This is a genomic window from Enterobacter cloacae complex sp. I3 (genome assembly GCF_014896175.1).
In the GTDB taxonomy this organism is placed as follows: Bacteria; Pseudomonadota; Gammaproteobacteria; order Enterobacterales; family Enterobacteriaceae; genus Enterobacter; species Enterobacter bugandensis.
Window position 1 is genome coordinate 1 of the sequence record NZ_JADBQZ010000026.1, and the last position, 57,671, is coordinate 57,671.

The 57,671-nt window shown below is 55.1% G+C and carries 53 protein-coding genes (1 of these 53 running past the window's edge); 18 read left to right on the forward strand and 35 right to left on the reverse strand.

The features are described from left to right. Window positions 1-141: 141 nt before the first annotated feature. Window positions 142-708 (reverse strand): D-glycero-beta-D-manno-heptose 1,7-bisphosphate 7-phosphatase, encoded by a 567-nt coding sequence (gene gmhB, locus IM271_RS18640; RefSeq protein WP_028015601.1) that lies wholly within the window; start codon window positions 706-708, stop codon window positions 142-144. Between the two features lie 188 nt (window positions 709-896). On the opposite strand from gmhB, the gene metN reads away from it, so the two are divergent. The 6 genes from metN (at window position 897) to proS (ending at window position 6,476) form a co-directional block, all read left to right on the forward strand. Beyond that, entirely contained in the window at window positions 897-1,928 is a 1,032-nt protein-coding gene (gene metN / locus IM271_RS18645; RefSeq protein ID WP_028015600.1) for a methionine ABC transporter ATP-binding protein MetN, read from the forward strand. Beyond that, on the forward strand, window positions 1,921-2,574 hold the full coding sequence (locus tag IM271_RS18650; RefSeq protein ID WP_003856130.1) for a methionine ABC transporter permease MetI: 654 nt from the start codon (window positions 1,921-1,923) through the stop codon (window positions 2,572-2,574). The genes metN and IM271_RS18650 overlap by 8 nt, the downstream gene beginning before the upstream one ends. 40 nt (window positions 2,575-2,614) lie before the next feature. After that, complete coding sequence (gene metQ, locus IM271_RS18655) at window positions 2,615-3,430, forward strand: methionine ABC transporter substrate-binding lipoprotein MetQ (protein ID WP_014168729.1); 816 nt, start codon at window positions 2,615-2,617, stop codon at window positions 3,428-3,430. Between the two features lie 106 nt (window positions 3,431-3,536). Then, window positions 3,537-3,941, forward strand: coding sequence for an Rcs stress response system protein RcsF (rcsF, locus tag IM271_RS18660; protein ID WP_008501883.1), 405 nt, complete (start codon window positions 3,537-3,539; stop codon window positions 3,939-3,941). Beyond that, the gene (tsaA, locus tag IM271_RS18665; protein ID WP_041911179.1) at window positions 3,938-4,645 is read left to right on the forward strand and encodes a tRNA (N6-threonylcarbamoyladenosine(37)-N6)-methyltransferase TrmO; all 708 of its coding nucleotides are present in this window, start codon (window positions 3,938-3,940) and stop codon (window positions 4,643-4,645) included. The genes rcsF and tsaA overlap by 4 nt, the downstream gene beginning before the upstream one ends. Window positions 4,646-4,757: 112 nt before the next feature. Beyond that, window positions 4,758-6,476 (forward strand): proline--tRNA ligase, encoded by a 1,719-nt coding sequence (proS, locus tag IM271_RS18670; protein WP_028015597.1) that lies wholly within the window; start codon window positions 4,758-4,760, stop codon window positions 6,474-6,476. Between the two features lie 47 nt (window positions 6,477-6,523). On the opposite strand, the gene nlpE is transcribed toward proS, so the two are convergent. Genes nlpE through IM271_RS18685 form a run of 3 tightly spaced genes read right to left on the reverse strand, consistent with a single transcriptional unit; the run spans window position 6,524 to window position 8,221 of the window. Beyond that, window positions 6,524-7,222, reverse strand: a complete 699-nt coding sequence (nlpE, locus tag IM271_RS18675; RefSeq protein ID WP_045259503.1) for an envelope stress response activation lipoprotein NlpE — start codon at window positions 7,220-7,222, stop codon at window positions 6,524-6,526. Window positions 7,223-7,256: 34 nt separating this feature from the next. Then, window positions 7,257-7,679, reverse strand: a complete 423-nt coding sequence (gene arfB, locus IM271_RS18680) for an alternative ribosome rescue aminoacyl-tRNA hydrolase ArfB (protein WP_028015595.1) — start codon at window positions 7,677-7,679, stop codon at window positions 7,257-7,259. Next, window positions 7,676-8,221: a YaeQ family protein gene (locus IM271_RS18685; protein ID WP_028015594.1), complete on the reverse strand. Its 546-nt coding sequence runs from the start codon at window positions 8,219-8,221 to the stop codon at window positions 7,676-7,678. Before IM271_RS18685 ends, arfB begins: the two co-directional genes overlap by 4 nt. 196 nt (window positions 8,222-8,417) lie before the next feature. On the opposite strand from IM271_RS18685, the gene IM271_RS18690 reads away from it, so the two are divergent. After that, the gene (locus IM271_RS18690; RefSeq protein ID WP_008501889.1) at window positions 8,418-8,618 is read left to right on the forward strand and encodes a YaeP family protein; all 201 of its coding nucleotides are present in this window, start codon (window positions 8,418-8,420) and stop codon (window positions 8,616-8,618) included. Further along, a complete protein-coding gene (gene rof, locus IM271_RS18695) occupies window positions 8,605-8,865 on the forward strand; it encodes a Rho-binding antiterminator (RefSeq protein WP_028015593.1) in 261 nt (86 codons plus the stop codon). The genes IM271_RS18690 and rof overlap by 14 nt, the downstream gene beginning before the upstream one ends. 28 nt (window positions 8,866-8,893) lie before the next feature. Here the strand turns inward: rof and tilS are convergent, their stop codons facing one another. The 20 genes from tilS to rpsB all read right to left on the reverse strand — a co-directional run bounded on the left by tilS (window position 8,894) and on the right by rpsB (window position 32,377). Next, window positions 8,894-10,183, reverse strand: coding sequence for a tRNA lysidine(34) synthetase TilS (gene tilS, locus IM271_RS18700; protein WP_193052990.1), 1,290 nt, complete (start codon window positions 10,181-10,183; stop codon window positions 8,894-8,896). Between the two features lie 58 nt (window positions 10,184-10,241). Beyond that, window positions 10,242-10,631 carry a VOC family protein gene (locus IM271_RS18705; protein WP_028015591.1) on the reverse strand — a complete coding sequence of 130 codons (390 nt, stop codon included), beginning with the start codon at window positions 10,629-10,631 and terminating at the stop codon, window positions 10,242-10,244. Window positions 10,632-10,696: 65 nt separating this feature from the next. Then, window positions 10,697-12,829, reverse strand: coding sequence for a lysine decarboxylase LdcC (locus IM271_RS18710; RefSeq protein WP_193052991.1), 2,133 nt, complete (start codon window positions 12,827-12,829; stop codon window positions 10,697-10,699). A 100-nt stretch (window positions 12,830-12,929) separates the two neighbouring features. After that, complete coding sequence (gene accA, locus IM271_RS18715; protein WP_013095666.1) at window positions 12,930-13,889, reverse strand: acetyl-CoA carboxylase carboxyl transferase subunit alpha; 960 nt, start codon at window positions 13,887-13,889, stop codon at window positions 12,930-12,932. Window positions 13,890-13,901: 12 nt separating this feature from the next. Further along, entirely contained in the window at window positions 13,902-17,384 is a 3,483-nt protein-coding gene (gene dnaE / locus IM271_RS18720; RefSeq protein ID WP_041911187.1) for a DNA polymerase III subunit alpha, read from the reverse strand. 38 nt (window positions 17,385-17,422) lie between these two features. Then, window positions 17,423-18,019, reverse strand: coding sequence for a ribonuclease HII (gene rnhB / locus IM271_RS18725; protein ID WP_028015588.1), 597 nt, complete (start codon window positions 18,017-18,019; stop codon window positions 17,423-17,425). After that, the gene (gene lpxB / locus IM271_RS18730; RefSeq protein ID WP_193052992.1) at window positions 18,016-19,164 is read right to left on the reverse strand and encodes a lipid-A-disaccharide synthase; all 1,149 of its coding nucleotides are present in this window, start codon (window positions 19,162-19,164) and stop codon (window positions 18,016-18,018) included. The genes rnhB and lpxB overlap by 4 nt, the downstream gene beginning before the upstream one ends. Further along, on the reverse strand, window positions 19,164-19,952 hold the full coding sequence (lpxA, locus tag IM271_RS18735) for an acyl-ACP--UDP-N-acetylglucosamine O-acyltransferase (RefSeq protein WP_193052993.1): 789 nt from the start codon (window positions 19,950-19,952) through the stop codon (window positions 19,164-19,166). Before lpxA ends, lpxB begins: the two co-directional genes overlap by 1 nt. A 3-nt stretch (window positions 19,953-19,955) precedes the next feature. Continuing rightward, the gene (gene fabZ / locus IM271_RS18740) at window positions 19,956-20,411 is read right to left on the reverse strand and encodes a 3-hydroxyacyl-ACP dehydratase FabZ (RefSeq protein ID WP_010426706.1); all 456 of its coding nucleotides are present in this window, start codon (window positions 20,409-20,411) and stop codon (window positions 19,956-19,958) included. 102 nt (window positions 20,412-20,513) lie between these two features. Beyond that, window positions 20,514-21,539 carry a UDP-3-O-(3-hydroxymyristoyl)glucosamine N-acyltransferase gene (gene lpxD / locus IM271_RS18745; RefSeq protein ID WP_041911190.1) on the reverse strand — a complete coding sequence of 342 codons (1,026 nt, stop codon included), beginning with the start codon at window positions 21,537-21,539 and terminating at the stop codon, window positions 20,514-20,516. A gap of 3 nt (window positions 21,540-21,542) precedes the next feature. Next, complete coding sequence (gene skp, locus IM271_RS18750) at window positions 21,543-22,037, reverse strand: molecular chaperone Skp (protein ID WP_014882635.1); 495 nt, start codon at window positions 22,035-22,037, stop codon at window positions 21,543-21,545. Between the two features lie 122 nt (window positions 22,038-22,159). After that, window positions 22,160-24,577 carry an outer membrane protein assembly factor BamA gene (gene bamA, locus IM271_RS18755; RefSeq protein ID WP_028015584.1) on the reverse strand — a complete coding sequence of 806 codons (2,418 nt, stop codon included), beginning with the start codon at window positions 24,575-24,577 and terminating at the stop codon, window positions 22,160-22,162. A gap of 31 nt (window positions 24,578-24,608) precedes the next feature. After that, the gene (gene rseP / locus IM271_RS18760; protein WP_136486589.1) at window positions 24,609-25,961 is read right to left on the reverse strand and encodes a sigma E protease regulator RseP; all 1,353 of its coding nucleotides are present in this window, start codon (window positions 25,959-25,961) and stop codon (window positions 24,609-24,611) included. An 11-nt stretch (window positions 25,962-25,972) separates the two neighbouring features. Continuing rightward, window positions 25,973-26,830 (reverse strand): phosphatidate cytidylyltransferase, encoded by an 858-nt coding sequence (gene cdsA / locus IM271_RS18765; RefSeq protein WP_041911193.1) that lies wholly within the window; start codon window positions 26,828-26,830, stop codon window positions 25,973-25,975. A gap of 12 nt (window positions 26,831-26,842) precedes the next feature. Next, window positions 26,843-27,601, reverse strand: a complete 759-nt coding sequence (gene ispU / locus IM271_RS18770; RefSeq protein WP_028015581.1) for a (2E,6E)-farnesyl-diphosphate-specific ditrans,polycis-undecaprenyl-diphosphate synthase — start codon at window positions 27,599-27,601, stop codon at window positions 26,843-26,845. Window positions 27,602-27,786: 185 nt separating this feature from the next. Next, complete coding sequence (gene ispC, locus IM271_RS18775) at window positions 27,787-28,986, reverse strand: 1-deoxy-D-xylulose-5-phosphate reductoisomerase (protein ID WP_049000561.1); 1,200 nt, start codon at window positions 28,984-28,986, stop codon at window positions 27,787-27,789. Window positions 28,987-29,081: 95 nt separating this feature from the next. After that, window positions 29,082-29,639, reverse strand: a complete 558-nt coding sequence (gene frr / locus IM271_RS18780) for a ribosome recycling factor (RefSeq protein ID WP_003856180.1) — start codon at window positions 29,637-29,639, stop codon at window positions 29,082-29,084. A gap of 167 nt (window positions 29,640-29,806) precedes the next feature. Continuing rightward, window positions 29,807-30,532, reverse strand: a complete 726-nt coding sequence (gene pyrH / locus IM271_RS18785; RefSeq protein ID WP_008501910.1) for a UMP kinase — start codon at window positions 30,530-30,532, stop codon at window positions 29,807-29,809. Between the two features lie 150 nt (window positions 30,533-30,682). Next, window positions 30,683-31,534 (reverse strand): translation elongation factor Ts, encoded by an 852-nt coding sequence (tsf, locus tag IM271_RS18790; RefSeq protein WP_028015579.1) that lies wholly within the window; start codon window positions 31,532-31,534, stop codon window positions 30,683-30,685. Between the two features lie 117 nt (window positions 31,535-31,651). After that, entirely contained in the window at window positions 31,652-32,377 is a 726-nt protein-coding gene (gene rpsB / locus IM271_RS18795) for a 30S ribosomal protein S2 (RefSeq protein ID WP_003856207.1), read from the reverse strand. Window positions 32,378-32,699: 322 nt separating this feature from the next. Here rpsB and map point away from each other — a divergent pair, with 322 nt between their 5' ends. The 3 genes from map (at window position 32,700) to dapD (ending at window position 37,089) form a co-directional block, all read left to right on the forward strand. Further along, on the forward strand, window positions 32,700-33,494 hold the full coding sequence (gene map / locus IM271_RS18800; protein WP_028015578.1) for a type I methionyl aminopeptidase: 795 nt from the start codon (window positions 32,700-32,702) through the stop codon (window positions 33,492-33,494). A 62-nt stretch (window positions 33,495-33,556) separates the two neighbouring features. After that, window positions 33,557-36,232 (forward strand): bifunctional uridylyltransferase/uridylyl-removing protein GlnD, encoded by a 2,676-nt coding sequence (gene glnD, locus IM271_RS18805; protein ID WP_008501914.1) that lies wholly within the window; start codon window positions 33,557-33,559, stop codon window positions 36,230-36,232. Between the two features lie 32 nt (window positions 36,233-36,264). Next, on the forward strand, window positions 36,265-37,089 hold the full coding sequence (gene dapD, locus IM271_RS18810; protein ID WP_008501915.1) for a 2,3,4,5-tetrahydropyridine-2,6-dicarboxylate N-succinyltransferase: 825 nt from the start codon (window positions 36,265-36,267) through the stop codon (window positions 37,087-37,089). Here the strand turns inward: dapD and IM271_RS18815 are convergent. After that, window positions 37,086-37,718: a DNA-binding protein gene (locus IM271_RS18815; RefSeq protein WP_041911197.1), complete on the reverse strand. Its 633-nt coding sequence runs from the start codon at window positions 37,716-37,718 to the stop codon at window positions 37,086-37,088. The genes dapD and IM271_RS18815 overlap by 4 nt on opposite strands. Window positions 37,719-37,969: 251 nt before the next feature. On the opposite strand from IM271_RS18815, the gene IM271_RS18820 reads away from it, so the two are divergent. The 3 genes from IM271_RS18820 to IM271_RS18830 all read left to right on the forward strand — a co-directional run bounded on the left by IM271_RS18820 (window position 37,970) and on the right by IM271_RS18830 (window position 40,798). Further along, entirely contained in the window at window positions 37,970-38,506 is a 537-nt protein-coding gene (locus tag IM271_RS18820; RefSeq protein ID WP_126326328.1) for a hypothetical protein, read from the forward strand. A 9-nt stretch (window positions 38,507-38,515) separates the two neighbouring features. After that, window positions 38,516-40,198: a hypothetical protein gene (locus IM271_RS18825; RefSeq protein WP_193052994.1), complete on the forward strand. Its 1,683-nt coding sequence runs from the start codon at window positions 38,516-38,518 to the stop codon at window positions 40,196-40,198. 213 nt (window positions 40,199-40,411) lie between these two features. Then, on the forward strand, window positions 40,412-40,798 hold the full coding sequence (locus tag IM271_RS18830; protein WP_014168696.1) for a DUF3461 family protein: 387 nt from the start codon (window positions 40,412-40,414) through the stop codon (window positions 40,796-40,798). A gap of 92 nt (window positions 40,799-40,890) precedes the next feature. Here the strand turns inward: IM271_RS18830 and cdaR are convergent, their stop codons facing one another. From cdaR to dgt, 3 genes are all read right to left on the reverse strand, one after another. Then, on the reverse strand, window positions 40,891-42,048 hold the full coding sequence (cdaR, locus tag IM271_RS18835; protein ID WP_032644978.1) for a DNA-binding transcriptional regulator CdaR: 1,158 nt from the start codon (window positions 42,046-42,048) through the stop codon (window positions 40,891-40,893). Window positions 42,049-42,194: 146 nt separating this feature from the next. Next, window positions 42,195-43,631 (reverse strand): serine endoprotease DegP, encoded by a 1,437-nt coding sequence (gene degP / locus IM271_RS18840; RefSeq protein ID WP_028015572.1) that lies wholly within the window; start codon window positions 43,629-43,631, stop codon window positions 42,195-42,197. Window positions 43,632-43,762: 131 nt separating this feature from the next. Further along, complete coding sequence (gene dgt / locus IM271_RS18845; protein WP_028015571.1) at window positions 43,763-45,277, reverse strand: dGTPase; 1,515 nt, start codon at window positions 45,275-45,277, stop codon at window positions 43,763-43,765. A gap of 82 nt (window positions 45,278-45,359) precedes the next feature. Between dgt and mtnN the strand changes: the two genes are divergently transcribed. Genes mtnN through IM271_RS18860 form a run of 3 tightly spaced genes read left to right on the forward strand, consistent with a single transcriptional unit; the run spans window position 45,360 to window position 47,496 of the window. Continuing rightward, entirely contained in the window at window positions 45,360-46,058 is a 699-nt protein-coding gene (gene mtnN / locus IM271_RS18850; protein ID WP_028015570.1) for a 5'-methylthioadenosine/S-adenosylhomocysteine nucleosidase, read from the forward strand. Beyond that, complete coding sequence (btuF, locus tag IM271_RS18855; RefSeq protein WP_048961427.1) at window positions 46,051-46,851, forward strand: vitamin B12 ABC transporter substrate-binding protein BtuF; 801 nt, start codon at window positions 46,051-46,053, stop codon at window positions 46,849-46,851. The genes mtnN and btuF overlap by 8 nt, the downstream gene beginning before the upstream one ends. 21 nt (window positions 46,852-46,872) lie before the next feature. Further along, window positions 46,873-47,496, forward strand: coding sequence for a TRIC cation channel family protein (locus IM271_RS18860; protein WP_193052995.1), 624 nt, complete (start codon window positions 46,873-46,875; stop codon window positions 47,494-47,496). Between the two features lie 58 nt (window positions 47,497-47,554). Here IM271_RS18860 and erpA read toward each other — a convergent pair whose 3' ends face one another. Next, window positions 47,555-47,899: an iron-sulfur cluster insertion protein ErpA gene (gene erpA / locus IM271_RS18865; protein ID WP_008501923.1), complete on the reverse strand. Its 345-nt coding sequence runs from the start codon at window positions 47,897-47,899 to the stop codon at window positions 47,555-47,557. 79 nt (window positions 47,900-47,978) lie between these two features. Beyond that, window positions 47,979-49,379, reverse strand: a complete 1,401-nt coding sequence (clcA, locus tag IM271_RS18870) for a H(+)/Cl(-) exchange transporter ClcA (RefSeq protein WP_193052996.1) — start codon at window positions 49,377-49,379, stop codon at window positions 47,979-47,981. Window positions 49,380-49,556: 177 nt separating this feature from the next. Here clcA and hemL point away from each other — a divergent pair, with 177 nt between their 5' ends. Beyond that, window positions 49,557-50,837 (forward strand): glutamate-1-semialdehyde 2,1-aminomutase, encoded by a 1,281-nt coding sequence (gene hemL, locus IM271_RS18875; protein ID WP_041911201.1) that lies wholly within the window; start codon window positions 49,557-49,559, stop codon window positions 50,835-50,837. 44 nt (window positions 50,838-50,881) lie between these two features. Here hemL and fhuB read toward each other — a convergent pair whose 3' ends face one another. The 5 genes from fhuB to IM271_RS18900 form a co-directional block, all read right to left on the reverse strand. After that, window positions 50,882-52,864: a Fe(3+)-hydroxamate ABC transporter permease FhuB gene (gene fhuB, locus IM271_RS18880; protein ID WP_047367358.1), complete on the reverse strand. Its 1,983-nt coding sequence runs from the start codon at window positions 52,862-52,864 to the stop codon at window positions 50,882-50,884. Then, window positions 52,861-53,751 carry a Fe(3+)-hydroxamate ABC transporter substrate-binding protein FhuD gene (gene fhuD, locus IM271_RS18885; protein ID WP_028015564.1) on the reverse strand — a complete coding sequence of 297 codons (891 nt, stop codon included), beginning with the start codon at window positions 53,749-53,751 and terminating at the stop codon, window positions 52,861-52,863. Before fhuD ends, fhuB begins: the two co-directional genes overlap by 4 nt. Then, the gene (gene fhuC / locus IM271_RS18890) at window positions 53,751-54,548 is read right to left on the reverse strand and encodes a Fe3+-hydroxamate ABC transporter ATP-binding protein FhuC (protein ID WP_048961424.1); all 798 of its coding nucleotides are present in this window, start codon (window positions 54,546-54,548) and stop codon (window positions 53,751-53,753) included. The genes fhuD and fhuC overlap by 1 nt, the downstream gene beginning before the upstream one ends. Window positions 54,549-54,598: 50 nt before the next feature. Continuing rightward, window positions 54,599-56,854 carry a ferrichrome porin FhuA gene (fhuA, locus tag IM271_RS18895; RefSeq protein ID WP_193052997.1) on the reverse strand — a complete coding sequence of 752 codons (2,256 nt, stop codon included), beginning with the start codon at window positions 56,852-56,854 and terminating at the stop codon, window positions 54,599-54,601. 201 nt (window positions 56,855-57,055) lie between these two features. Further along, window positions 57,056-57,671, reverse strand: partial view of a fimbrial protein gene (locus IM271_RS18900; protein WP_080351079.1) — the 3' portion only. The gene runs 389 nt beyond the window's last position; only the last 616 of its 1,005 coding nucleotides appear in the window; the start codon falls outside the window, past its right edge — the gene reads right to left on this strand; the stop codon is at window positions 57,056-57,058.

Here is a 57,671-nt window from a genome sequence, read left to right on the forward strand (position 1 = left end):
TTTTCTCTTCAACCGACCGGGTTAACTGTGAAGTGATTCACATCCGCCGTGTCGATGGAGGCGCATTATAGGGAGCTGCCGAGGAATGACAAGCGGAAATATGCATTTTTATTTCGACCGCTCACCTTTTCGCCAAAAAGGCTATTTCTGATGCTTTTTTATCTCTTTTGGCAGCTCTGCCAGACTATTAATCACCCAATCCGCTGCACTTTCTGCTTCTGGCGTTACGGGCTTACCGGTACGCACTAATATTTTGGTACCCACTCCCGCCGCTGCCGCTGCCTGCATATCTTCCAGCTTATCGCCCACCATATAAGAAGCAGCCATATCAATGTGCAAGAACTCCTGCGCAGAGTTAAACATGCCCGGATGCGGTTTACGGCAGTCGCAGGTCTGACGATACTCTTCTACCGTTCCCTGCGGGTGGTGCGGGCAGTAGTAAATGCCATCAAGATCGACCCCGCGATCGGCCAGCGACCAGTCCATCCATTCCGTCAGCGTCTCAAACTGCGCTTCGGTGAACTTACCGCGCGCGATGCCGGACTGGTTCGTTACGACCACCAGCGCATAGCCCATCTCTTTTAGCTGGCGCATTGCCTCTATAACGCCGTCGATAAATTCGAATTCATCGATCTCATGCACATAACCGTGATCCACATTAATAGTGCCATCACGGTCGAGAAAAATTGCGGGTACTGATTTTGCCACCGGTTTGCTCCTGAAAAAGGCCTGTTGAGCTAGTATCTCATGAATCGCAGCGCAATAAAGTGCTCATCGTACAGAGTTGGATTGATTTAGACGTCTGGATGCCTTAACATCCGTTTTGTTTACGGTCATCACCCGTATCTGGCAGAAGAAAATGCCACGGCTAACTTACATACGATAAAAATAATCTAATGATTAAACTTTCCAATATCACCAAAGTGTTCCAGCAGGGGAACCGAACCATTCAGGCGCTGAACAACGTCAGCCTGCATGTTCCTGCTGGTCAAATTTATGGCGTCATTGGCGCATCGGGTGCGGGTAAAAGCACGCTGATCCGTTGTGTTAACCTGCTTGAGCGCCCAACCCAGGGCAGCGTAGAAGTTGGCGGTCAGGAACTTACCGCCCTTTCAGAAAAAGAACTCACCAAAGCGCGCCGTCAAATTGGCATGATCTTCCAGCACTTTAACCTGCTGGCTTCCCGCACGGTGTTCGGCAACGTCGCCTTACCGCTGGAGCTGGATAACACGCCGAAAGAAGAAGTGAAGCGTCGCGTTACCGAACTGCTCGACCTCGTGGGTCTGGGTGATAAGCATGATAGCTACCCGGCAAATCTGTCCGGTGGGCAGAAGCAGCGTGTTGCTATTGCCCGCGCGCTAGCCAGCAACCCAAAAGTACTGCTGTGCGACGAAGCTACCAGCGCACTGGATCCGGCCACCACACGTTCTATTCTGGAACTGCTGAAGGACATTAACCGTCGCCTGGGCCTGACGATCCTCCTTATTACGCACGAGATGGACGTGGTGAAACGCATCTGCGACTGCGTGGCGGTCATTAGCAACGGTGAACTGATCGAGCAGGACACGGTAAGCGAAGTATTTTCCCATCCGAAAACGCCGCTGGCGCAGCAGTTTATTCAGTCCACGCTGCATCTGGATATTCCAGAAGATTATCTGGAGCGTTTGAAAACCGAGGCAACGGCGGACAGCGTCCCGATGTTGCGTATGGAATTCACCGGTCAGTCCGTTGATGCCCCTCTGCTTTCCGAAACCGCGCGTCGCTTTAACGTGAACAACAACATTATTAGCGCGCAGATGGATTACGCCGGTGGCGTGAAGTTCGGCATCATGCTGACGGAAATGCACGGCACTCAAGAAGAAACCCAGGCCGCAATCGCCTGGCTGCAAGAACATCATGTAAAAGTAGAGGTACTGGGTTATGTCTGAGCCGATGATGTGGCTACTGGTTCGCGGCGTTTGGGAAACGCTGGCAATGACCTTTGTATCGGGTTTCTTTGGTTTTGTGATTGGCCTGCCGGTAGGCGTACTGCTGTACGTGACGCGTCCGGGTCAAATCATTGAGAACGCGAAGCTCTACCGTACGCTCTCCGCGCTGGTGAATATCTTCCGTTCCATCCCGTTTATTATTCTGCTGGTGTGGATGATTCCTTTTACCCGCGTGATCGTCGGCACATCGATTGGTCTGCAGGCGGCTATCGTTCCGCTGACCGTAGGCGCTGCGCCGTTTATCGCCCGTATGGTGGAGAACGCCCTGCTGGAGATCCCAACCGGTTTGATTGAAGCTTCTCGTGCAATGGGGGCAACACCTATGCAGATCGTCCGCAAGGTTCTGCTGCCTGAAGCACTGCCGGGCCTGGTGAACGCGGCAACGATTACGCTTATTACTCTGGTAGGGTATTCCGCGATGGGCGGTGCCGTAGGCGCTGGCGGTTTAGGACAGATTGGTTATCAGTACGGCTATATTGGATATAACGCTACCGTGATGAATACCGTTCTGGTATTGCTGGTTGTTCTGGTTTACTTAATCCAGTTCTCTGGCGATCGCATCGTCCGGGCTGTTACTCACAAATAACGTTACACACAACACAAACTCGACGAGTTAAGGATAAAACATGGCGTTTAAATTAAAGACCTTTGCAGCAGTAGGCGCGCTGATTGGATCTCTGGCACTGGTGGGTTGCGGTCAGGACGAAAAAGATCCAAACCATATTAAAGTGGGCGTTATCGTAGGTGCAGAACAGCAGGTTGCTGAAGTTGCTCAGAAAGTGGCGAAAGAAAAATACGGTCTGGACGTTGAGCTCGTAACCTTCAACGATTACGTTCTGCCGAACGAAGCGCTGAGCAAAGGCGATATCGACGCCAACGCCTTCCAGCATAAGCCATACCTGGATCAGCAGATCAAAGATCGCGGCTATAAGCTGGTTGGCGTGGGTAACACCTTCGTCTACCCGATTGCAGGCTACTCCAAGAAAATTAAATCGCTGGACGAACTGCAGCCGGGTTCTCAGGTAGCCGTGCCTAACGATCCAACCAACCTCGGACGCTCCCTGCTGCTGCTGCAGAAAGTGGGCCTGATCAAACTGAAAGACGGCGTTGGCCTGCTGCCAACCGTTCTGGATGTCACCGAGAACCCGAAAAATCTGAAAATTGTTGAACTGGAAGCACCGCAGCTGCCGCGTTCTCTGGACGATGCGCAGATTGCCCTGGCCGTTATCAACACCACTTACGCCAGCCAGATTGGCCTGACGCCAGCGAAAGACGGTATCTTCGTTGAAGATAAAGACTCTCCGTACGTTAACCTGATCGTGACTCGCGAAGATAACAAAGACGCGGAAAACGTGAAGAAGTTCGTACAGGCCTATCAGTCAGACGAAGTTTACCAGGAAGCCAACAAAGTGTTTAACGGCGGCGCTGTTAAAGGCTGGTAATCTCACCTCAGTGTAATATCATCAGGACGGGCTTATGCCCGTCTTGTCATTTGTGCAGTCACCTGATTCAATATCTGACGTTTTGATTATCCATTGAGGAATTATTATGCGTGCTTTACCGATCTGTCTTTTAGCACTCATGCTGAGCGGCTGTTCTATGCTAAGCAGATCTCCTGTTGAACCCGTTCAAAGCACGGCAACCCCGCCAAAAACAGAGCCTGCAAAACCGAAAGTGGTTCGCCCTGCGCCGGTTCGCATTATCACTAAGGCTGACGAACTGGTCGGCAAACCGTTCCGTGAACTGGGTGAAGTGAGCGGTGAATCCTGTCAGGCAACCAATCAGGACTCTCCACCGAATATCCCGACTGCGCGTAAACGCATGCAGATTAACGCCGCAAAAATGAAAGCTAACGCGGTGCTGCTGCACAGCTGCGAAGTCACCAGCGGCACGCCGGGCTGCTACCGTCAGGCGGTTTGCATCGGTTCTGCGCTGAACATTACGGCGAAATGAGTGCATTTCAGTTTGAGCAAATAGGCGTTATCCACTCTCCGTATAAAGAGAAGTTCGCCGTGCCCCGCCAGCCCGGTCTGGTCACCAGCGGCAGCGGCGAGCTTCATCTTCAGGCACCTTATAACCAGGCCGATGCGGTACGCGGGCTCGAGTCTTTCAGTCACTTATGGGTGGTATTTGTTTTTCACCAGACAATGGAAGGCGGCTGGCGTCCCACCGTGCGTCCCCCGCGCCTGGGCGGAAATGCGAGAATGGGCGTGTTTGCGACTCGTTCGACCTTCCGCCCCAATCCGATCGGGATGTCGCTGGTTGAACTGAAAGGCATACGTTGCCAGAAGGATCAGGTCATCCTTGAGCTGGGCAGCCTGGACCTGGTTGACGGCACGCCGGTTATCGACATTAAACCCTATTTGCCTTTCGCCGAATCCCTCCCGAATGCGCGTGCAAGCTACGCTCAGGACGCACCGCAGGCGGATATGCCAGTCTCGTTTACGCCTGAGATAGCCTTACAGCTGAGTCAGCTGGAGAAACGCTATCCTCGCTTACGGCATTTCATCACTGAAGTTCTGGCACAGGACCCCCGTCCGGCCTACCGTAAAGAAGAGGAAGCAGGAAAGACGTACGCCGTCTGGCTGCTGGATTTTAACGTGCGCTGGCGCGTCACTGGGGCAGGTTTCGAAGTGTTTGCCCTTGAACCCAGGTAATTTTGTTCTCCTCTCTTTTGGCATCTTTGCCACACTGGTAAACTAAACCACTTTTTTTGTGTCAGGCTGGCGTTTCAGCCTGTTCCAATCGTCGAAATGGAACCGTAACAACATGCGTACTAGCCAATATCTGCTCTCCACTCTGAAGGAGACACCTGCCGACGCCGAAGTAATCAGCCATCAGCTGATGCTGCGCGCCGGGATGATCCGCAAGCTGGCCTCCGGGTTATACACCTGGCTGCCGACCGGCGTGCGCGTCCTGAAAAAAGTCGAAAACATCGTGCGTGAAGAGATGAACAACGCCGGTGCTATCGAGGTGTCCATGCCCGTGGTTCAGCCCGCTGACCTGTGGCAGGAGAGCGGTCGTTGGGAGCAATATGGCCCAGAACTGCTGCGCTTCGTCGATCGCGGCGAGCGTCCGTTCGTTCTCGGTCCAACGCATGAAGAAGTCATTACCGATCTGATTCGTAATGAGCTGAGCTCTTACAAACAGCTGCCGCTGAACTTCTTCCAGATCCAGACCAAGTTCCGTGACGAAGTGCGCCCACGTTTCGGCGTGATGCGCTCTCGCGAATTCCTGATGAAAGATGCCTACTCTTTCCATACGTCACAGGAATCGCTGCAAGAGACCTACGACAAAATGTACGAGGCTTACAGCAAAATCTTCTCCCGCATGGGTCTGGATTTCCGCGCTGTGCAGGCTGATACCGGCTCCATCGGCGGTAGCGCGTCCCATGAGTTCCAGGTTCTGGCGCAGAGCGGTGAAGACGATGTGATCTTCTCTGACTCTTCAGACTACGCGGCGAACATCGAATTTGCAGAAGCGCTGGCACCAAAAGAACCTCGCGGCGCGGCAACGCAAGAGATGACGCTGGTTGATACGCCAAATGCGAAAACCATCGCCGAGCTGGTTGAGCAGTTCAGTCTGCCAGTCGAAAAAACCGTGAAAACGCTGCTGGTGAAATCCACCGAAGGCAGCGCTTACCCGCTGGTTGCCCTGCTGGTGCGTGGCGATCATGAACTGAACGAAGTGAAAGCCGAAAAGCTGCCGCAGGTCGCCAGCCCGCTGACGTTCGCCACGGAAGCGGAAATCCGCGCCGTCGTGAATGCTGGCCCAGGCTCTCTCGGTCCGGTGAATATGCCGGTTCCTGTCGTTATTGACCGCACGGTTGCTGCAATGAGCGACTTCTCCGCGGGTGCTAACATCGACGGTAAACATTACTTCGGCATTAACTGGGATCGCGACGTGGCGACGCCAGAAGTGGCAGACATCCGTAACGTGGTTGCAGGCGACCCAAGCCCGGACGGCCAGGGTACGCTGATGATCAAGCGCGGTATCGAAGTGGGCCACATCTTCCAGCTGGGTGATAAATACTCTCGTGCGCTGAACGCCGCCGTTCAGGGTGAAGATGGCCGTAACCAGATCCTGACCATGGGCTGCTACGGTATCGGGGTAACGCGCGTGGTGGCTGCGGCCATCGAGCAGAACTACGACGAGCGCGGCATCGTCTGGCCGGACAATATCGCGCCGTTCCAGGTGGCCATTCTGCCAATGAACATGCACAAATCTTACCGCGTGCAGGAGCTGGCCGAGAAGCTGTACGCCGAGCTGCGCGCTCAGGGTATCGAAGTGCTGATGGATGACCGTAAAGAGCGTCCGGGCGTGATGTTTGCCGATATGGAACTGATCGGTATCCCGCACACCGTCGTCATCGGCGACCGTAACCTCGACAGCGATGAGATTGAATACAAATACCGTCGCAGCGGCGAAAAACAGATGATCAAGACCGGCGATATTCTTGATTACCTGGTGAAAGCCATCAAAGGCTAAACAAAAAACCCCGCTCTGGCGGGGTTTTTTAATGGCTCAACGTCAATTTATTTACTGTTACAGTCTTTACCCGCGACAAACTTCGCGTCTTTATCTGCCACCAGCGTTTTCACCATCTCCCCGCTATCCGGGTTTGGCTCCAGCGTAAAGTGGCCATCAACCGTCAGCAATACCGGCTTGCTGTCATTGCCGCGCGCCACGGCGTAATCACGTTCAAGCTGCGCATTGTTTGCCACGCTGACTTTCTTACCGGTAGCGCAGTCAGTAAAGATCGCCGCATCCGCCATGTAGAAATACATCCCCCGCATCGCCATTGGCGTGGCTGGCAGCGACGCTTTCACCGGCGTCAGCGTGTAGTTGAGCTGGGATTCAATCGGATTGCCTTCCCGGTCGAGCATTTCCATGTTCTCACCTTTAGGGCGGAACCAGGTTTTGTCACCGGAGGTATCCGTCAGGACCAGCTTCTCCGCCGTACGCGCCCATGTCCCGTAGGTGGCAAATGAAGAGGGTTCTTTCGCGCCCTGGTAGCGCTGGTTCATCACCCAGGTACCGTCTTTTTGCAGGAACAGTGACGTTTCAATGCCTTCGCAGTCCGCGCAAGGCAATACGCCACGCCAGCTCTGCTGCATTGGCTTTAACTCTTCATTCTGCGCTGGCTGCAAAACCTGCGTTTCAGAACGGTTGTTACACCCGAAAAGCGCAAACAATGTACTCACTGCCAGCGCTGAAAATAATGCTTTTTTCACAATGAATTCCTTATGAAAATTGTGTTCCCTTTCGTCACTCCATCGGGCGACGAACTTTACCGCGTAATGCTTTCACTGTGGATTTTTGGGCTTTCGAGGACAGCCGACGCTCTTTCGATGCGCGGGTTGGCCGCGTTGCCCGGCGGCTTTTTTGTACTGCCGTTAACTCTTTGATGACCGCCACCAGCCTGGCTAGCGCCGCTTCCCGGTTTAATTCCTGGCTGCGGTACTCCTGGGCTTTGATCACAATCACGCCATCGCTGGTGATCAGGTGATGGCTGGCGGCAAGCAGACTTTCTTTATAATACTCTGGCAGGCTTGAGGCCCGAATGTCAAAACGCAAATGGATAGCCGTCGACGCCTTGTTGACGTGCTGCCCGCCCGCGCCCTGAGCACGGATGGCGGCGATCTCCAGCTCGCTATCAGGGATGCTGACGCTTCGGGACAAGACGATCATGGCGCAGGCTGCCAGGCTGTCAGATGAATTTCCAGATTATTCTGAGAATCAGAAAGCCAGATGGCTCCGTCCTGAATCGTTGCCTGCAGCGCCATCGTCCGGCTGGCGAACTCGCTCAGCTGCGCCAGCTGTTCATCATCCAGATACCAGACGGCGAGATTTTTAAACTGCGCGCATTTATTCTTATTTTGCTGCCACCAAATCTCCGCCGCGCGCTGGTTATAGGCGAATAACGCCACTTCCGCAGACTGAGTACACGCCTTTTTAATCCTGCGCTCGTCCGGCAGACCGAGTTCAATCCATAAATCGATCCCCAGATGGTCGTTGCGCAGCCAGGCTTCAGGCTCGTCTTCCGCACTTAACCCACGGGTAAACTGCAGTCGTTCATCAGCATACTTAATCCACGCCAGCAGGCGCAGCATCATACGCTCCTGTGTTTCGGAGGGGTGGCGTGCCAGCGTAAGCGACGCGTCCAGAAACTGGTTGCGATCAAGATCGGCCACGTTGACCACTGCTTTATAAATTGTCGCTTTCAGCGCCATGAGAGAACTCCATTCGAATCAGCCGCACATTGTAGCGAAAACGGAGGCAAAAGGCTGTTACTGAGTAATAAATACACCGCTTTCAAGGCGCTGATATTGCTTAAATGAGTATGGTATAGTCACCTTGCTAAACCGAGTTTATCTTCGTAGGCTTAATGATATCTCACAGTAAGTCAGTGCGCTGGCGGGAGGGGATGTGAATAATTATTGTGAGTTAATTCGCAAACGGTATGCGGAAATCGCCAGCGGAGATCTGGGGTATGTCCCGGACGCGTTGGGCTGTGTATTGAAGGTGCTTAATGAAGTGGCCTCTGATGAGAGCCTTTCAGAGTCGGTCAGGGAAAAAGCAGCGTATGCTGCGGCGAATTTACTGGTGAGCGATTATGTCGATGAATGATACTTATCAACCCATCAATTGTGATGACTATGACAACCTCGAACTCGCCTGCCAGCATCATTTAATACTGACGCTGGAGCTAAAAGATGGCGAAGTGTTGAAGGCGAAGGCCAGCGATCTGCTTTCTCGCAAGAATGTGGAATACCTGGTCGTGGAAGATGCCGGTGCGACGCGCGAGCTGCGTCTGGACAAAATAGCCAGCTTCAGCCATCCGCAAATCGGCACCGTCGTGGTGAGCGAATCCTGATGACATTAACGGGCAGCCGGGCTGCCCGTTACGCTTTCCGCCACTCAAAGCTGGCACCCTCTTCTGTCCACCCCTCTTCCGTGATGAACACCCCTGCAGCAGCAATCAGCGTTTCACCGTAGAACAGCAGCGGCGTGGTGTCGCGCAGCCACGGCGGCACGTTGTACTCCTGCCATATCTTTTTCAGCTTCCGTCCCCCGTTGCGTCCGACGATATGCAGCAAGCCGCCAGCCTTAAAGCGCACGCTGACGGGTTCACCGGGCTTTGGCAGACGCACATGACCAGTCGGCATCAGAGAGACACTCCCCGTGTCCTGGGGCAATATCAGCGGTGCCTCTGGTGAGGTCCAGTGGAGCACCACATCGGTCAGCGAGGGCGAGTATTTTACCCACCAGAGTTTGCCTTTATAGCGTCTGACCTCATATCCACTCAGGTGTACGCAGGGGGAAGCATCTTCCCGCGCCTGCGCGACTTCGTCCCAGATACGGCTCAGCATTGCCCGCGACGGCATCGCAGCATGATGAGTGGCGAGCCAGCGACGTAACAGCGCGGCCCGACGCGCCGGGCTTATCGCCTCCAGAGGCGCAATTGCCAGCGCACCGTCTTCTGAAATCAGGTCAGACAGCTCCTCGCTGAGTAACTCATCCAGCAGGCTTTCCTGTTCGGCACACAGCATGGCGCTTCTTGCCGTCGCGTCGGCGAAATGCGGCCAGCGCTCGCTTAAAAGCGGGAGGACGCGCAGACGCAGGAAGTTACGATCGTAGCTGTCGTCCTGGTTGCTCTCATCTTCGATCCAGCTCAGCTGATGTTCCCGCGCCCAGGCTTCCAGCGACGCGCGGGTCTCGCCAAGCAGCGGCCGTAATAATTGCGTCCCGGCAAACTCTGAACGCGCCGGCATGGCGGAAAGCCCCGCGGGTCCGCTGCCCCGCTTAAGCGCCAGCAGAAAGGTTTCACACTGATCGTCCAGATGCTGGGCCGTCACCAACGCTTCGCCGGGCTGCAATGCCCCGGCAAACGCGGCATAGCGGGCTTTACGCGCCTGCGCCTCAATGCCCAGCCCTTCTTCCTCAAGCGTGACGCGCTCGACGAGAAGCGGGATCGCCCAGGCCGCACACAAGGCTTCGCAGTGCGCCACCCACTCCTCCGCGTGAGGACTTAATCCGTGATGAATATGTATCGCCCGCAGCTGGACGTCAGGCGCCTGGTCGCGCCAGCGCTTAAGCCGATGCAGCAGGACGGTGGAATCCAGACCACCGCTAAACCCCACCAGCAGCTGGCGGTACGGTGAAACGGCGTGTGCGATAGCGGGTAAGGTCATAGGGGATTACACATAAAAAATGCCCGAACTGAGCGGGCATTATCACACAGGACGAAGATTACTGCTGATAAAGCTCCAGCGGCAGGCCGTCCGGGTCGTTAAAAAAGGTAAACCGCTTGTCGGTAAACGGATCGACGCGAATCGCCTCGCACGTCACGCCGTGCGCTTCCAGGTGTTTTACTGCGCTATCAAGGTCATCAACGCTGAAAGCCAGATGACGCAGTCCGCAGGCTTCCGGACGGGACGGACGCGAAGGCGGGAAAGGAAAAGAGAACAGCTCAATCACATACTGCCCGTTTAGCGCGAGATCGCCCTTCCAGGAGTCACGCTCCTCGCGGTAGGCCTCGCTCATGAGCGTAAACCCAAGAATGTCGCAGTAGAAGGCCTTACTTTTCGCATAATCGGTGGCGATAATCGCAATATGGTGAACCGCTTTTAAACCCAGCATAGCTTCTCCTTTTTATGATGCCTGAACGTTACAACCGAAAACCCACACCTGGCAAGCGGTCACCTTTATTTTAGGACTCGCACCCAGTACACGCCGTTTTCATCGCGTTTCGCGCCGTGGATATCCGTTTCAAAGCCTGGATAGTGACGTCCTACCGAACAGAGCATCAGCAGAAAATCGAGCACCGCCCGGCTCTCCTCGGTGATCATCTCACCCGGCATCAGCAGCGGCACGCCCGGCGGATACGGCAGGATCATGTTGGCCGATACGCGGCCAACCAGGTTTTCCAGCTCAACGGTTTCGACTTCGCCTTTCACCTGCCGCTGCCAGGCCTTGTGCGGCGTCAGCTTCATGTCAGGCAGGACGTCAAACGCCTGGAGCATCAGGCGCGGCAGATCGTGCTGGCGGATCAGCCGGTGGATCCCCTGGGCCAGATCCTGAATGCGCATGTTGCGGTAAAAGTCAGGATCTTCCGCGTAGAGATCCGGCAGCATGTTCTTCACCCGCAGGTTGAGATCATAGGCGCGCTTGAACTCCATCAGCCCGCGGAGCAACCCCATCGCCCGTGTTTTATCGATTCCGATGCTGAACAGGAACAGCAGATTGTAAGGACCGGTTTTTTCCACCACCACGCCGCGCTCGTCAAGGAACTTCGCTACCAGCGCGGCGGGGATCCCCTCCTCGCCCATCACGCCCTGTTCGTCCATCCCCGGCGTCAGGATCGTCACCTTAACCGGATCGAGAAACATGTGGTCCGCATCGGCATCCCGGAAGCCGTGCCAGCTCTCTCCCGGCGCGACGGGCCAGCACTCCGCCTCGTCGATCTCTTCCGGCTGCCAGATATCGAAGAACCAGCCGTCGGCCTCATCCTTCAGCCGCTGGACCTCTTTACGGAAATGCAGCGCCCGTTCCACCGAGCGGTTAATCAGGCGCTTACCCGGATTGCCGCGCAGCATCGCCGCCGCCGTCTCGATAGAGGCCACCAGCGGATAGCTCGGTGAGGTAGTGGTGTGCATCATAAAGGCTTCGTTAAACGTATCCTCGTCGTACTCGCCTTTAATATGGATTAACGAAGCCTGCGAAAACGCGGCCAGCATTTTGTGCGTCGACTGTGTTTCGAAAAAGACCTTGCCCGGCACGCGCTCGCCGCTCATCCCGCTTTTGCCCGAGTAAATCGGGTGGAAGTTGGTATAGGGCACCCACGCGGAATCGAAGTGGATCGACGGTACGTCCAGCGTCTGCTTGATCCAGTTCGTGTTATACAGCAGACCGTCATAGGTCGAGTTGGTGATCACCGCATGGACAGGCCAACTTGCATCGGGGATCGCCGCAACCTTACTTTCGATGGCCTGGTGCGTGAACTCCCGGCGCGGAATGCCGCCGAGGATACCGAGCGCGTTACGCGTGGGTGACAGCCAGATCGGGATGACGTCGCTCATCATCAGCAGGTGCGCCAGCGATTTATGGCAGTTACGGTCAATCAGCAACGTGCTTCCGGTTGGCGCGGCGTACATCCCGACGATTTTGTTCGAGGTCGAGGTGCCGTTGGTCACCATATAGCTCTGCTCGGCCCCAAAGGTGCGGGCGATGTACTCTTCGGCTTCCAGATGCGGTCCGGTATGATCCAGCAGAGAGCCTAATTCGGTCACAGAAATGGACACGTCCGCTTTCAGCGTGTTGCCACCGAAGAAATCATAGAACAGGCAGCCCACCGGGCTTTTTTGGTAGGCCGTTCCCGCCATATGCCCTGGCGTACAGAAGGTATATTTCCCCTCTTTCACATAGGTGAAGAGCGCCCGGGTAAACGGTGGCGTAATGTTATCGAGATATTCATTCGTGTATTGCTGAATTCGGGTCGCAATGTCGTCCGCCACGCCGAGCGAATATTCAAAGAACCACAGCGCCATACGCATATCATTGGCGCTGACGTCCATGGTTGAGTGGGTATTAATAAAGGCGTACAGCGGGAGATATTCGTTCAGCTTGTTGATATCGCTGCACAGTTCGAGGTCATATTCATCCCAGTCGAAGATCACGCCGCAGATACGCGGGTTATGCTCGATGAACTTTAGCAGATCGGCACTGTTGTGCGGCCAGATTAGCTGATACCCGCGCGACTGCAGGGCTTGCTCCAGCTCCTTGATGGGCTCGTCTTTATAGAAGACGCCGTGCGGCCCCATAATGGCAATGATGTTCACGGTCTACCTCCTTGAAAAACATTAGCTAAGCATAGTTAAGGTAAACGGCAGGTATAAAAAAAGCCGCAACAATGTGCGGCTTTTCAGATAATTGTGAAGCTTACGCGTAACCGTAGGTCATCAGACGCTGGTAACGACGGTTGAGCAGGTCTTCTTTGCTCAGGACGTCCAGATCGGCCAGGTCGGCCAGCAGCTGTGCTTTCAGGGAAGCAGCCATCACTTCCGGCTTACGATGCGCGCCGCCCAGCGGTTCCGGGATAACGGTGTCGATCAGCTTCAGCTCTTTCAGACGCGGCGCAATGATGCCCATCGCTTCAGCGGCCAGCGGCGCTTTGTCGGCGCTTTTCCACAGAATGGACGCACAGCCTTCCGGGGAGATAACGGAATAGGTGCTGTACTGCAGCATATTCACTTTATCGCCCACGCCAATCGCCAGCGCACCGCCGGAACCACCCTCACCGATAACGGTACAGATGACCGGTACCTTCAGGCGAGACATCTCGCGCAGGTTGCGTGCGATAGCTTCAGACTGGCCGCGCTCTTCCGCGCCTACGCCTGGGTATGCACCCGGCGTGTCGATGAAGGTGATGATTGGCATATTGAAACGCTCAGCCATCTCCATCAGACGCAGGGCCTTACGGTAGCCTTCTGGTGCTGGCATACCGAAGTTACGACGGATCTTCTCTTTGGTTTCACGGCCTTTCTGGTGACCAATGATCATCACCGGACGTCCATCCAGACGCGCGATACCGCCAACGATAGCTTTATCGTCAGCGTATGCGCGATCGCCTGCCAGTTCGTCAAATTCGTCAAACGCCAGGCGGACATAATCCAGGGTGTACGGACGCTGTGGATGACGCGCCAGCTGCGCGATCTGCCATGCGCCGAGATCGGCAAAGATTTTGCGCGTCAGCTCTACGCTTTTTTCGCGCAGACGATGCACTTCTTCGTCGATGTTAATATCCAGTTTTTCATCCTGACGGCTTACCGCTGTCAGAGAATCGATTTTCGCTTCCAGCTCAGCAATCGGCTGTTCGAAATCAAGGAAATTCAGACTCATAGTATTCCTGTATTAGTCAAACTCCAGTTCCACCTGCTCCGAACCAATGAGGCCACGGAGATCGTTCAGTAAACGATCGCTCGGAGAGACACGCCACGTTGCACCAAAGCGCAACCGCGCACGTGCATCCGCCCTCTGATAGTAGAGATGTACTGGAATGGTCCCCGAGCGGTGGGGTTCCAGAGACTGACGGAGTCGGTTTAAAAGCTGGTCATCAATTTGCCTGTCCGTCAGCGAGATAGCAAGCCCGCGAGCATATTTTTCCCGGGCTTCGTCAATGTCCATCACTTCGCGGGCGGTCATTTTAAGCCCCCCGCTGAAGTCATCAAAGCTGACCTGTCCGCTGACGATAAGTATGCGGTCTTTTTCCAGCAATTGCTGGTATTTATCCAGCGCGTCGGTGAACAGCATCACCTCCAGACGCCCGGAACGGTCATCTAACGTACAGATGCCGATACGATTGCCGCGCTTGGTGACCATTACCCTTGCAGCAATCACGAGCCCCGCAGCCGTGGTGATCTTACCACGTTCTGTCGGATGCATGTCTTTGAGCCTGTGGCCGCCGACATAGCGCTCAATTTCTTTAAGATACTGGTTGATCGGGTGCCCCGTCAGGTACAGACCTAACGTTTCCCGCTCTCCATCCAGCACCACCTGTTCTGGCCACGGCTGGCAGTTGGAATAGGACTGCTCGATCTGCTCTGGCTCTTCCGCCAGCACGCCGAACATATCCGCCTGGCCAATGGCCTCCGCTTTTGCATGCTGATCGGCCGCTTTCAACGCATCGCCGAGCGAGTTCATCAGCGCGGCACGGTGTGGCCCCAGCCTGTCAAACGCGCCGGACATGATCAGTTTTTCCAGCACGCGGCGGTTCAGTTTTTTGGTATCGGTACGGGCGCACAGATCGAACAGCTCACGGAAGTAGCCGCCGTTATTACGCGCTTCGATGATCGCCTCGATCGGCCCCTCACCCACGCCTTTGATCGCGCCGATCCCGTAGACGATCTCCCCGTCATCGTTAACGTGGAAATGGTACAGACCCGAGTTAATATCCGGCGGCAGGATCTTCAGCCCCATGCGCCAGCACTCGTCCACCAGGCCAACCACCTTCTCAGTGTTGTCCATATCGGCGGTCATTACCGCCGCCATAAACTCAGCGGGATAGTGGGCCTTGAGCCACAGCGTTTGATAAGAAACCAAAGCATAGGCGGCGGAGTGAGATTTGTTAAATCCGTACCCGGCGAATTTCTCCACCAGGTCGAAGATTTTCATCGCCAGTTCGCCATCGACGCCGTTTTTCTTCGCCCCATCTTCAAAGATGGAGCGCTGCTTGGCCATCTCTTCCGGCTTTTTCTTACCCATCGCACGACGCAGCATGTCCGCGCCGCCAAGGGTATAGCCGGAAAGTACCTGGGCGATCTGCATGACCTGTTCCTGATACAGGATGATGCCGTAGGTCGGCTCCAGCACCGGTTTCAGGCTTTCATGCTGCCACTGTACGTCCGGGTAGGAAATCTCTTCGCGCCCGTGTTTACGATCGATAAAGTTATCCACCATCCCTGACTGCAGCGGGCCCGGACGGAACAGGGCCACCAGCGCGATCATATCTTCGAAGCAGTCGGGCTGCAGGCGTTTAATCAGATCTTTCATGCCGCGGGATTCAAGCTGGAAGACGGCTGTCGTCTCCGAGCGCTGCAGCATGTCGAAACTTTTCTTGTCATCCAGCGGGATGGCCGCAATATCCAGCGGCGGCTCGCCGTTCTTCTCGCGGCGGGCGTTGATCATCTCCAGCGCCCAGTTGATGATGGTCAGCGTGCGCAGGCCGAGGAAGTCGAACTTCACCAGCCCGGCGTATTCCACGTCGTTTTTATCGAACTGGGTGACCGGGTGCTGGCCCGCTTCGTCGCAGTAGAGCGGCGCAAAGTCGGTGATTTTGGTCGGGGCGATAACCACGCCCCCCGCATGCTTACCGGCGTTACGCGTCACGCCTTCCAGCTTGCGCGCCATGTCGATCAGCGCTTTTACCTCTTCATCAGCTTCGTAGATTTCCGGCAGCTGAGGTTCGGCTTCAAAGGCTTTTGCCAGCGTCATGCCCGGATCGGGCGGCACCAGCTTTGAAATACGATCGACAAAACCGTACGGGTGGCCCAGCACGCGGCCCACGTCGCGGATAACCGCTTTCGCCGCCATGGTACCGAAGGTAATGATCTGCGAAACCGCGTCACGACCGTACATATCGGCCACGTGCTCAATCACCTGGTCGCGTTTTTCCATGCAGAAGTCGACGTCGAAGTCGGGCATGGAAACACGTTCCGGGTTAAGGAAACGTTCGAACAGCAGGTCAAATTCCAGCGGATCGAGGTCGGTAATTTTCAGCGCATACGCCACCAGTGAGCCCGCACCCGAGCCACGGCCTGGACCTACCGGCACGCCGTTATCCTTCGACCACTGGATAAACTCCATTACAATCAGGAAGTAGCCCGGGAAGCCCATCTGGTTAATCACCTGGAGTTCAATATCCAGGCGTTCGTCATACTCCGGACGACGTTTTTTACGCTCTTCTTCATCCGGGAACAGGAATTCGAGACGCTCTTCCAGACCTTCTTTCGATTTCATGACCAGGAAATCTTCCGTGGTCATGTCCCCGGTCGGGAACTGCGGCAGGAAGTATTCGCCGAGGCGCACGGTCACGTTACATCGCTTGGCAATCTCTACGCTGTTTTCCAGCGCTTCCGGAATGTCGGAGAAGAGCTCGCACATCTCCTCTTCGCTGCGCATATACTGCTGCGATGAGTAGTTCCGCGGACGCTTTGGATCGTCGAGAGTGAAGCCATCATGGATAGCGACGCGAATTTCATGCGCGTCAAAATCGCCGGACTCCAGAAAACGCACGTCATTCGTTGCCACCACAGGCAAGCCGCGCTCTTCTGCCAGTGCGACAGCAGCGTGCAGATAGTTCTCTTCATCCTGGCGGCCGGTGCGAATCAGCTCCAGATAGTAACGATTCGGGAAGTACTCTTCATAGAACGAGACGCACTGATCCACCAGCGCGCTGTTACCGCGCAGCAGTGATTTACCGACATCGCCCATACGGCCGCCGGAGATCAGCAGCAGCCCTTCGTTCAGCTCAGCCAGCCATTCCCTGTCAATCCACGGACCCAGCGCCCCATAACCGCGCTGATAGGCTTTTGAGATAAGCAGAGTGAGGTTTTGGTAACCCGTATTGTTCATCGCCAACACGGAGATTTGCGTCAGTTCATCGCCGATGAGATCGCTCTGCACATGGAAATCCGCACCGACGATAGGCTTCATCCCCGCGCCATGCGCCGTCCCGTAGAACTTCACCAGGCCGCACAGGTTGGTAAAATCGGTGATCGCCAGCGCAGGCATGCCAAGCGAGGCCGCCTTTTTTACCAGCGGCCCGGTCTTTGCCAGCCCATCGATCATGGAGTAGTCGCTATGCACCCGCAGGTGTACGAAACGTGGTTCAGCCATCTTCAGATCCCGCGTTACTTAATTGCTTGCGTCTTGATTCAGGACACCAGTCCCAGCGCGCGCTTCACCGGGCCAAAGCTGCGCCGATGATGTTCAGTTGCGCCATGTTCAGCCAGCTTTTCCAGATGGAAAGCCGTTGGATATCCCTTATGCTGGGCGAAACCATACGCGGGATAAGTGAGGTCCAGCGCGGCCATTTCGGCGTCGCGCGTCACTTTGGCAATAATAGACGCTGCACTGATCTCTGCGACGCGGCTGTCGCCTTTAACGACGGCCATCGAAGGCATCGGCAGCGCCGGGCAACGGTTACCGTCGATCAGCACATATTCAGGCACAACCTTCAGGCCAGCAACGGCTCGCTGCATTGCCAGCATCGTGGCGTGCAGAATATTCAGATCGTCGATTTCATTCGGCTCTGCGCGCCCTACGCTCCACGCCAGCGCCTTCTCTTTAATTTCATCGAACAGCGCCAGGCGGCGCTTCTCACTGAGTTTTTTTGAGTCGTTCAGACCCATAATCGGGCGCGTTGGATCGAGGATCACCGCCGCGGTCACCACGGCACCGACCAACGGGCCGCGCCCGACTTCATCCACTCCGGCAACAAGGTGCGTGTGGGGATAAGTAAATTCCATCATTTTGCTAACTCCAGCACTGCATCAGCCGCCTGCTCATCAGCATTACAGCGGATCTGCTGATGCAGTTCACGGAAAGTATCGTGCATCTGGTGGCTGGTCTTGCCGTTGGCCAGCAGCGGCAGCAGGGCATCCGCAAGCGCCTGCGGCTGGCACTCATCCTGCAACAGCTCTTTCACCAGCTCGCGCCCGGCAAGCAGGTTTGGCAGGGAGACATAATCCGTTTTCACCAGACGTTTTGCCAGCCAGAAGGTAAACGGCTTCATGCGATAACCGACCACCATCGGGCATTTCGCCAGCATACACTCCAGCGCTGCCGTGCCGGAAGCCAGCAGTGCGGCATCGCTTGCATACATGGCTTCCCGCCCTTTCCCGTCGAGAAGACGAACGTGAAGATCCGGGGCAACGTCGGCTTTGATACGCTCGAACTGCTCGCGGCGTTTGGCATTCACCAGCGGCACAACCACTTCAAGATCGGGCCAGGTCTGGCGAATAATTTGCGCGGTCTTCAGGAAATCAGCGCTCAGCATCTCGACCTCTGCGCCACGGCTGCCCGGCAGCAGCGCCAGACAGTGCACATCATGCGGGATACCCAGCACGTCGCGCGCCGCGTTTTTATCCGGATCCAGCGGCATCGCATCCGCCATGGTATGACCGATAAAACGGCACGGAACATTAAATCTGTCGTAAAACGCTTTTTCGAAAGGCAGGAAAGCCAGCACCAGATTGGTGGACCGTCCGATTTTGAAAACGCGTTTCTGTCGCCACGCCCAGACGGACGGACTGACATAGTGAATGGTTTTGATGCCCTGCTTTTTCAGATTACCTTCGAGGGTAATGTTGAAATCAGGTGCATCGATACCGACAAACACATCGGGTTTGAGTTCGGTAAAGCGGCGGGTGAGATCGGCACGAATATGCAGCAGGCGTCGCAGGCGCCCCAGCACCTCGACGATGCCCATCACGGCCAGCTCTTCCATTTCATACCAGGCTTCACAGCCTTCGGCCTGCATCAGCGGGCCAGCCACGCCAACAAAGCGAGCATTGGGTACGCGCGCCTTAAGCGCCCGGATGAGACCTGCACCAAGAATATCGCCGGAGGTTTCTCCGGCGACCAGGGCTATCGTAAGCGGACGACTGTCGACCATTAACGAATCAGACCCCTCGTGGAACGGTCAAAGAACTCCATGAACGCGTTCACTTCAGGATGCTTATTCGCCAGCTCGGCAATTTCCGGCTTCGCCTCTTCCAGCGTTTTACCGCTACGGTACAGCAGCTTGTACGCGTTGCGGATAGCAGTAATCGCTTCGCGGCTAAAGCCACGACGCTTGAGGCCTTCGATGTTCACGCCAAACGGCGTGGCATGGTTGCCCTGCGCAATCACATACGGCGGGACGTCCTGCGCCACACCGGAGCATCCGCCGACCATCACGTGTGCACCAATGATGCAGAACTGATGGACTGCGGTCATGCCGCCAATAATTGCGAAGTCATTAACCGATACGTGTCCTGCCAGCGTTGCGTTGTTGGCAAGAATACAGCGATCGCCCACGGCACAGTCGTGCGCAATGTGCGCATTCACCATGAACAGGTTGTCGCTGCCCACCTTCGTCAACCCACCACCCTGCACTGTTCCACGATGAATGGTGACGCTTTCGCGAATACGGTTACGATCGCCAATTTCCAGACGGGTCGACTCACCAGCATATTTCAGATCCTGGTTAACTTCGCCGATGGAAGCGAACTGATAGATCTCGTTATTGCAGCCAATGGTCGTGTGACCATTCACGACAACGTGAGATTTCAGTACTGTACCCTCACCAATTTCGACATGGGGTCCAACAATACAAAACGGGCCAATGTGGACGTTTGCGCCAATAATGGCACCGGTTTCCACAATAGCGGTAGGATGAATAAAGGCGGATTTATCAATCACGTATCAGGACTCCCGGCTACGAGCACACATCATCGTCGCTTCGCAAACAACTTTGCCGTCAACCAGCGCTACGCCTTTGAAGCGAGTCAGGCCACGACGCGTTTTTTCAAAAGTGACTTCCATGATCATCTGATCACCAGGCACGACAGGACGCTTGAAGCGTGCTTCATCAATACCTGCGAAGTAATACAGTTCACCCGGCTCCAGCTTACCGACGCTTTTAAACGCCAGAATACCGGTAGCCTGAGCCATCGCTTCCAGAATCAACACACCCGGGAAGATAGGTTTACCCGGGAAGTGTCCCTGGAAGAACGGCTCGTTCACGGAAACATTTTTCACTGCGCGCAGAAAACGACCTTCTTCAAAATCCAGCACACGGTCTACCAGCAAAAACGGGTAGCGGTGCGGCAGAAGTTCTAAAATCTCTTCAATATGCAGAGTATGAGTGTCAGTAGTCAAAATACTCTTCCTGTCAAAATGTACTGATAACAATAATAACACGGCCTGCCGGTTTATTAGAAAGCCGACAGGCCGGGAAAGATAGCGTTAAACGGGTGACGTTTAGTCTTGTTGATCGATCTTACGCTCAAGAGACTTGAGTCGCTTGCTCATATCATCAATGTTCATCACCAGAGCTGCTGTTTTACGCCATACCTTGTTGGGTTGCAGCGGAATACCGGAGGAATAGACGCCAGGTTCAGTGATAGGACGCATTACCATGCCCATGCCCGTCACCGTCACCTTGTCGCATATTTCCATATGGCCATTAATCACGCTCGCGCCGCCAATCATGCAGTAACGACCAATTTTCAGGCTGCCCGCCATGATGACGCCCCCCGCAACCGCGGTATTGTCGCCAATCACAACGTTATGCGCAATCTGGCACTGGTTATCGATGATAACACCATTGCCAATAATCGTGTCGTCGAGTGCACCACGATCGATCGTGGTACAGGCCCCGATCTCCACGCGATCGCCAATAATAACGCGACCAAGCTGCGGGATCTTAACCCAGTTACCGCGATCGTTCGCGTAACCAAAGCCATCAGAACCAATCACGGTACTGGACTGGACGAGGCAATTTTCGCCGATTTCAACTTCATGATAAACGGACACATTGGCCCATAAACGGGTGCCAGCGCCGATTTTCGTATTTTTCCCAACGAAGCATCCGGGGCCAATGACGACGTTATCGCCCAGCTCAACGCCAGATTCAATAACCGCATTCGCGCCAACGGCCACGTTGTTACCCAGCTTAGCCGTCGGATCAATCGCTGCACTGGCAGCAATGTTCTGCGCCGGCTGCGGCGTGGTATCTAGAATTTGAGCCATGCGTGCATACGTCAGGTAGGGATTTTTCACTACCAGCGCGCTTCCAGTGGCAAAAGGAAGATCGTCCTGCGTCAGAACAACAGCTGACGCCTGGCATTGAGCCAGTTGTTCACGGTACTTAGGGCTTACCATGAAGGTAATCGTGCCAGCTTTAGCAGATTGCATGGACGCAACAGCGGTGATGACGATATCGCCATCACCGTGTAATTCTGCATCCAACTGCTGAGCTAAATCAGCCAGTCGAATTGAAGGCATTACTTATTTAACCTGTTTCAGAACATCAGCGGTGATGTCTTTAACATCGCTGCTGTTGAAAGCAACGGCGTTCGCATCAACAACCAGATCGATGCTCTGATCGGCAGCAACTGCTTTAACAGCAGTCTGAATGCGAGTCACCAGCTTGCCACGCTCTTCGTTAGAACGACGCTGACGATCCTGCTCGAAAGCCTGCGCTTTCTGGGAGAAGGTCTGGCGCTGAGCCATAACGTCTTTTTCCAGTTTGCTGCGATCGCTTGCTTTCATGGTAGAACCATCACGCTGCAGACGCTGCATTTTGGACTGAAGATCGCCTTCCATACGCTGCAGTTCGCTCGCACGGCCTTTGAATTCGTTTTCCAGAGTCGCAGAAACACCTGTTTTCTGAGCGACCTGCTGGAACAAATTACCCATGTTGACGATTGCGATTTTGTCTGCTGCCTGAGCAGAAGTTGCCATCGCTAAACCGAGACCTGCAGCTAATAACCACTTTTTCACAATTAACTCCTTACCATCCCATTGGCACCAGAAGGTACCGTTCTTTGCGTGGCAAGGCGACCGTTTTACCGATCGCCGGTTGTCAGCGCTACACTGCCAACGCATTCCATTGCAGCGGATTATTACCAGGTTTTACCAATGTTAAACTGGAATTGCTCCGCTTTGTCTCCATCGTATTTCTTAAACGGCTGGGCGTAGGAGAAGACCAACGGCCCCAGCGGTGACATCCATTGTAATGCGATACCGGCAGACATGCGAATATTGCCCGGATCGCTATAGTCTGGAACGCCAGCCGCGCGCATCTGGGCAGTATTCTCCCAGTTGGTATCCCACACCGTACCCGCATCCCAGAAGAAGGACGTACGTACGGAGTTCGCGTATTTATCACTGATAAATGGCGTTGGGGTGATGAACTCCAGGCTGGCCACGGCCATGGCGTTACCGCCTACCGCATCATCAGAGCTACATACTTGTTTTGGATCACGGCTTGCGCAGTTATCTTCATCATTACCGCCGTAATAAACCGCTTTCGGACCAATGTTGTTAGACTGGAAGCCACGCACGGTGCTTGAACCACCCGCGTAGAAGTTCTCATAGAACGGCAACTCTTTACTGCCGATACCGTCACCATAGCCCCAACGGGTACGACCCAGAACGACCCACTTGTGATCGTCATCGATCGGGAAGTAGGACGCGGTATCCAGCGTGACCTTGTAGAACTCGTTATCGGAACCAGGAATGGTCACCTTACCGTTCAGGTTGACGCGAGAGCCTTCCGTTGGGAAGAAACCGCGGTCAAGACGGTTGTAGGTCCAGCCATAGTTGAAGGTGAAGTCATCTGCAGCAAAACCGTTGTCATCGCTGGAGGTACTCGCCGACTGGCCGATGGAATCCAGATAACGCCACATCGCCACCTGCGGCTGCATGTTGGACAGGTCGTTATGCACGTAACCTAAGCCCGCTCGCAGGGTGTTGTATTCGTTAACCGGGAAGCCAAGCGTTCCGTCCACACCGTAACTTTTGTTGGTGTAGGAAGACAGATCTGCATCATCCGCTTTAAAGTCGTTATAGAAGATACGACCGCCCAGGCTCACACCGTCAACGGTGAAGTATGGGTTGGTAACGGAGAACTCAGAGTAGGTCTGGTAGTCGTTTTTGGTACCGTTAATACCAACAGAGTAACCCGTACCCAGCCAGTTATCCTGCTGGACGCCTACCTGGAAACTCACGCCGCTTTCCGTGCCGTAGCCCACGCCGAAGTTAAAGCTACCGGTGTTACGCTCTTTCACTTTATAAACGACATCAACCTGATCCGGGCTGCCCGGTACACGCTGAGTTTCAGTATCTACGGTTTCAAAATAGCCCAGACGGTTCAGACGCTCTTTACCCTGGTCGACCAGGTCGCTGCCCAGCCACGCCCCTTCCATCTGACGCATTTCACGACGCAGAACGGAGTCTTTAGAGGTGTCGTTACCGACGAAGCGGATCTTACGCACGTAGAAACGGTTACCCGCATCAACGTTAACGTGCAGCTTAACGGTTTTATCCGCATCGTTGATTTCCGGCTGAGTTTGTACGCGCGGATAGGCATAACCATAGCGGCCGAGCAGCTTCTTAATGCTGTCTTCCATTTTGGTGACTTTGGATCCGCTGTACAGATCGCCCGGCTGAATTTTGGTCAGCGATTCGATCTCAGCAGAATGCCCCGCCAGGTTACCACTCACTTCAACACCAGAAAGCTTGTACTGATCGCCTTCAGTAATGTTAACCGTAATGTAGATACCTTTCTTGTCCGGAGTCAGACTGACCTGAGTCGAGTCGATGTTGAAGCGGGCATAACCGCGATCCAGATAGTAGCTGCGCAGGGTTTCAAGGTCGCCCGCCAGCTTCTGTTTCTGGTATTTACGATCGCCAACCACGTTCCACCACGGCACTTCATCGCGCAGCTGGAAGGTCGAGATCAGTTCGTCGGTGCTGAACGCGTGGTTACCCACGATGTTGATCTGCTGGATCTTCGCAGAAACACCTTCCTGGAAGACCAGCTTCAGGTCAACACGGTTACGCGGGAGCGGAGTGACAACCGCTTTCACGCTGGCGCTGTATTTACCGACGCTGTAGTAGAAGTCTTCCAGACCTTTTTCAATGTCTGAAAGGGTTGTGCGGTCCAGAGATTCACCCACACGAACACCCGATGCTTCAAGGTTTTGCTTGAGCATGTCATCTTTGACCGACTTGTTGCCGGAGAAAGTGATACTGGCGATCGTTGGACGTTCTTTTACCTGTACCAGCAGCGTATCACCATCGCGCAGGACGCGGACGTCCTCAAAGTTGCCGGTGGCAAACAGAGCACGGATGGTGTTACTGATATCTTCATCATTAACCGTATCGCCGGGGCGCACAGGCATACTGAGGAGGGCCGCACCAACGGCGACACGCTGAAGGCCTTCGAAATGAATATCTTTCACTACGAACCCGTCAGCACCGTATACGGTGGCGCTGCTAAACAGCAGCGACGCTATGAGCAACTTTTTCATCGCCATCGTTATTATGCGTTCTTCCTAACTAACTCTCTTACAACCGAGAGAAATCATTGAAAAGTGCAAGCCCCATTAACAGCACCAGCAAAATCGAGCCAATGCGATAACTAAAGTCTTGAACTCGCTCGGATACCGGCCCGCCTTTTAGCTTTTCAATCGCTAAAAACAGCAGATGACCCCCGTCTAAAACGGGAAGCGGGAACAGGTTGATAATCCCAAGGTTCACGCTAATAAGCGCGAGGAACATGAGATAGTAAATCACCCCGAACTCCGCTGACATCCCAGCCCCCTGAGCAATCGAGATTGGCCCACTGAGGTTGTTCAGTTTCACATCACCGGTTATCAATTTCCCCAACATGTTGACCGTCAGCTTCATCAGTTGCCATGTTTTATCCGTGGCTTCAAGAATGGCGCTGAACGGCCCATACTGGCGTATTGTCTTGTACTCATCTGGCAGCGGGATCACTTTTGGCACAACGCCTGCAAACCCTTCTGCCTTTTTGCCGACCGACTTCGTATCCGGGATCAGCGTCAGCGAAAGCGGACTGCCTTGCCTTTCAACTTCCAGCGCGAGGGACGTCCCCGGATTATCGCGCACCAGAGTAACAAAGGTCATCCACTCTGTTAATGGTTGACCATCGACTTTAACGATCCTGTCGCCAGCTTGCAAACCCGCTTTGCTCGCCGCCGAATTTGCCTGTACTTCGGCTAATACCGGCTCAATCTGCGCGCCGCGGGGACGAATGCCCAGCGCAGCGACGGGATCCTCTTTGTCTGGCTCGAAACGCCAGTGGCGTAAATCCAGTACTTTGTCCTGACGCACGTCTGACCCAAACGGCGATACGCTGATAGTTGTCTGCGGATCGCCAATTTTGGCTACCAGCTGCAGTCGCACGGCATCCCAATCAGGGGTTTCGATGCCATCAATCGCTTTAAGTTCCATCCCGGAGGTAATTTGCGCACTCGCCGCGATGGAGTCAGGGGCAATATCCCCCACTACCGGACGCACGCCAGGGACGCCGATGATAAACACCAGCCAGTAAGCGAAAATCGCAAAGATGAAGTTGGCTACCGGTCCGGCAGCGATGATAGCGGCGCGTTGTCCAACGGTTTTGTTGTTAAACGCACTGTGTCGCAGTTCGGGAGCGACAGGCTCAACACGTTCGTCGAGCATTTTGACGTAGCCGCCAAGCGGGATAAGGGCGATGACAAATTCCGTGCCGTGACGGTCGGTGCGCGTCCAGAGTGATTTGCCAAAACCAATGGAGAATCGCTCTACCCGCACACCGCAACGGCGAGCAACCCAGAAATGGCCAAATTCATGCACGGTAATCAGTACACCCAGTGCAACAATGAACGCCGCCAGATTCCAGAGAATGCTCAGCATAAAACCTTCCGTTAAATCGTCCCGAATACCAGTAAAAGCAGGCAAGCAAATACTGGAACAGCCGCTGTCAGGCTGTCAATGCGATCCAGTATACCGCCATGCCCTGGAATAAGATGTCCGCTGTCCTTAATCCCTGCTTCACGCTTAAACATACTTTCGGTTAAATCACCGAGCACTGAGGCAAGTGCAGCAAAAATCGAGCACACCAGCAGTATTGACGGTGCCACGGCCAGATCCGCCCAGACGCCATAGCCCCAGGAGATGATCGCTGCCGTAAACAAGCCGCCGATGAAGCCTTGCCAGGTTTTTCCCGGCGAAACTTTTGGTGCCAGCTTATGTTTGCCAAACAGTTTACCAAACATATAGGCCCCGGAGTCAGCCCCCCAGACGAGAATCATCACATAAAGCAGCCAGATCGCACCGCTGTAGTGATTTTCGTCATAGTGCCAGGCGCGCAGCGCGACCATGCCCCAGAAAAACGGAACAATGGTGAGCAAACCAAAAATCAGTCGCAGCACTTTTGAATGACGCCAGATTGCGGCCGAGCCTGGATAAAAAAGCACCAGTAACAGCGCAACAACCCACCAGGCCAACGACATCCACAAGGAGCCGGCAACCAGCGGTTGATGAATATCATGGTGATATTCAGGCAACGTAAACAGCATTATGGCCAGGATAAAGCCACAGAGTACCGCAAGCCATACTCGCTGGCTGCGCGAGGTAAAGCCGCTAAACTGTCCCCATTCCCACGCGGCAAGCATGCACACTACCAGCGTGACAATGGCGAATCCCACCGGGGGCAGTAAAAACAGCGCCGCAATGACAATGGGTATTAAAACAAAAGCGGAAATCAGGCGATACTTCAGCAAAAGCTACCCCCATCAGGCTTTGTCGCCACCTGGCTCGGTGCCGCCGAAACGACGCTCTCGATTGGCAAAGGCATGCAGCGCACCTTCAAAGTCTTGTTCATCAAAATCGGGCCAGAGAACATCTGTAAAGTAAAGTTCAGCATAGGCAATTTGCCATATCAGAAAGTTACTTATGCGATGTTCCCCCCCTGTCCTAATTACCAAATCCACAGGTGCCAGTTCATTCATGCAGATTTGCTTGCTCAGCGCCTCTTCATCAATCTGGTCGGGTCTCAACAGCCCTTCCTGAACCTGTTCGGCCAGATGCCGAACGCCCTGGATAATATCCCAGCGTCCACCGTAATTCGCCGCAACGTTGAGCGTCAGACCGGTATTATTTTCCGTCAGCGCTTCTGCTTTACGAATCCGCTCCTGCAAACGTGAGTTAAAACGACTGGTATCGCCAATGATGCGCAGGCGAACGTTGTGGCGGTGCAGGCTTTTTACTTCGCTGTCTAGCGCCCACACGAACAATTCCATCAACGCAGTCACTTCCTGCGGAGGTCGATTCCAGTTTTCACTGCTAAAAGCATAGAGCGTTAACGCATCAATGCCGTTATTGGCGGCAAAAGAGACGGCGCGGCGAACAGATTTCGCTCCCGCTTTATGCCCAAAGGCTCGTATTTTCCCTTGTCTTTTCGCCCAGCGCCCGTTGCCATCCATAATGATTGCTACATGACGGCAGCCATGAGCTGGCAAGTTTTCGCTTATTGGTTGATTCGCAGACAACATAACGCGTTTTTTGTCCCTGAAAGGATTTAACGGTACTCAGGAATACTTAAGCCTGTACATAAAAAAGCCGTGTCAAACCACGGCTTACCTGACCACATAAAGTCAAATTCCTGCGATCAGGTGGCGCAGACTATATCACTGAAGCCCAACGCTAACAAATAGCACGACCACTAGTGCTTGCTTTATCACCAGCTTGCGAGACGTGTCACCTGTTTACGCGCAATATCACGAGCAGCTGTATCCACCGCCAGCACCTCTTCCACGCTTTGTGGCTCACGCAAATCAATCATTTCCAGTACCGATAAATTTAAGGTCGCGATATCGGTAAAACGGATCTGCTGATTCAGAAATGCGTCAACGGTAATTTCATTGGCTGCATTCAGTGCCGTCGTCGCCGCCTGCCCCTGGTCAAAGGCGTTCATTGCAAGCTTCAGACAAGGATAACGATCGTAGTCTGGTTCACTGAACGTCAGAGAACTGAGCTTACAGAAATCAAGCGGCTTCACGCCGGATTTCACCCGGTTCGGCCATGCCATTGAATGGGCAATAGGCGTACGCATATCCGGCTCGCCGAGCTGTGCCAGCACGCTGCCATCCTGATAGCGCACCATCGAGTGAATCACCGACTGCGGGTGGATCAGTACTTCCATCTGTTTCGCCGACGCATTAAACAGCCAGCGCGCTTCAATGTATTCCAGACCTTTGTTCATCATGGTGGCAGAATCCACGGAGATTTTACGCCCCATTGACCAGTTCGGATGACGGCACGCCTGATCCGGCGTCATTGCGCGCAGTTCAGACAGTGGCGTTTCACGGAACGGGCCACCAGACCCGGTAAGCAGAATCGACACAACGCCATTCTGCTCCAGGTCAGCGTACCCCAGGTTCTGTTGAAAAGGTTGCGGTAAACTCTGAAAAATGGCGTTGTGCTCGCTGTCGACCGGTAAAAGACGCGCCCCGCGCTGTTTTACCGCGTCCATGAACAGACGTCCGCAGGTCACCAGCGACTCTTTATTGGCGAGCAAAACATCTTTACCGGCATCGATCGCAGCAAGTGTCGGCAGCAGCCCGGCTGCGCCGACAATGGCCGCCATAACCTGGTCAACCTCATCCAGCGCCGCCATCTCGCAGGCCGCCTGCTGGCCACTCAGCACCTCGGTTCGGCTGCCCTTCTCACGCAGTTGGGCTTTTAGCAGGCGCGCGCTCTCTTCGTCATCCATCACAACATAGCGGGGCATAAACTCCAGGCACTGCTCGACCATACGCTGCACATTCTTACCGGCCACCAGCGCTGTCACGGTGTAAAGTTCAGGATTATGGCGGACGACGTCGAGAGTACTGCAACCGATGGAGCCGGTTGAGCCGAGGAGTGTTAAATGCTTCATGAGATGCCCGAAAAAAGTTAGACCAGATAAAAGCAAAACGCCGCCAGCAAGACCCGAAGTCCCTCTGAACGGCGTTTATCAGTGTACGACAGAAATCAGAACTGCATCAGTTCCGCTTCTTTTTCTGCCAGCGCCGCATCAATTTTCTTGATGGCAGCGTCGGTCATTTTCTGAATGTCGTCCTGAGAACGACGATCGTCATCTTCGCTGATCTCTTTTTCTTTCAGCAGTGCTTTCACTTTATCGTTCGCATCGCGGCGCACGTTACGCACGGAAACACGACCCTGCTCAGCTTCACCGCGAACCACTTTGATGAGATCTTTACGACGTTCTTCCGTCAGCGGAGGCAGCGGAACGCGGATGTCAGCACCCGCTGAGCTTGGGTTCAGACCCAGGTCAGAAGCCATGATCGCTTTCTCAACGGCCGGGCTCATAGAGCGATCGAAGACGTTGATTTTCAGCGTACGGGTATCTTCAACCGTCACGCTCGCGAGCTGACGCAGAGGGGTTGGCGTACCGTAGTATTCTACGATGATGCCATCCAGCAGGCTTGGGGAAGCACGGCCAGTACGGATTTTGCTGATTTGGTTTTTGAACGCTTCTACGCATTTGTCCATGCGTACTTCAGCATCTTTTCTGATGTCGTTAATCACGTTACGAATCCTTGAAAACTTGTCTCAGGCAGACTATCCGCCAGCACAGCGCTACAGGTGTGCTAAGTATAGTCGCGTTTAATTCATGACAACGCCAAAGGCGCGTCCAGGTAAGATACCACTACAAAGTAAAGCGGAATCTTACCTGTATTTATCGTCGACGGAAATTATTCCGTGATCAAAGTGCCTTCTTTTTCGCCCATGACCACGCGACGCAGTGCGCCAGGCTTGTTCATGTTGAAGACTCGGATCGGCAGTTTGTGGTCGCGAGCCAGCGTGAAGGCGGCAAGATCCATCACTTTCAGCTCTTTATCCAGCACTTCGCTGTAGCTCAGCTGATCGTACATGGTCGCAGAAGGATCTTTTGCCGGGTCGGCAGTAAACACGCCGTCTACTTTGGTCGCTTTCAGCACCACGTCGGCTTCAATTTCGATACCGCGCAGGCAGGCAGCGGAATCGGTGGTAAAGAACGGGTTACCCGTACCGGCGGAGAGGATCACCACGCGGTTGTTGCGCAGCAGGCTGATGGCCTCTGCCCAGCTGTAATTATCGCATACGCCATTCAGGGGAATCGCGGACATCAGGCGGGCATTCACGTAGGCGCGATGGAGCGCATCACGCATTGCCAGGCCATTCATCACGGTTGCCAGCATACCCATGTGGTCGCCCACAACGCGGTTCATCCCCGCTTTCGCCAGACCAGCACCACGGAAAAGGTTGCCACCGCCAATGACCACGCCAACCTGGATACCCAGTTCGACCAGTTCTTTGATTTCCTGTGCCATGCGATCAAGGATGCTTGCGTCAATACCGAAGCCTTCCGATCCCTGCAGCGCTTCGCCACTCAGCTTAAGCAGAATGCGTTTGTACACGGGTTTTGCATTGGTAGCCATGTTTCTTTCCTGAGACTGTCAACGATTAAGATGGGAGTTAATTCTGGCGACATAATATGCCGCAAATCAGCACGGCGATACTGGAGCCTGTCTGATTTCCTGTGACGGGTGACAAAAAGAAGCCGCCCTCAGGCGGCTCCTTTTCAATCATTAAGACTGCTTGGACATTGCAGCAACTTCTGCTGCGAAGTCAGTCTCAACTTTCTCGATGCCTTCGCCCACTTCGAAGCGGATGAAGCCAGTTACGTCAGCGTTGTGCTCTTTCAGCAGCTGAGCAACAGACTTGCTTGGATCCATAACGAAAGGCTGGCCAGTCAGAGAAACTTCGCCGGTGAATTTCTTCATGCGGCCTTCAACCATTTTCTCTGCGATTTCTTTTGGCTTACCAGACTGCATCGCGATGTCCAGCTGAACCTGGTACTCTTTCTCTACCACTTCAGCAGACACGTCTTCTGGCTTAACGAATTCTGGTTTGCTTGCAGCGATGTGCATTGCCAGCTGTTTAACCAGCTCTTCGTCAGCGCCTTTAGCCGCAACCAGAACACCGATACGTGCGCCGTGCTGGTAAGAACCCAGTACTTCGCCTTCCAGGGAAGATACGCGACGGATGTTGATGTTCTCACCGATTTTAGCAACCAGCGCAACACGTTCTTCTTCGAACTGTGCTTTCAGAACTTCAACGTCAGTGATTTTGCCAGCAACCGCTGCGTCCAGAACTTTGTTCGCAAATGCCTGGAAACCGCCATCTTTAGCAACGAAGTCAGTCTGGCAGTTAACTTCCAGAATGATGCCGTAGGTGCCGTCGATTTTAGTGATGATCACGCCGTCAGCAGCAACGTTGCCTGCTTTCTTAGCTGCTTTGATCGCACCGGATTTACGCATGTTTTCGATTGCCAGCTCGATGTCGCCGTTCGCTTCAGTCAGCGCTTTTTTGCAATCCATCATGCCTGCGCCAGTACGCTCGCGCAGCTCTTTTACCAGGGATGCGGTAATTTCAGCCATTCTTAAATCCTCGGGAGATGTGAACTGCCCGGCCGGAGGCCAAACAGTGTAAATTGAAAAAAGGGGCCGATAATGGGCCCCTATTCATACACGGTACTAATAAGGGGTAAAACCTTATTATTCAGCTTCTACGAAGCTTTCTTCCGCCTGAGAAGCCAGATCCTGGGAACGGCCTTCACGAACGGTAGCAGCTACAGCGCTCAGGTACAGGCTAACAGCACGGATTGCGTCGTCGTTACCCGGGATAACGAAGTCAACACCGTCCGGATCGGAGTTGGTATCAACGATAGCGAATACCGGGATACCCAGGTTGTTAGCTTCTTTGATAGCGATGTGCTCGTGGTCTGCATCGATTACGAACAGCGCGTCTGGCAGGCCGCCCATATCTTTGATACCGCCCAGGCTGTTTTCCAGCTTGTCCAGTTCACGAGTGCGCATCAGCGCTTCTTTCTTAGTCAGCTTGTCGAAAGTACCGTCCTGAGACTGGGTTTCCAGATCTTTCAGGCGCTTGATGGACTGACGAACAGTTTTCCAGTTGGTCAGCATGCCACCCAACCAGCGATGGTTCACGAAGAACTGGTCGCAGCTGTTAGCAGCATCTTTCACAGCTTCGCTTGCAGCGCGCTTAGTACCAACGAACAGAATCTTACCTTTACGGGAAGAGATCTTGTTCAGCTCAGCCAGGGCTTCGTTGAACATTGGTACAGTTTTCTCAAGGTTGATGATGTGAACTTTGTTACGCGCGCCGAAGATGAAAGGCTTCATTTTCGGGTTCCAGTAACGGGTCTGGTGACCAAAGTGAACACCAGCCTTGAGCATGTCGCGCATGGAAACAGTTGCCATGTTTTAAAACCTCTATATTGAAAGTTGGGGTTATGCCTCCACGTATCCCATATTACCGACCCCGAAGGGCACCCCGGAATATGTGCCGATACGTGTGTGTTGTTACACAAAGTGAGATTTGTCGCTTCCGTCCAGCCTGTGTATCTGAGATGGATCGGAAGTCCGGCGCGCTTTATACCACAAAACACGACCAGAAACCAACAGTTGTTGGCGGAGTGTGCTGTTAATGATTCTCAATTTGGCACGGGGCGTGCCTGACTGATACCATTGACGACACTTAGACTAGTATTGTCGAAAAAATCGACACCGATGGACAGATTACATGGCTATCTCTATTAAGACACCTGAAGAAATTGAAAAGATGCGCGTCGCCGGTCGTCTGGCCGCGGAAGTGCTGGAAATGATCGAGCCGTTCGTGAAGCCGGGCGTCAGCACCGGCGAACTGGATCGCATCTGTAATGACTATATCGTTAACGAGCAGCACGCGGTTTCCGCCTGTCTCGGCTACCACGGTTTCCCGAAATCCGTCTGCATCTCTATTAATGAAGTGGTTTGCCACGGTATTCCGGACGACGAAAAACTGCTTAAAGATGGCGACATCGTCAACATCGACGTGACCGTCATTAAAGACGAGTACCACGGTGACACCTCGAAGATGTTCATCGTTGGCAAACCAACGATTCTGGGCGAGCGTCTGTGCAAAGTGACGCAAGAGAGCCTGTACCTGGCGCTGAAAATGGTTAAGCCGGGCATCCGCCTGCGCACTCTCGGTGCCGCAATTCAGAAATTCGTGGAAGCGGAAGGTTTCTCCGTGGTGCGCGAATACTGCGGTCACGGCATTGGCCGCGTCTTCCATGAAGAGCCGCAGGTTCTGCACTATGATGCCGATGACGGCGGCGTGGTGCTGCAAAAAGGGATGACCTTCACCATCGAACCGATGGTCAACGCCGGTGACTACCGCATTCGCACTATGAAAGACGGCTGGACGGTGAAAACCAAAGACAGAAGCTTGTCTGCCCAGTACGAGCATACTATTGTGGTAACGGACAACGGCTGCGAAATTATGACGTTGCGCAAGGATGACACCATCCCGGCGATACTGACGAACATTGAGTGATAAGAAGCCGGCAAATGCCGGCTTTTTTAATGGCGATAGCTTTTTCTTATGGGTGGCGCACGATGAGTAATCTATTACCCGAACAGTATGCTAACACAGCACTTCCCACCCTCCCCGACCAGCCCGATAACCCGGGCGTTTGGCCGCCGCACGAGCTGACCTGCGCGCACATAAAAGCCCATATGGATGTTTTCCACCGCTGGCTGGGCAGCGCGTTCGACGCGGGCGTCTCTGCCGAGCAGCTCATCGAAGCGCGCACGGAATTTATCGATCAGCTCCTGCAGCGTCTGTGGATCGACTACGGTTTCGGGCAGGTGAGCGACGTCGCGCTGGTTGCCGTCGGGGGCTATGGCCGCGGGGAGCTGCATCCGCTTTCCGATATCGACCTGCTGATCCTGAGCCGCAAAAAGCTGCCGGACGAACAGGCGCAGAAAATAGGCGAGCTGCTGACTCTGCTGTGGGACGTCAAGCTTGAAGTGGGCCACAGCGTGCGCACCCTGGAAGAGTGCCTGCTGGAGGGGCTCTCGGACCTGACCGTCGCCACCAACCTGATTGAAACCCGCCTGCTGATTGGCGACGTCGCGCTGTTTCTGGAGCTGCAAAAGCATATTTTCAGCGACGGCTTCTGGCCATCCGAGAAATTCTTCGCCGCCAAGGTCGAGGAGCAAAACCAGCGCCACCAGCGCTACCACGGCACCAGCTATAATCTTGAACCCGATATTAAAAGCAGCCCCGGCGGCCTGCGCGACATTCACACGTTACAGTGGGTCGCCCGTCGCCACTTTGGCGCCACCTCGATGGACGAGATGGTCGGCTTTGGCTTCCTGACCGAGGCCGAGCGTAACGAGCTGAACGAGTGTCTGCACCTGCTGTGGCGCATCCGTTTTGCCCTGCATCTGGAAGTTACCCGCTACGATAACCGCCTGCTGTTTGACCGTCAGCTCAGCGTAGCGCAGCGGCTGAACTATCAGGGCGAAGGCAACGAGCCGGTTGAGCAGATGATGAAGGATTTCTTCCGCGTGACCCGCCGGGTCACCGAGCTGAACCAGATGCTGTTGCAGCTGTTCGACGAGGCCATTCTGGCCCTGACTGCCGACGAAAAGCCGCGCCCGATTGACGATGAATTCCAGCTGCGCGGCACGCTGATCGATCTGCGCGACGAAACGCTGTTTATCCGTGAGCCGGAAGCGATCCTGCGGATGTTCTACACCATGGTGCGCAACAGCACCATCACCGGGATCTACTCCACCACCCTGCGCCATCTGCGCCACGCGCGCCGCCATCTGACGCAGCCTTTGTGTTACATCCCGGAAGCGCGCTCGCTGTTCCTGAGCATGCTCCGCCATCCGGGTGCCGTTAGCCGCGGGCTGCTGCCGATGCACCGCCACAGCGTGCTGTGGGCCTATATGCCGCAGTGGTCACACATCGTTGGGCAGATGCAGTTCGATCTGTTCCACGCCTACACGGTGGATGAACACACCATCCGCGTGATGCTCAAGCTGGAAAGCTTTGCCAAAGAAGAGACGCGCTCCCGCCACCCGCTGTGCGTGGAGCTGTGGCCGCGCCTGACCCATCCGGAACTGATCCTGATTGCCGCCCTGTTCCACGACATCGCCAAGGGCCGCGGCGGCGATCACTCGGTGTTGGGCGCGCAGGACGTGCTGAAATTTGCCGAACTGCACGGTCTCAACTCGCGCGAAACGCAGCTGGTCGCCTGGCTGGTGCGTCATCACCTGCTGATGTCGGTTACCGCACAGCGTCGCGATATTCAGGACCCTGAGGTTATTAAGCAGTTCGCCGAAGAAGTTCAAACGGAAAACCGTCTGCGCTATCTGGTCTGCCTGACGGTGGCCGATATTTGCGCCACCAACGAGACCCTGTGGAACAGCTGGAAGCAGAGCCTGCTGCGCGAGCTGTACTTCGCCACCGAAAAACAGCTGCGACGCGGGATGCAAAACACCCCGGACATGCGCGAGCGCGTGCGTCATCACCAGCTGCAGGCGCTGGCGCTGCTGCGGATGGATAACATTGATGAAGAAGCGCTGCATCAGATTTGGGCCCGCTGCCGTGCCAACTATTTTGTGCGCCACAGCCCAAACCAGCTTGCCTGGCACGCGCGGCACCTGCTGAAGCACGATCTGTCTCAACCGATGATCCTGCTGAGCCCGCAGGCCACGCGCGGCGGAACGGAGATATTCATCTGGAGCCCGGACCGGCCTTATCTGTTTGCTGCCGTCTGCGCCGAGCTGGACAGGCGTAACCTGAGCGTTCACGACGCGCAGATTTTTACCACCCGCGACGGCATGGCGATGGATACTTTTATCGTGCTGGAGCCGGACGGCAGCCCGCTGTCGTCGGACAGGCATGAAGGGATTCGCTTCGGTCTGGAGCAGGCGATCACGCAGCGCAGCTGGCAGCCACCGCAGCCGCGCCGTCAGCCGGCGAAACTGCGTCATTTTACTGTCGATACCGAGGTCAACTTCCTGCCGACCCACACCGACCGTAAATCGTTCCTGGAGCTGATCGCGCTCGACCAGCCAGGGCTGCTTGCCCGCGTCGGCCAGGTTTTTGCCGATCTGGGAATTTCGCTTCATGGGGCCCGAATTACAACCATTGGCGAGCGAGTAGAAGATTTATTTATAATCGCCACCGCCGACCGGCGTGCCCTTAATAATGACCTGCAGCTTGAAGTGCAACAACGGTTGACAGCAGCCCTCAATCCAAACGATAAAGGGTGACGTGTTTTTTAGTAAAATGGAAAGAGTAAACAATGCAGCAGTTACAGAACGTTATTGAGTCCGCTTTTGAGCGTCGCGCCGAGATCACTCCGGCAAATGTGGATACCGTGACCCGTGAAGCGGTAAACCAGGTTATTTCCCTGCTGGATTCCGGCGCCCTGCGCGTGGCAGAAAAAATCGACGGTCAGTGGGTCACTCATCAATGGCTGAAGAAGGCCGTGCTGCTCTCTTTCCGCATCAACGATAACCAGGTTATCGACGGAGCAGAAAGCCGCTACTTCGATAAAGTGCCAATGAAATTCGCGGATTACGACGAAGCGCGTTTCCAGAAAGAAGGCTTCCGCGTAGTCCCACCAGCGGCAGTTCGTCAGGGCGCATTCATCGCACGTAACACCGTGCTGATGCCATCCTATGTGAACATCGGTGCGTACGTTGACGAAGGCACCATGGTCGATACCTGGGCAACCGTCGGTTCCTGCGCGCAGATCGGTAAAAACGTTCACCTGTCCGGCGGCGTCGGCATCGGTGGCGTTCTGGAGCCACTGCAGGCTAACCCGACCATCATCGAAGACAACTGCTTCATCGGCGCGCGTTCAGAAGTGGTTGAAGGCGTGATCGTGGAAGAAGGCTCCGTGATCTCCATGGGCGTTTACATCGGCCAGAGCACCCGCATTTACGATCGCGAAACCGGCGAAGTGCACTACGGTCGCGTTCCGGCGGGCTCCGTGGTCGTTTCCGGTAACCTGCCGTCAAAAGACGGTAAATACAGCCTGTACTGTGCCGTTATCGTGAAGAAAGTGGATGCGAAAACCCGCGGTAAAGTGGGCATCAACGAACTGCTGCGCACCATCGACTAATCCCCGACGCGTTGATAAACCGGGACGCGCCTGTGCGTCCCGGTATAATCATCAAAAACGTCCGTTTCCGCAGTGGCGATTGCCATTCCCTTTTTTCTCAACCCTGCGATATCCGCCGCCATACGCTGGCTCCCCAGCCAGAAAAGCCCGTCGAGAGCCGTCACGGCCAGACCCGACTCCAGCGCCAGCTTCAGTCGCTCACGCGGCGCTTTTACCTCTTTGGCGATCTGCCGGAAGGGCTCTGCAGTAAGCCCGGTGGGATCGATCCGCCGAATGCGGGTGCTCATGCGGTACTGAAAAGCCTCAGGAATCGCATTGAGATCGGCTTTCAGGCTGTAGACGCAGCCAAAGCGCTTGCCGTTAAAGATGACGTTCTTCTGGCTTAGCTGAAACTCATCGCGCAGCCCGGCGATAAGCTGAGGGGCGCGGGTCAGCACCAGTCGGAACGGCAGTTCGAAGCTGGTGACATAATCCACGTTCAGTAAGGCAATACGTAAACGCTCTTCCGCACCCGCCTTTAGCTGGCGGCACTCTGCGGCAACTTCTGCCCACTGGTGCGTGAGCCTTGGGCTCTCATCTGCGGCGCCAAAGCTGTATTTTTCGATCTGATAATCAATGCGTCCTGACATGTCATTATCCCCGCGGGCTACGCTTTCGTGCGATAACTTTGCCTCATTTCCCCGCTTTTGAATACCCGTCTCGCTCGCCTTTTCTCAGCTGAAGTAACAATGATGAATCTCTTTACAAGCAAGTTTGCCTCGTTACTTAATGCAAATTTTTTCTTTTAAAACATAGGTTTGTTGAAAAACAGGATTAACGATATTATTCGTGAACAGCAAATAATAATCTGGCCTTGCGGGCAATAAACGGGAATCGTGCAATGAGTAGTTACGGCAAAATAATTGGTGCGGGGATCGCAGGTCTGGTCACTCTGGCCGGGACGTATTTATTGGGAAAAAATAACGGCAAAGACGAAGGGATTGCCGAAGGGCAGCAGATCGCAAAAGCTGAATACGCCGAAAAGATCAAAAAACTCCAGACTGAACTGGCGGACAAGATGCGCGATATCAGTAAACGGGATGACTTTATCCTCGCGGCGTATGCGCTGGGGACATGCTGCATCAAGGCTAATGGCAAGCCCCCGGCGGAAAATATCGCCCTGCTGGATGATGCAGTGTCTGGTCTTGTTCCGCGTGAAAAGTTACCTCAAGCCGTTCAGCAGAAGATCGTCGAGATGGTCGAAACACCGCCCAATCTACCAACGGTTTGGTCACTTATAAATGAATATCAGCTTAACGATGCGAAAAGTCTGGAGAGGTTTAGCCTCATTGTTGGCATGATGGCAAGTCAGGATGAGCTAAGAACACAAAGCGAAAGTGATTTTATGGCCTCCTGGAACTTACTGGTTGCGGCCTGAGGACGACGGATGACAAATCTTAATGCACATCTCGCCAGAATGAAAAAGCTGCAACAGGTGCGGAATGCCCCTGCGCTAAAATCCGTGGCGACGGCGTCCGCCATCGAAGCTCATCTGACCGGAGAAGTCGATGCTGCATTTATAAAGGGGTGCGATACCGGCAGCATTTACCGCGAAGCGATCATGGGGGCCAACCTGACGGTCAGCAACGACGACGTTATGGCCCGCCTGGAGGTAATCTCAACGGGCAGCGCCATCGACAATATCCTCGAACCCGTGTTTCTCAGCCTGCTCGACGGCACAATGCGCGCCTGCAATATCGGCACCCGACAAGGTGTTACCCCGTCCCGCCTGTACCAGGAGTGCCGGGCGTTCAGTTACGAAGCGCCCGAAAGAAATGCCTTTATGCTGGATAGCTACAGCGAGCACTTGAACGAGCGTCAAAACATTGACCGTTTTTCTGAACAATCGTCGTTTAACGGCGGCGAAATGACGCGCAACAACGACTCTCTGAACATGCGCGATGGTGCAAAAATGAAGGCCCGTAAAGAGAACCATTTCTCCGGTAATCTGCGCGCTGAGGATGAATATGGTAACGGCACGATCTACCAGTACAAAAAACATGCGAAAAGCGAGGGAGAGCAGAAGCAGGCTGCCGAAGTCGATCATGTCGTCTCCTGCGCCGAAGTATGCAATAACCTCAAAAGCAACAAGGCTCTGAAGCTTGATGACATCAAAAATATTCTCAATATTGACGAAAATTATGCTGTTACCAGCATGCAAAACAACCGTGGCGAGAAAACCGGTAAGTTCGCTAAAACCCGCGAAGAACTCCAGCAGGAGATCGATCAGGGCTTTGTAGTTGTCAAAAAAGGGAAAAAAGATGTCGCGCATCCGCTGACAGAAGAGGAAATCAAAACGCGGCAGGTGATGGTCGAGAAAATGGACATCGCGCAGCAAACGATGGATACCAAAACCAATGAAACCGTATTTGATAATATCCGCAAGGATCGCGACGTCCAAAAAGTTCTGGCGAAAGATGCGGCCCAGGCATCAGGTCATCAGTCGCTGGGCGATCTCATTCTCTTCATTATCAAGCCTCTTTACTATGAGCTGCGCAGCTGTTTAACGCACGGTATTGAAGCTGGCGTAGGTGCGAGCGATTTTTCGCAGGCTGTGTCGATCCGTCTTGGTCGCATGAAAGATCACATTCTCAAAAACGCTGTCGTTTTATTAAAAGATGTTGCCGTCGGCTTTATTAAAAATTTCGTGTCGATGCTGCTGGAAGGGATTGTTAACTGCTTCGTTGGCGTGTTCAAAAACATCATGCGGATGGTAAAAGAAGGCTTTAAGGTCCTGATGCAGACGGTACCGATCCTCAGGGATAAACACAGCAGTATGGCCCAAAAAGGCGATGCCATTCTTAAGCTTGTAGCAGGTTCTCTTTCCGTCTTTGCGGCTATTGGCCTTGAGTCATGGCTCAGCGGCCTTGGTCTACCAGGACCGCTCCCCATTTTACTTTCATCAGTCCTGACCGCCGTGATTACGGCGCTGGTGATGTTCCTGCTGGATAAGCTCGATCTGTTCGGCGTCAATCAGGCAATCAAAAAACAGCGGATCGACGAACTGTTGGAACAGGAAATTACCACCACGGAAAGCGAAATGCTGGCCTCCATCGCCTTACTGCGCTAGCGCTCAGATCGTCAGGTTTTGGTATTAAATTGATTTCCACTTGACGTAGTCGTTAAAAACAACAATAAACGAGTGGGGGCAATGCACCTTCCCTGCCCGGTAATTTCAGTGAAATGTAATCAGGATCGACCCCGCTTTTTTTATATATGAGGGTGGCAAAAAGGAATTTTTTCATTAATTATTCAAAGGTTATGTTGAGATAAGGGTACCGCTATGTACGATAATCTGAAAAGTCTGGGCATTACCAATCCTGATGAAATCGATCGTTACAGCCTTCGCCAGGAAGCCAACAACGACATTTTAAAAATCTATTTTCACAAGGATAAAGGAGAGTTTTTCGCCAAGAGCGTGAAGTTTAAATATCCACGCCAGCGTAAGACCGTCGTCGCTGACGGCGTAGGACAAGGGTACAAAGAGGTGCAGGAAATCAGCCCTAACCTGCGCTATGTGATCGATGAACTCGATCAGATTTGCCAGCGCGATCGCACCGAAGTCGATCTCAAGCGTAAGATCCTCGACGATCTGCGTCACCTTGAAAGCGTTGTCACCAACAAGATCAGCGAGATTGAAGCGGATCTTGAGAAATTAACGCGGAAATAAAAGCAAAACGGCAATCCCTGATTGCCGTTTTTAGTGTTTGCGCCCTCTCCCCGTGGGAGAGGGATGGGGTGAGGGCACCAGACCGCACTCAGTCATCTCTGTTCGTCCAGCTGCAACGCGACATAGAGCAGCAGCCTGTCGTCAAAGTTCCCCAAATCCAGCCCCGTCAGCTCCGAGATCCGGTTTAGCCGGTACTCAAGCGTATTGCGGTGAATAAACAGCGCTTTTGAGGTCGCCAGCGGTTGCACGTTATGGCGAAACCACGCCTGCAGCGTCCGGCGCAGCAACCCATTGTTGTCCATCGCCTTCAGGCGCGCTAATGGCCGCGCCAGCTCATTGGCCTGCCAGCCGCCGCGCAGGCTGTCGAGCAGCACCGGCAGCATCAGATCCTGATAGAAATAACTGCGGCTCTCCGGCATCCGCTGCTTGCCCACCATCATGGTGGTGCGCGCGGTACGCCAGGACCGGGCGATGCTGCCCGGCCCGGTAAAGTAATTGCCCAGGGCAACGCGAAAACGCAACTGGCCGTTCTCCTGCATACGGGAAATCAGCAGTTCCACGCGACGACGATGATCTTCCGCATCCCAGCGGCCGAACGCATTGAGCGCGGGTTTGAGTACCACCATTTCCGTCAGCGAGACGATCGCCACCAGGTTGTCGCGCTCCGGCGTCGCCAGCGCATTTTGCAGCTGCTGCAGCTCGGCCATCGCGCTGTCTACGCCAAGCTGTCCGCTATCGACCTCAATCACCGCCACCACGCGCGGCTGGTTCAGATCGATCCCCAGACGCTGCGCCCATTCGCTGAGTGCAGGCGTATGTTCTTCCGCCTGAATCAGGTTCATCACCAGCTCTTCACGTAAGCGGCTGTCCTGGGCAAGCAGATGCATCAGACGCGACTGCTCCAGCATCATTTCCGCCGTCATGCAGACCAGCTCGCCGTATTTACGCAGGGATTCCGGTTCGCCCGTCAGGCCGATGACGCCAACAATTTCCCCTTCCAGACGCAGCGGCAGGTTGATCCCCTGACGCACGCCGTGCAGGTGTTTTGCTACCGCATCATCGATATCAACCACGCGGCCCTGAGAGAGCACCAGCAGGGCTCCTTCGTGCAATTCCCCAATACGCTCGCGATCGCCGCTGCCAATAATGCGCCCGCGGGCATCCATTACGTTGATATTGGTATCAATGATGCGCATGGTGCGCGCCACAATATCCTGCGCCATTTTGGTATCAAGATGCCAGCCAGCCATGTAACCCTCCTGTGAGCAGAGCTCAAGCATAGGGAAGTTCAGCAGCGACTGCATTGTGCGAATGCACAAAGTGAGAGGGGGAAGTATGGAGTTGCGGTAGGCGTCACAGAAACAAGAAAGCCCCTGCGTACAGGGGCTTAAGAGAATTACTGCATCAGCAGGTAAATTGAGGTGTCACCGCGCTGGATATTCAGCGCCAGCACGGACGGTTTGCTGTCGAGAATTTTGCGCAGTTCAGCGATGTTTTTCACCGGTTGCTGGTTAGCCCCCATGATCACATCGCCTTTTTTCAGGCCGATACGGGCAGCAGGTGAATTTGCTTTCACGTTGTTCACCACCACGCCTTTGTCCTGGCCCTTGTTACTCATCTCTGCGCCTTCAATTCCGCTGAAGATGGTGCTGGAGTCCACCTGATTCTGGCTGCTCTGCTGCAGCTCCAGGCTCACGTTAACCGGTTTGCCGTCACGCAGCAGGCCAAGGGTCACTTTGCTGCCAATTGGCATCGAGCCCACTTCCGCACGCAGGGCGGCAAAGCTGCTGATCGGTTTACCGTTCAGAGAGGTGATCACATCACCCGCTTTAATGCCCGCCTTCGCTGCAGAGGAGTTCGGCATAACCTGGCTGACGAACGCACCGCGCTGCGCATCCACCTTCATCGCTTTCGCCAGCTCGGAGTTCAGCTCGGTACCCATAATACCCAGCTCACCGCGTTTCACCTGGCCGTACTGCACCATCTGAGCAGTCAGGTTTTTCACCATGTTGCTCGGGATAGCAAAGCCGATACCGATGTTGCCGCCGTCCGGCGCCAGAATAGCGGTGTTGATACCGATCAGCTCGCCGTTCAGGTTCACCAGCGCACCGCCGGAGTTACCACGGTTAATGGCCGCATCCGTCTGGATGAAGTTTTCATAGTTTTCCGCATTCAGGCCGCTACGGCCCAGCGCAGAGACAATACCGGAGGTCACGGTTTCACCCAGACCGAACGGGTTACCGATAGCGACGGTGTAATCGCCCACGCGCAGCGCATCGGAGTCGGCAATTTTAATCGCCGTCAGGTTCTTCGGATCCTGAATCTGGATCAGCGCGATGTCGGAGCGCGGATCTTTACCCACCACTTTAGCGTCGAATTTACGACCATCGCTCAGCTGTACTTTAATGGTGCTGGCGTTATCCACAACGTGGTTGTTGGTGACCACGTAGCCTTTTGCGGCATCAATAATCACACCGGAACCAAGCGCCATGAATTTCTGTTGCTGGCCGCCGCCCTGGCCGTCATCCCCTGCGCCACCGCCCTGACAGAACGGAGAACTCTGGAATGGCGAACCGTCCTGGCAGAACGGTGAATTGTCACCGAAGAACTGCTGGAAGTTACGCGGCATGCGCGGCGTATTGACGGTCGTGCTGCCCTCAACGTTAATACTCACCACCGATGGCATCACTTTTTCGAGCATCGGTGCCAGGCTTGGCATCTGCTGCGCGGTTGCTGCCGACGACGCGGTCTCGGCTGCAGTAGCAGTCAGAGGAGACAGCGCTAAACCTAAACTCAGAGCCAGTGCACTCATTGCTAATGTGGTTTTTTTCATGTTTCTCAATCTCGATTTACAGGTAACGCAAAATTGCTGTGTAACTCAGATTCATTTTATACCGCTTAGTTCCGGCCATAAGTTTATGGAAAAGGTAAAAATTTATTGGCCTTCTTTACAAAACTCCGGAATTATTCCACGGCCATGAGCTTGCGGTATTCATCCCAGGCATACAAATCGGTCATGCCGCTGATATAGTCCTGGATTAGACGGCAGCGATAATAATATTCCATCACCGGCCATTCCAGAGCGTGGCGATCCAGCTTACCCATCGCTTCGACATACGCCAGCCGATGGCGGGTAGAAAGTTTCTGATAAAGCCGGGATTCGATAGGAATGCGTCGCACGCGTTCTTTTTCCACCAGCTCGCTAAACTCCTCGACGGAGAGCTGAAGCAACGGGGAATAAATTTCCAGTAATCCACTAATTACACGGTATCCCTGCAGTTCCAGTTGCTCGACATCAGGATGGCTGAACACATGCCGCATCGCCACATGTTTATAAAGCTCAAGGAGTTGGCTGAAACTGCTGTCATCTTCCAATAGCGCGTGATTGAATTCCCCGCTAAAGATTTGCGGTAAATTATCAATAAAGCGCGAGGCGGCATACGGCACCAGTTTATTTAATGTATTGACCCGCAAATACATAAAGAACTGATCTTCCGTACTGCGGCTCAACGTATTTGAGCGCGATTTTTCCCAGGCATTTTCGACAACCTGGGCAAACAGCGATCCTTTTTCATGGGTTCCCCATGCCGCATAAAGATGCTGATAAAGCTCCTCGACGCTGAATATTCTTTTCTCAACGGCATCTTCCAGGTCAGCCACGCAATAGGAAATATCGTCGGCGGCTTCCATAATCCACGTCAATGGGAATCGGCCGTTTGGCGTCAGGGAAAGTTCTTTACGCAGCCGTTCTATATAGGCCTCTTCGGAAAGGTAATAGCCCGGTTTTTTCATTAAATAGCTGTGGGATGCGGGCGTTTCCCCCATCCACCACGCGGGACGCGTATATTTCAAAATGCAGCCAACCTGCGCCCAGGTCAGGTTCATGCGCATCAGGGAGTGCACCAGCCGGATCCCCTGCGCGTTGCCCTCAAAGTGACAGAGATCCTGGCGCACTTTGCGCCGCAGATCGTTCAGCCCTTCTTCGCCTTCACGCAGGCGTAAATCGCGCACGATGCAGCGGTCATCGCTGAGTGGCTGGCTTGCCGCATCCGACGGATAAAGCCGTTGTTTAAACCAGTCATTAATAGCCGCCTCGCCAAAATGGCCAAAAGGCGGGTTGCCGATGTCATGCATCAGGCAGGCCATCTCAACGATGCTCTCGAAAGGCCCCGTCAGCTCATCCAGGCCATAGGTTTCCAGTAAACGCTGCTCTTTGAGGCGGCTTAAAATCTCTTTGGCAATATAACGCCCGACCTGCTGCACTTCCATGGAGTGGGTTAAGCGCGTGCGCACCGCGGCGTTACGCTCCAGCGGGAATACCTGGGTCTTTTGCTGCAGACGCCGGATGGCGGGCGAGTTAATAATCCTGCCGCGATCGCTTTCGAAGATACGCAGGATCTCATGTTCGCTCTTTTCGCCCTGCGGCGAACGGAAACGTCGGTGCCAGTTAATTTTGGTACGAAAATCGATTGGTGACATGTGCTCCCCCGCGTGAGAATGCGTTTCCCCTTAACCGCATGATAGACTATGCCTCTTAACAAGGCACATCGCGAGTAAATCTATGAAAATCGGCATTATTGGTGCAATGGAAGAAGAAGTTACGCTCCTGCGTGACAAAATTGAGAACCGTCAGACCCTCTCTCTCGGGGGTTGTGAGATCTACACCGGGCAGCTGAACGGTGTTGAGGTGGCTCTGCTGAAATCAGGCATCGGTAAAGTGGCTGCTGCGCTGGGTGCGACCCTGCTGCTTGAGCGCTGCAAGCCGGACGTCATCATTAACACGGGCTCAGCAGGCGGTCTGGCACCGACGCTGAAAGTGGGCGATATCGTTGTCTCCGACGAAGCGCGTTACCACGATGCTGACGTCACCGCGTTCGGCTACGAGTATGGCCAGCTTCCGGGCTGCCCGGCAGGGTTTAAAGCTGACGATAAACTGATTGCGGCGGCTGAAGCCTGCATTGCTGAGCTCAATCTCAACGCGGTACGCGGCCTGATTGTCAGCGGTGATGCGTTCATCAATGGCTCGGTCGGTCTGGCGAAAATCCGTCATAACTTCCCGCAGGCGGTTGCCGTAGAGATGGAAGCGACCGCGATTGCGCACGTTTGCCACAATTTCAGCGTACCGTTCGTGGTGGTTCGCGCCATCTCTGACGTGGCAGACCAGCAGTCTCACATCAGCTTCGACGAGTTCCTGGCCGTTGCGGCAAAACAGTCCACCGTGATGGTGGAACGCCTGGTGCAGAACCTGGCGCGTGGCTAAACGATCTATCAGGGCGCTGGCCGCCCTGCTGCTGCTTGCACCGGCGTGGCTGTTCGCCGCGCCGCGTGTGATTACCCTCTCTCCCGCTAACACCGAACTGGCGTTTGCCGCTGGGATCACCCCCGTTGGCGTCAGCAGCTTTTCAGATTACCCCCCACAGGCGGCCGGCATTGAACAAGTGGCAACCTGGCAAGGGATGAATCTTGAGCGCATTGTGGCGCTTAAGCCGGATCTCGTGCTGGCCTGGCGCGGCGGTAACGCCGAGCGGCAGGTTAACCAGCTCACCTCGCTTGGCATCAAGGTCATGTGGGTTGACGCGGTAAGTATTGAGCAGGTCGCTCAGGCTCTGCGCGCCCTGGCCCCTTATAGCCCTGCGCCTCAAAAAGCCGTGAGTGCGGCGAACCAGATGCTCAGCGACTATGCCGCGCTGAAAGCCCAATACGATACGCCTGTTAAAAAGCGCATCTTCCTGCAGTTCGGCAGCCAGCCGCTGTTTACCACCGGAAAAGGCTCGATTCAGAACCAGGTGCTGGAAGTGTGCGGCGGTGAAAATATCTTTGCTGCCAGCCGGGTACCGTGGCCTCAGGTGAGCCGTGAGCAGGTGCTGGCGCGCCAGCCGCAGGCCATCGTCGTGGTCGGAAATGCGAGCGAGATTCCTAAAATTAAACAATTCTGGCAGAGCCAGCTAAAAATTCCGGTGATCCCACTCAACGGTGACTGGTTTGAACGCGCCAGCCCGCGTATTATCCTCGCCGCAAAACAGCTCTGTGCCGCCCTGGCAGAGGGTCATTAACATACGTTCGAGGATTTAACGATGCTCGTTTATTGGCTGGATATTCTTGGTACAGCCGTTTTTGCTATCTCCGGCGTCCTGCTCGCCGGAAAACTACGCATGGATCCGTTTGGCGTGCTGGTGCTTGGCGTGGTGACCGCCGTTGGCGGCGGGACAATCCGCGATATGGCGCTGGCGAATGGCCCGGTGTTTTGGGTGAAAGATCCTACCGATCTTGTGGTCGCAATGGTCACCTGTCTGTTGACTATCATCCTGGTTCGCCAGCCTCGCAGACTGCCAAAGTGGATATTGCCGGTACTGGATGCCGTCGGTCTGGCCGTGTTTGTCGGTATTGGCGTCAATAAGGCGTTTAATGCGGGCACCGGCCCGATGGTGGCGATCTGCATGGGCGTGTTAACCGGCGTGGGCGGCGGCATCATTCGCGACATTCTGGCGCGTGAGGTGCCGATGATCCTGCGTACTGAAATTTACGCAACGGCCTGTATTGCGGGCGGCATTGTCCACGCGACCGCGTACTACACGTTTGCAATTCCGCTGGAAAACGCCGCGATGCTGGGGATGGTCGTGACGCTGGTGATACGTTTAGCGGCGATACGCTGGCACCTGAAGCTGCCGACGTTTGCGCTGGATGAAACTTCAAGATAGGCGTCGTTTATAAGCCCGGTGGCGCTTCGCTTACCGGGCCTACAATCCGCATTCAGGCTTAAATGCTGAACGAAGAACCACACCCGCAAGTGCTTGTTGCGTTCGGGTTGGTCACCACAAAACGCGAACCTTCCAGACCTTCGGTGTAATCCACCGAACCGCCCACCAGATACTGCAGGCTCATCGGGTCAACTACCAGCGCGACGCCCTGCTTCTCGATGGTCATATCGCCGTCGTTCACCTGATCGTCAAAGGTAAAACCGTACTGGAAGCCGCTGCAGCCGCCACCCGTAATATAGACACGCAGTTTCAGATCCGGATTGTCTTCGTCGGCAATCAGGGTTTTCACTTTGTTGGCTGCTGCTTCGGTAAACTCCAGCGGCACAGCTACGTCATCACTCATCTTATGCTCCCATGAATACTGCTATTGGGTAAAATTCACCCAATTCTTTTCGTCATTATCTAATACCCTGGTAATTCATTCAAGTATTCTGCGTGGCGGCCCGCTCCGCCTCTTGTTTTGCCAGGGTACGCGCGAGGATGGTGGAGTATAGCGGTTTTCCACCCAGGAATTGGGCTAATAGTGTCGCGCCGAGACAGGTAATGATCATTGGCAAAATGAGCTGGTAATTATCCGTCATCTCCAGCACCAGCACGATGCCGGTTAACGGCGCGCGCAGGGAGGCGGCCAGCAGCGCCCCCATCCCGGCTACCGCAAAGGTCCCTGCATCAAGGTGATAGGCGGGAAAGCCCGCTTCAGCCGCCATACCAAATGCGGTGCCCAACAAGGTTCCCAGCGCCAGCATCGGGGCAAAAATTCCGCCGGGCGCGCCGGAGGAGAAGCACAGTACCGTCGTAATGACCCTGGAGAAAAACATAAACATCAGCAAACCCACGCTGAAATTCCCGGCTGCGGCAATGGGAATCAGCCCGAAACCGCCGCCCGCGGCATTCGGTTCGATAAAGCCGAGCACGCCACAAATGCCGCCCAGCAGGCCGCCCATCAGCACCCATTTCGTGGTATTGCCGCCGTGAACGCGCTGGAACATATCCTGAGCGCGTAAGATAAAGGTGTTAAACAGCGGGCCCACCACACCAAAAATCATGCCGAGGATCAGGTACAGCCACAGGGTGTTAACCGGTGCGTTGGTCAGTTTACCGACTTCAATCACCGCCCCTTCGCCATTAAAGATGCGAAAGACGATGCTCGACATAATGACGCCGGTAAACACCGCTTTAATGGAGATCAGGTTGTAGCGGAACTGCGCGCGCATCTCTTCGATGATGAACAAAATACCGGCCAGCGGCGCGTTAAACGCCGCAGAAAGCCCCGCCGCTGCACCGGTGGCCAGCAGCGTATGGCGCGCCTCGGCGCTGCGCATGCGGAACAGATCGCTCACCATGCGGCCGACGTTCCCCCCCAGCTGCACCGTTGGCCCTTCCCGGCCGAGCACCATCCCTGCGCCCAACGTCCCCATGCCGCCAATAAACTTAACCGGGATCACCCGCCACCAGCGCACCGGGCGCAGCTCCTCCAGCGCGCCTTCAATTTCCGGGATGCCAGACCCGCCCGCCTCCGGGGCGAATTTACGCACCAGAAAATACCCCACCATGGCAAACAGCGCAGACAGGCCGAATGCCGCTACCCAGACCAGCCATTCGCGATCGGCAAAACCGGCTACGGTACCCACTCGCCAGTTGAGTACGGCGTTAACCGCTTTTTCAAACGCCACGCCAACCAGCCCTGCAAGGGTACCCACCACGGCAGCGGCCAGCAGGATCGCCAGCGGCGTTTTATCGCGATTGAGCAGCCGCCGAATGCTGATTCGGTGCTGGGCGCGCGTAAACTGTTGTTCTTCAAAAGACGGGGAATCTGATTTCATGTCCTGTTCTTATTCGTCATACAAAAAGCCGCGAAGATTTTACCAGAGACCTTCCCTGCGACGCCTGAAAAATACTTAACAAATCTTAAAGCATTAACAGGCTAAAAATTTCATAACCTTCTGCGGATCACTTAGAATAGTGTGCTTAATCATTTTATACGAACCAGGAACGACGCCATGAGCAAGTCTGAAAACCTCTACAGTGCAGCCCGCGAGCTAATCCCCGGTGGCGTGAACTCGCCAGTACGCGCCTTTACCGGCGTGGGCGGCACGCCGCTGTTTATTGAACGTGCTGACGGCGCGTATCTGTATGATGTCGATGGCAAAGCCTATATCGATTACGTCGGTTCCTGGGGGCCGATGGTTCTCGGACATAACCATCCCGCCATTCGTAACGCGGTCATCGAAGCCGCGCAGCGCGGCCTGAGCTTCGGTGCGCCGACCGAGATGGAAGTGAAAATGGCGGAGCTGGTTACCGAACTGGTGCCGACCATGGACATGGTGCGTATGGTGAACTCCGGTACCGAAGCCACCATGAGCGCCATCCGTCTGGCGCGCGGCTTTACTGGTCGCGACAAAATCATCAAATTCGAAGGCTGCTACCACGGCCATGCGGACTGCCTGCTGGTGAAAGCGGGCTCCGGCGCGCTGACCCTCGGCCAGCCAAACTCGCCTGGCGTACCTGCTGATTTCGCGAAGCACACCCTGACCTGCACCTACAACGATCTGAACACCGTTCGCGCGGCGTTCGAGCAGTATCCGCAGGAGATCGCCTGCATTATCGTTGAACCGGTTGCGGGCAATATGAACTGCATCCCGCCGCAGCCTGACTTCCTGCCGGGCCTGCGCGCGCTGTGCGATGAGTTCGGCGCGCTGCTGATCATCGACGAAGTGATGACCGGCTTCCGCGTGGCACTGGCGGGCGCCCAGTCTTATTATGAGGTTGAGCCGGACCTGACCTGCCTCGGCAAAATCATCGGCGGCGGCATGCCGGTCGGTGCTTTCGGCGGTCGTAAAGACGTGATGGAAGCCCTGGCGCCAACCGGCCCGGTTTACCAGGCGGGCACGCTCTCCGGTAACCCAATTGCCATGGCTGCGGGCTTCGCCTGTCTGACCGAAGTGGCGCAGCCGGGTATTCATGAAACCCTGACGGACCGCACCACGCAGCTGGCAAACGGTCTGCTGGAAGCCGCAGAAGAAGCGGGAATTCCGCTGGTTGTTAACCACGTGGGCGGCATGTTCGGGATTTTCTTCACCGATGCGAAAACCGTTACCCGCTATCAGGACGTGGTGAAGTGCGACGTTGAGCGCTTCAAGCGGTTCTTCCACCTGATGCTGGAAGAAGGCGTGTACCTGGCACCGTCCGCGTTCGAAGCGGGCTTTATGTCCGTGGCGCACAGCGAAGAAGATATCAATAACACCATCGACGCGGCGCGTAAGGTGTTTGCGAAGCTCTAAGGGCATTGCTAAAACGGCAATCTAAGGATTGCCGTTTATTTTTATTAGCGGCTCTGCTTTCTCAACAGATAAATAAAATACGGCGCGCCGATAAAGGTCGACAGCAGTCCTGCCGGGATCTGATACGGGAACAGCACCATCCTTCCACACCAGTCGGCAAACACCAGAATGACCCCGCCCGTCAGGGCCGACATCACAATATGTGGCATCGTCCGTCGGAAACCCATCATTCTGGCGATATGCGGCGCCATCAACCCTACAAAGCTTAGTGGACCGATGGTCATGGTGGCGGTTGCCGTCAGACACGCCGCCAGCAGAAGAAGCGCGACGCGCGTTGGCGTCAGCGCTAAGCCAACCGCACGCGCGGTTTCGCCCCCCAGCGGCAGAATGGTCATCCAGCGACGGCACAGCGGTACCATCGCCAGCAGCACGATCATAACGCTTCCTGACCAGGCAACCTGGCTGGCGGTGGCGTTGTACGTTGAGCCGGAAATCCAGGTCAGGATCTTCGCCATGCGCGGATCGCCGCTCGCCTGCAGCATCATCAGCAGCATAGTAAAGGCGGTGCTGAGCGCCATACCGGCCAGCAACATGCGGTGCGGAGAAAATCCGCCGCGGCCAGAGGCAACCAGAATAATCATCAGCGTGGCCGCCGCACCGATACTCCCGGCAGGCATCAGCCAGCCAAACGCATTGCCCGGCACCAGGAAGAGCATCAGCACCACGCCAAAGGCCGCGCCGGAACTGATCCCCAGCACTTCAGGGCTTGCCATCGGGTTACCGGTCAGACGCTGAATAATACAGCCCGCCACCGCCAGCATCACCCCGGCAATCAGCGCGGAGAGAATACGCGGCCAGCGCCACTGCAGCAGTTCGTTGAGTAAGTCACCCGTTGCCCAGTGCCAGCCTGCGGCATCGCGCCCAAACGCGAGGGCGGCAAACGAGGCGATAAGCAACACCGCCAGACCGGCAAGGCTGAACCACAGCACCGACTGACGTTCAGCGTAGACCTTATCGCCCGCGTCCATCGCTGGGGCGCTGATGCTGCGCAGGCGCGGGAGCAGCCACAGCAGCAGCGGCGCACCGATAAGCGCCGTTGCCGACCCGGTAGACACTTCCATCCAGACGCGCGCCAGCCAGAGAATGATCTGATCGGAAAGCCAGAGGATCAGCGCCCCGATCAGCGGCGCCAGCAGCAGACGTGCCAGAAGGCGACGCGCCCCGAGCATTTTTGCCAGCAGCGGCGCAAAGAGGCCGATAAACCCGATGATGCCAACCGCGTTAACCAGCAGAGCGCTTAACACAATCGCCAGCGTGAGCGCCGCCAGACGAGCCAGCGACAGCGCCAGCCCCAGGTTGCGCGCCACGCCATCATCCAGCCCCATCAGCGTCAGCGGGCGCAGCAGCAGCAGCGTGAGCACCACGCCGCCAAACAATTGTGGCCAAAGGCGCTGGACGATACTCCAGTCGGTCTGGGTGAGCGTGCCGGTGCTCCACATAAACATGCTTTGCAGCTGGTCGTGGTGAAACAGCACCAGCAGCTGGTTGATCGCACCGCAGTAGAGGCTGACGACCAGCCCGGCGAGGATCAGCGTGACCGGCGAGAGACGTTTTCCCCAGGCCACGCCAAAGACCAGCGCGCCCACGACGCAGGCGCCTGCCAGCGCGGCAAACTGAGAGGTTAATGCCCCCGGCAGCGTCCAGAGGGTGGTGATGGTGATCCCCAGCTGTGCCCCCGTCGCCACGCCCAGCGTGGTTGGCTCCGCCAGCGGGTTACGTAGCACCTGCTGGAACAGCACGCCCACCAGTCCCAGCCCCGCCCCGACCAGCAGGGAGATACTAAGACGCGGCAGCAGGCTGTAGTGGAACAACATCTGCTGAATATTGTCGATATCCGGAGCGGCAAACGCGGCCGCCCACTGCTCGCGCGGCAGTGCCGTGGAGAGGTTGAACCCGGTTAGCGCCAGCGCCGCCAGAAAAATCAGCCCCAGCAGCAGCGCCGGGAAACGGGCAATACGCGTACTCATGCTTTGCCCCCCATCACGTTGTCCAGCACGCGGGCAAAGTGCATTGCCGACAGCGTCGCGCCGTAAAACCATACCGCAGGGGCGCGCAGGAAGCGCTGCTCGCGCACGAACGGCATCGCCTGCCAGAGCGGGGTCGCCATCAGGGTTTGCATTTCACGCTCGTTGCCGTGGTCAAAGCACAGCACGTCGACGTCGCGAAACGCCGCCAGGCGGTCGATGCCCACGGCGGTGCTTCCCCAGAACGTCATCTCGCCTTCCCAGGCGTTGCGAATGCCGAAGTTGTCGAGCACTTCCTGGAACAGGCAGTTCTTTCCAAAGACCAGCATATGGCGGGCATCCAGCAGCGTCACCATCAGCAATGGCCGATCGCCACGGCGGGCAAAGCGCGGCTTAAGAGACTCAATCAGCGCGTCAAACTCATCGAGATGCTGTTTTGCTTCCGCTTCCCGGTTGAGGAACTGGGCCATCTCGTGGATAGAATTTTTTGCCATGGTCAGCGGCTTTTTTCCGTCGCTAAAGGAAAAGCCTCGTCCCGGCGCAATCTTCGCCATGATCTCTTCCGACGGGCCATACCCCGCAGACCAGAATAAATAAGACGGTTTCATCTGCGTGAGAAGCTCAAGGTTTGGCTCCGTGCGCAGACCGATGTCGATGACCGAGTCTGGCAGTTTTGGCTCATTCACCCACAGGGTGTAGTTGGGAATGTCGGCCACGCCGTAGGGCGTGATACCCAGGGCCATCATCAGCTCGACGGGTAACCACTCCAGCGCCACGATGCGGTGCGGATCGATAGCGGCGGCGCGGGCCGGGGCCATCTTCAACAGCAGCGGCGAGAGCGCCATGGCCGTCAGCAGGCGACGGCGGCTAATGTATGTTGAATCCAGCATCAGTAGACAAAGCTCACGGGAGCTGCCCCGGCCGGGTGAGGCAGAATACCCATCGGAATACCGTAAATATGTTCCAGCGTTTCGCTGCGCATCAGCTCAGACGGCGTGCCCTGAGCGATCATTTCACCGCCGCGCAGCGCGACGAGGTAGTCACAGTAGCGCGCCGCCATGTTGATATCGTGCAGGACAGCGATCACCGTCAGGCCGCGCTGCTGGCTTAAGCGATGCACCAGCGCCAGCACGTCGACCTGATGGGCGATATCCAGCGCCGAGGTCGGTTCATCCAGCAGCAGGCAGCGGCTGTCCTGCGCCACCAGCATCGCAATCCACGCCCGCTGACGTTCCCCCCCGGACAGACTATCCACCAGGCGATGCGCCAGCGGTTTTAGCCCTACCAGCGCAATCGCCTCCTCTACTTTCTCCCGGTCGGCGACGCCGAAGCGGCCAAGCGCCCCGTGCCACGGATAGCGGCCAATCGCTACCAGTTCACGCACCGTCATCCCTTCCGCCTGCGGCAGCTGCTGCGGCAAGTAGGCCACCTTGCGGGCAAAGGCTTTACTGCTCCAGCCCTCCAGCGGCCGATCGTCCAGCAGAATATCCCCTTCAGAAGGTGGCTGGTGGCGTCCCAGCATCTTGAGCAGCGTGGATTTACCGGAACCGTTGTGGCCAATCAGGCCCGTCACTTTACCGGCAGGGAACGACAGAGAGAGCGGATGCAGCAGGGTGCGCCCGGGTACGCGAAAGGAGAGATTATTGAGCGTAAAGGTGGTGTCGGATTGCGTTTTATTATCCTGCATGTCAGCCAACTTAAATAAAAAGGGCACGGCGAACCGTGCCCATAAAGAGGTTAGAAGCGGAAGGTCGCGGTGGCGACAACCTGGCGTTCAGCACCCCAGAAGCAACCGTAGGTGTTGAAGCAGCTGGCAACGTACTCACGATCGAACAGGTTGTTCACGTGAAGCGCGACGTTTGATCCGGCCATGCCTACACGCGCCAGATCGTATCTGACCAGTGCATCAACCAGTGTATAGCTCCCAACAGTGAAGCTATTCGCCGGGTCACCTTTGCTGGAGCCGGTATAACGCACGCCGGTACCCAGCGTCAGGCCAGACAGTGGGCCGTCAAACATCGTGTAATCACCCCACAGGGATGCCATATGTTTTGGCACCTGCGCCGGCGTGTTGCCTTTGTAGTTGGTGTCGGTGGTGTATTCCGCATCGGTATAGGTATAAGAACCGACAACGTTCACGCTGGCAGATAACGCCGCTTTGGCTTCCAGCTCTACGCCACGGGCGCGGATCTCGCCGCCTTCAACGGAGAAGGGTGAGCCAGTTGGGTCAGCCATCAGGTTGTTGGTTTTGGTCAGCTGATACACTGCACCGGTGATCACGATCGGACGATCGTTAGGCACGTATTTCACGCCCGCTTCGTACTGTTTGCCTTTAGACGGTGAGAATGGTTTACCTTGAGCGTCGGTCAGGGAAGCCGGTTCAAAGGATTCGCTGTAGCTGAAATAAGGAGTCACCCCGTTGTCGAACAGGTAGTTAACGCCGCCACGCCAGGTGAACTGAGTATCATCACGCTTGGCGGTGGTATTTAATACGCGGTTGTAGGACTCCTGATCGGCCCAATCGTAACGGCCGCCCAGTGTCACCAGCACTTTATCCCATTCGATCTGATCCTGAGCGTAAACGCCGGTCTGCTTCTGCTTGTTCAGCACCTGGTAAGCACCAGACGGTCCAGGGTGTGAACCGAAATCGAAATCGCCACGATCGAGATCGTAAATATCGGATGGCGCAACGGAGCCGGCGTAGCCGAACCAGGAGTTAATGTCATTACGCATGCGCATGAAATCAACGCCTGTCAGCAGAGTATGGTCGAGAGCCCCCGTCGCGAACTTGCTCTGAAGCTGCGTATCAACGGTGAAGTTTTGCAGCTTCTCGTCATCGATCACATACTGGCGAGTCAGCGTGTGCCCCCATTGTGACTGAGGAATGCTCGCGCAAGGGCTGGATGCCGGATTATTCGAATAGAGCGGATCGGAACACATGCCGTAGCCGTAAACGCTGTTTTGCGAGGTTTTGTTCTCGGCAAAGCGCAGATTCTGACGCACGGTGAAAGTATCGTTGAATTCGTGGTCGAAGCTGTATCCCACCATTTTCTGGTTACGGGAATAGGTGTTGTTCTTCGCGCCTTCATTGAAGTTAGTCGGCAGACGATCGCCGTTTGGCAGCGGGTCAACCGTCCCCTCTTTTGGTAGCCAGCCGTAGTAGCCCGTTTCAGGCTCGTTCTGGAAGTAGGAGAGGAACGTGAAGGTGGTTTTGTCATCCGGACGCCAGGAGAAGGATGGCGCGATGGCATAACGCTGCTCGCCCTTATCTTCCTGCTGCGAATTGTTCGAGCGCGCAACGCCCGTCAGGCGGTATGAATAGACACCCTCATCGTCGATCGCATCGCTGAAGTCAAAGCCTGTCTGGAACAGGCTGTCGGTACCCACTTTAAACTGGATCTCTTTCAGCGGCTCGGTTGTTGGGCGCTTACTTACCATGTTCAGCAGGCCGCCCGGGCTGCTTTTACCGTACAGAACGGAAACCGGACCGCGCATGATTTCAGCGCGCTCCAGCATATAAGGGTCTATCACCGCGTCGTTATAGAAGTTGCCCTGCATCTTCATACCGTCGAGGTAGTTGTTCTGGCTCTGGCCATCGGCCGCGAAACCGCGAATAACCAGGTAGTCGTAAGTATTGGACGCACCGCGGGTACCCACCGCAACGCCCGGCGTGTAGCTCAGGGCTTCTTTAACCGAACGTGGCTGATGCAGCGCCATCTCTTCGGCCGTTACCACAGAAATAGACTGTGGAACCTTTTGAATTGGGGTGTCTGTTTTGGTACCGGTCGCAGATTGGCGAGCGGCGATAGTCGCAGCAGGTCCCCAGGCACTCTCCTGTGCAGCAGGTGCAGCGGTAACGGTAATAGTATCTTCTTTTTTCGGGGTTTCGGCAGCGTGAGCAAATGCAGACATGCCGGCAACCGCTGTGGCTACGACAACCGCGACTTTACGCAGCGACGTGTTAATTGGCTGAGCAGTATTGGAAAGCGCCATGTTTATCTCTGATGGAAAAGTGAATGATAACGTAAACGAGAATTATTATTATGACCGCAGAATAATATGCGAAACGCTGGTTGCATAGCAAGCAGTAAGCGGCCCTACAAGATTTAAGGGTTTAAGAATTAACCAGATGAAAAGAGAGGGTTAACGAAGTTAGTGAAATGATCCTTAGCCCGCCAGAGCGGGCAGGATGAATCAACGGTAAAAGAGCTCGAACGTCGCGACAGAATCGACTTTGCCGGCTTTTATCTCCCCCGTCCTGACGTAGCGAGCCTTGAGTGGGATCTCGACAGGAACGTTGTCCTGCGTGCCGGTTATCGCCGTATAGTTCCGATCGAACTGCAGGACCGTATCATTCTGGTCAAGGATCTGAATGCCGACGCCTTCAGCGGCGGAATCTCCGGAGGCGATCCCCAAAATATTGCCGTTCGTGACGCCCGTTGATCCCGCGCTGGTAAACTGATAATCCACCTTTGTGCCTGCCGCGCAGTCGGTGATCTCAATCTTAAAGCTGCCGTCCGTGAGGATGTCAGAGTATTGGCCGCTAAAGTCCTGGGTATTGACCGTTTTCAGCGGCACATAGATGTTGCGATCGACCAGGTTACAGGTGTTTGTGGTGATGCGAATAGTGGTGGGAGAGAAGCGCATTTCACCGATCGGCGCGTTGCCCAGGATATCCATTGAGGTTAACCGTGAGGTATCAAGATCGCCCTCCTGGATAGCGCCCGTGACGACCAGTTGGGCAGCGGCGCGAAATACAGATCTACTTTGCGAATAACCGTGGATCGATCCCAGAAATTGCATGGGCCGG

Coding starts and splice junctions, on each gene's coding strand:
- IM271_RS18860 (WP_193052995.1), top strand. CDS start 46,873: ATGCTCGTTTATTGGCTGGATATTCTTGGTACAGCCGTTTTTGCTATC.
- IM271_RS18815 (WP_041911197.1), bottom strand. CDS start 37,718: ATGTCAGGACGCATTGATTATCAGATCGAAAAATACAGCTTTGGCGCC.
- clcA (WP_193052996.1), bottom strand. CDS start 49,379: ATGAAATCAGATTCCCCGTCTTTTGAAGAACAACAGTTTACGCGCGCC.
- hemL (WP_041911201.1), top strand. CDS start 49,557: ATGAGCAAGTCTGAAAACCTCTACAGTGCAGCCCGCGAGCTAATCCCC.
- dapD (WP_008501915.1), top strand. CDS start 36,265: ATGCAGCAGTTACAGAACGTTATTGAGTCCGCTTTTGAGCGTCGCGCC.
- lpxB (WP_193052992.1), bottom strand. CDS start 19,164: ATGGTCGACAGTCGTCCGCTTACGATAGCCCTGGTCGCCGGAGAAACC.
- IM271_RS18825 (WP_193052994.1), top strand. CDS start 38,516: ATGACAAATCTTAATGCACATCTCGCCAGAATGAAAAAGCTGCAACAG.
- lpxD (WP_041911190.1), bottom strand. CDS start 21,539: ATGCCTTCAATTCGACTGGCTGATTTAGCTCAGCAGTTGGATGCAGAA.
- pyrH (WP_008501910.1), bottom strand. CDS start 30,532: ATGGCTACCAATGCAAAACCCGTGTACAAACGCATTCTGCTTAAGCTG.
- cdaR (WP_032644978.1), bottom strand. CDS start 42,048: ATGGCTGGCTGGCATCTTGATACCAAAATGGCGCAGGATATTGTGGCG.
- proS (WP_028015597.1), top strand. CDS start 4,758: ATGCGTACTAGCCAATATCTGCTCTCCACTCTGAAGGAGACACCTGCC.
- IM271_RS18830 (WP_014168696.1), top strand. CDS start 40,412: ATGTACGATAATCTGAAAAGTCTGGGCATTACCAATCCTGATGAAATC.
- tilS (WP_193052990.1), bottom strand. CDS start 10,183: ATGACCTTACCCGCTATCGCACACGCCGTTTCACCGTACCGCCAGCTG.
- dnaE (WP_041911187.1), bottom strand. CDS start 17,384: ATGGCTGAACCACGTTTCGTACACCTGCGGGTGCATAGCGACTACTCC.
- mtnN (WP_028015570.1), top strand. CDS start 45,360: ATGAAAATCGGCATTATTGGTGCAATGGAAGAAGAAGTTACGCTCCTG.
- erpA (WP_008501923.1), bottom strand. CDS start 47,899: ATGAGTGATGACGTAGCTGTGCCGCTGGAGTTTACCGAAGCAGCAGCC.
- metQ (WP_014168729.1), top strand. CDS start 2,615: ATGGCGTTTAAATTAAAGACCTTTGCAGCAGTAGGCGCGCTGATTGGA.
- ispU (WP_028015581.1), bottom strand. CDS start 27,601: ATGTTGTCTGCGAATCAACCAATAAGCGAAAACTTGCCAGCTCATGGC.
- ispC (WP_049000561.1), bottom strand. CDS start 28,986: ATGAAGCATTTAACACTCCTCGGCTCAACCGGCTCCATCGGTTGCAGT.
- rseP (WP_136486589.1), bottom strand. CDS start 25,961: ATGCTGAGCATTCTCTGGAATCTGGCGGCGTTCATTGTTGCACTGGGT.
- rpsB (WP_003856207.1), bottom strand. CDS start 32,377: ATGGCAACTGTTTCCATGCGCGACATGCTCAAGGCTGGTGTTCACTTT.
- dgt (WP_028015571.1), bottom strand. CDS start 45,277: ATGTCACCAATCGATTTTCGTACCAAAATTAACTGGCACCGACGTTTC.
- IM271_RS18820 (WP_126326328.1), top strand. CDS start 37,970: ATGAGTAGTTACGGCAAAATAATTGGTGCGGGGATCGCAGGTCTGGTC.
- degP (WP_028015572.1), bottom strand. CDS start 43,631: ATGAAAAAAACCACATTAGCAATGAGTGCACTGGCTCTGAGTTTAGGT.
- bamA (WP_028015584.1), bottom strand. CDS start 24,577: ATGGCGATGAAAAAGTTGCTCATAGCGTCGCTGCTGTTTAGCAGCGCC.
- rcsF (WP_008501883.1), top strand. CDS start 3,537: ATGCGTGCTTTACCGATCTGTCTTTTAGCACTCATGCTGAGCGGCTGT.
- map (WP_028015578.1), top strand. CDS start 32,700: ATGGCTATCTCTATTAAGACACCTGAAGAAATTGAAAAGATGCGCGTC.
- rof (WP_028015593.1), top strand. CDS start 8,605: ATGTCGATGAATGATACTTATCAACCCATCAATTGTGATGACTATGAC.
- fhuB (WP_047367358.1), bottom strand. CDS start 52,864: ATGAGTACGCGTATTGCCCGTTTCCCGGCGCTGCTGCTGGGGCTGATT.
- tsf (WP_028015579.1), bottom strand. CDS start 31,534: ATGGCTGAAATTACCGCATCCCTGGTAAAAGAGCTGCGCGAGCGTACT.
- arfB (WP_028015595.1), bottom strand. CDS start 7,679: ATGATCGTCTTGTCCCGAAGCGTCAGCATCCCTGATAGCGAGCTGGAG.
- accA (WP_013095666.1), bottom strand. CDS start 13,889: ATGAGTCTGAATTTCCTTGATTTCGAACAGCCGATTGCTGAGCTGGAA.
- tsaA (WP_041911179.1), top strand. CDS start 3,938: ATGAGTGCATTTCAGTTTGAGCAAATAGGCGTTATCCACTCTCCGTAT.
- fhuC (WP_048961424.1), bottom strand. CDS start 54,548: ATGCAGGATAATAAAACGCAATCCGACACCACCTTTACGCTCAATAAT.
- IM271_RS18685 (WP_028015594.1), bottom strand. CDS start 8,221: ATGGCGCTGAAAGCGACAATTTATAAAGCAGTGGTCAACGTGGCCGAT.
- fhuA (WP_193052997.1), bottom strand. CDS start 56,854: ATGGCGCTTTCCAATACTGCTCAGCCAATTAACACGTCGCTGCGTAAA.
- rnhB (WP_028015588.1), bottom strand. CDS start 18,019: ATGATGGAATTTACTTATCCCCACACGCACCTTGTTGCCGGAGTGGAT.
- metN (WP_028015600.1), top strand. CDS start 897: ATGATTAAACTTTCCAATATCACCAAAGTGTTCCAGCAGGGGAACCGA.
- IM271_RS18705 (WP_028015591.1), bottom strand. CDS start 10,631: ATGCTGGGTTTAAAAGCGGTTCACCATATTGCGATTATCGCCACCGAT.
- glnD (WP_008501914.1), top strand. CDS start 33,557: ATGAGTAATCTATTACCCGAACAGTATGCTAACACAGCACTTCCCACC.
- fhuD (WP_028015564.1), bottom strand. CDS start 53,751: ATGCTGGATTCAACATACATTAGCCGCCGTCGCCTGCTGACGGCCATG.
- IM271_RS18650 (WP_003856130.1), top strand. CDS start 1,921: ATGTCTGAGCCGATGATGTGGCTACTGGTTCGCGGCGTTTGGGAAACG.